Genomic DNA, 55,424 nt, shown 5'->3' on the forward strand with positions numbered 1-55,424 from the left:
GACGAGCGTGCGCTCGCCGAGCTGCGCCGCACGGGCAATCCGAGCCGTGCGGACGAAAAGCCGGTCAATACGATTCGGCCGGGCATGCCAGGCGTGCACGAGGACAACGCGATCCTGTTTCATGGGCCGGAGCTGTCGTTATCGGTCGATGAAGGCGGTAGCGTCAGCTATCGACGCGATGGCAAGGCGCTGATCGTGGATCGCGGTGACGCGGTCGACGTGCTGCAGGTCGATCGCGCGGCGATCGAGACAGGTCTGCGGCTCGCGCAGATGAAGTTCGGCCGCACGCTCGAGCTGGACGGCAGTGACGAATTTCAGCAGGCGGCGATCGAGGTGGCCGCCGCGGCCGGGTTGTCGGTGCAGTTCAGCAACGAGAATCTGAACCGTGCGTTGGCGGAGGCACGATCGTCGCGCGTCGCTCGACAACTGGCCGACGTGAGTGTGTCGCTTGGCATGCGTGACGACGCGACGCGTCCGGCACCGGCAGCGAACACAGCACCAGAGGTTGGTCCAGACGGCCCTCCGAAGCCGAGAGGCCCACGGGTATGACGACGTTGGATCGATCCTGCGCGGGCCAGTCGCGCCAATTTTCGACACAAATCGCTTATGGCGAGGAGCTTTCAGCGAAAAACCGGACGCACAAAAGAAAACACCCTGCTGGAAACAGGGTGCTTGTCTTGATGACGCTCAAACAGCCAACCGCAGGCGAAAGAGGCCATCCCGTGGCACGGATGTCCAAATTCTACCCCGCGCCGGTCGACTGTCAAGACGTCATCTGTGTCAACTCGTTTTTTTAAAAGAGGACCAGATGATTAGAACAACCGAGCGCGGGGCATGGCCCCGCTGTCCGGGCGCGGCGCGATTGAAAGCACCAGAATTCCTGGGCAATCGCCCAAGCAAATTTTTTTCGCGGATCGTGGCAATACGCTCGACCCGCCGAACCTTCCCGGCCACAGCTAGGATGTACCGGCCACCGGCCGGACTGGAGCGCGGACCCGCATAAGGCCGCGCCGTGGACTTCTCGTTCGCCGCATCGCTTCCGCCTGATCCACCCGATCAGGCTGGCGCGATCGCGCACGTCGACGACGCCACAACCGAACAGGATCTGTTCGGCGGCATCGTCTCGGCCGCGCGATGTGCGCATGCGGGACTGCGTGCGCAGGGCGCAGGCCTGAAGGGCGCACCGAAGCCGGCGGCCGCACTGCCCGAACGGATTTGGCCAGAGGACATTCCGCACCCGGCGCCGGCGAGCGCACCGAAGCTGCTGCGCGAGCTGAAGGTGCGCCTTGGGCGCTACCTCGACACACCGCAGGCCTGGCTGCCCCGGCTGAACATCGCGAACGGTAGCGCGCGCCAACAGCGCAGCGAGCGCCGTATCGCGTGCGTGCAGCTGATGCGCGCGCTGGTCAAGTTCTGTGATCTCGTGACGCTTCGCGTCGCGGTGCCGGGCAAGGATGGCTGGATCGACTTCACCCTGCCGTACCTGGCCGAGCAGGCGGGGCTGTCGGTGCGCCGCGCGGAGCGCGCGCTGCGGGATCTGATCCGCGCCAGGCTGATCAAGAGCCGGCCTCAGTGCGAAGTGCAGGAAACTGAGCAGGGCGTGCGTTATCGCGGCTTCGCCGCCATCAAATACCTGACGCCGGCGCTGTTCGAACGGTTCGGCCTTGGCAAGTGGCTGAACCATGAACGCACGCGCGCACACTTGCGTGCGCAACGCCGGCGCGACGCGCAACGCAAGCGTGATCGCAAGAGCGACGCGGCGGCCGCGCAGCTGGCCGAGCAACTCGGCGAGCAAATCAAAAACATCCAGTCGCGTGTGAAGCGTCGGCTGCAGTCGGCTGACGTCGACCGCCAGGCCGAGCTCGAGCGCGCCATTCAGCTGCGCATGGGCGAGCTGAAGATGCAATACCCCGACTGGGACCGCGATCGCTGCTACCGGGTCGCGCGACAGCAGCTGGCGCCGCCCGGCGACTAGGCAAACTTCCCCCATAAACGTGCACCTATCGCGCCAGCGAGGGGTGCGCTCGTCTGTGCACAGAATTCCGAGCGATTTTCGCCTCGTTCGCGCGCGAATTTGCGGCGCCGCACGCGGTTTCGCTGCGTTGTCGCGCCGTCGACCGGCGGAAGGTGTGGATAAGTTGCCTTAATTGTCGGGTCGGATCGTATTTAAGTGTCGGGACTTATTCAGGAGCTTTCTCTAACCACCCCAAATCGACCGGCGGCTATGCCGCCGCGTCACGCGGGCTACGCCCGCTTGCATGGGACACCCCATCGCACCACCATCTCAACCTCCGGCAGGCACTAGGCGCTACGGCGGCCTAGCGGCCACCGCACCGCCAAGTGCGCGGAAAAGATTTCGGGGCGCGTCCAAGGCCGCACCCCGAAATCACCGCGCTCGCGTGCTCGCCCGACTGCCCGCAAACCATATCGATATGCCACCGCCCGAGATGTCTGCAGGAGGGGGGCCTTCCAGGCCCCGGTGGCACAACCCTCTGTCGCGCCGTTACCACGGCGTCCGCTTTTCCGCGCGGGCGAAGCCCGCCGGGTTTCCAAAGGGGCTTTGCCCCTTTGGGCACGGATATGTGGGCGGAAACGTTAGTTTCCGTCTACATATCTATCGTGCCTGCGGACGCCGCCCTTCCGTTAGGGCGGTTTCAAAACCTAACAGTCCACATCACGGTCCATCGATCGCAGGCTGAACCGAACCAAACCATCCGGAATGCGAAGCTTTTCCATCGTTGACTGACGATTCGCAGTGGTTCTACGATCTGGAAATCACCTCTCACGGTTGATTTTCATGACCAGCCTTACGCTTTCTCAAGACATGCTGGGCCTCGCCACTGGAACAGAGCATCGTTCGAAGATGGCGCGGTTCCGCGAGATGTTCGATCAGGTCTGCGTCGCGCTCGATGCGGGCGTGCGTCACCTCGCGATCCGCGATGTGCTGGCCCGGCATGGCCTCGATATCAGCATCGCCACGCTCGACGTGATGATTTCGCGGGTACGTCGCGAACGGGCAATTCCGCTGCCACGCCACGCGCGGCAGGGCGCAACGCGGCCCGCCGCGCCGGTGCCAGCGACGGCGACGCCTGCCACCTCGGCACCGCCCGCAGTCGTGGAAACGCCATCGGCGGCACCGGCTGATGCGTCCGCAGTTACACCCGCGCCGTCAATGCCACCGCGTCAAACGCTTGAGGAGATGGCCGCCGCCTACGCCAAACCACTGGCATCGTTGCCCGCCGACTGGCGCACCGGACCGCTGACCTACGAACAGCGCAAATCGTTGACGCCAGCGCAGCGCCAGGAGCGCGAGCGCGCCAGCGCGGAGCAGTTTTTCCCGGATCCATTCAAGGGATGGAAGCCGGGACAACCGCTTTCGTCGTTGAGGTCGGTACCTGGTGCCGCGCACGATGGGGAATCGGGCAGCGCCACGCCTGACGATCCCGCAACCGGCACCGAGCCGGATCGATAGGCGCGAAAAAGCCGCACCGGCCAAGGATGGCGCGGGCGGCTCGATGGGGGAGTTGAACCTCGGGCAACCAGCCGGTTTAGGCGGTCAACGCATTACGCAAAACGTCAGCGTCCAGAAACGCACCGTGCTTCACTTCGAACTGCGGCGCGAACTTGTCGAACGTGATGACGCGCGCCTTTTTGTACGCCGTGAGAATCCTTTCGGCTTCGTCCTTGGTGAAGCCCTTTTCCATCACGAACTGGATGAATTTTTGCGTTGCGTTCATCGGTGTTCCCCTGTTTGGTTTACGTATTGGGGTTGAGGACTGTGTATATGATGAACGCCTGAAAGAGCGCGTCCGTCGGCTCGATGGTAAAAACCTGTCCACTGCATTGCGTCACTTCGAGCGCGCCGCTGTCGAGCTTCCTGACGGTCTTGACGCGATTCTGTGGCTTGATGGGAACGACGCGGGCTTGTGCATAGAGACGGTCGGTTATCGTGCTCATTGTCGTACTCCGAAGGTCATTCGATGTCGTGCGCCCGCCCGGTAGATTGGACCGGCGCACGGTGGTGGCTTACTCGTCGGCCGTCTCGTCGTCGGCTTCCGTTTCCTCCTCGTCGTCCGTCGCCTGCCAGATTTCCGGCTGCTCGCGATTGCGCAGCACCTCGGGCAACCAGCCGGTTTCGGACACGGCACGTTCGGCCGCACCCACCAGTTCGGCTTTTTTCAGCTTGTCGAGCGACGCGGCCGTCTCCGGCGTCGTGGCTTCCTTCACCACGTCAAGGATGCGTGCCTTCGGCACGTGCTGAAAATAGCTCGCGCCCGTCGCCTTCCAGTACGTCCGGTAATCGACGTCAAGCACATCGGCCAAGCGGTTGACGACGTGCGGGTGGTCGCTGTAGCTCACGCCGTCCACCGTGGCCGCCACGCAGAACGCGAACAGATCGCGCAGCGTGTCGCCCGTCTGTGCCATCAGCCAGCCGAACAGGTCGCCGTTCGCCTCTTTCGAGATTCGCGCACGCCAGAATTCGGCCTGCGCACCGTAGGCGATCCATGCGGGGCTATCCGCCATGTCGTCAGCGACTTTCACCAGCTTCTCCGATGACGATTCGGACTGGATGCACAGCATGCCGAGTGTGCCGCGCCCGAAATGACCCGGCAGAACGTCCGGCACCATCCGGGCCAGCAGCGTCACCAGCGCGATTTCCGGTCGGCGGCTCAATTCGAGCCGCACGATGGCCGTGCGGTGCGCCGTCAGGCGGGCGCACATGCTTTCGCTATGCAGCGGCTTCACCTGTTCCGGTGCCTGCGCCGCCCGTTGCAGTGCGCCGGGTGCTTGCGCGCCGAGCGCCTGACCGGCCGCTTTCATGTCCGCGCGCCGGACAAGCCCCATTTGACTGAACAGGACGCCATGCTGTGACACGGCGACGTATACGCCGGACACGGCCTTTTGCTCGGTCGTCCAGCTGGTGCACCGCTCATCGAAGGCTTCAACCGCTTCTTCCGCCGCTTGATGCTCGGATTCGAGCGCGTCGGTGTCGATGGTGTCGTCGTCGCTGTCGTAAGCTGCTTCGAGTGCGTCACTCGCGCGGGTCATTCGTGCTTCGAGTTCGGCGCGCTCGGCGCGCTCGTCGGCGCTCAATTCGCGCGGTGCTGCGCTCAAGGTTGTGCATGCGTAGATCAACTCGTAGTCGATTTTCGGGCTGATTTCCACCCACGACCAGCCATCAGCACGCAGTGCGTTGGCCGATTCTTCCAGCTTCGCGTGAACGAGGTTGTGCAGGATTTCCGGATTGACGAGGTAGCCGCCGCCGGTATCAGAAAACAGATCGCGGCGCACTTCGCCCCCGGCCGTCTCGTATGCCTCGATCCCGACAAACCGGGCGAGTGCATGCTCGCTCGACACCTCGGCGCGCGTGATGATTTCGCGCAGCCTTTCGGGCGTTCGCATCGACGGGTGGCCCTTTTGAGCATCGGTCCAGATTCGCTCTTGCTCGGCCGGGTCGGGGCAGAGTGCGAGCGCCTGCAACTGACCGAGTTGGATTTCGTCCTGGCGGAACGCCTCGAACAACACGGGCGACAGGTGCGCCAGCTTCATGCGCCGCTGAACCGTGAGCACGGAAACAGAAAACACCTCGGCAATGTGTTCGAGCGTGCGCCCTTCGGCGTGCAGGTCGCGGATGCCTTCGCACACGTCCGCAAGATGCATGTCCTCGCGCTCGGTGTTCTCCATCAGCGACATAAGCCGCGCCTCGGCATCCGTCACGATCACGACGTTAATCGGCGCGTCGGCCGACGCTTCGCCGCGCTCGACCAGCAGGCCGTAACCGGCCTTGCGGCGGCGTCCCGCGCACACGCCGTAGCTCACCTTGTTGCCGCGCTTCGCCTTCACTTCGTGGACGATCAGGTTTTGCATGATCCCGCCTGCGCTCTTGATTGCCTGCGCCATCCCATCCACGTTCAGCGGTGCGCCTCGCCGCACGTTGAACGGTGAATCGACCAGTGCCGAAAAAGGCACGGTGATTGCTGCACGGCTGCCGACGATCAGGTCGACTACGGCTTGCTGTTTCTGCTTTGCACTCACGGTTTAACTCCCGAATTCGGCCAAGCGGGATGCTCGGCCATGACTATATAATATGCCTTTAAGGCCGATATATCAAGATTAATTCTTGTATATTCGGCCTTAAAGGCATATACTGATTTTGTGGCCGGGCATCCCGCTTGGCCGAATTCGGGAGTTGTACATGAGCACTGTTGATACCCAGATTCAATCTACGCTCGTCATTGAAGAGCATCGTATGCAGTTCTTGCCGAGGCACTTTGGCCCGTCATACCTGCGCGGTGAAAACCTGATCTATGCGTGGGCGCGCCGATTGTCGCCGGAATACTCTGGTGGTCACTGGCTGTTCTTCGAGCTGGACAACGGCGGGTTTTACGCTGCACCCGCGAACGAGGGCGAACTGTTCGTTTGCTTCAATGAGAACAGCTACGAGGGGCACATGAGGGCTGAGGCGTTCGGCATCGTCGTGACGTTGTATGTGCTGTGCCGGATGGCGCACGACGACCGGACGGGGCGATTCACGAACGCCTACCATGCACTGCGCGCGTTCGCCCTGCAACATCCCGAAGCGCGTGAAATTTTCCGTGCAATCGACTGAGGGGACGGCCATGCAAACGCAGCGTTTTAAGGTCGTCGTTAAGTGCCGTGAGTTTCCCGTCACGGTTGATTGTTTCGTGCCCGCTCTGTCGGTCACGGATGCGTGCGTGGTGGCCGGTGACTGCGCGACGCGTCACGGTCTGTCTGGTGTCGAGGTGTTGGGTGTCGAGCGCGATCAACAGCCGCGCGGCGACGCGAACTGATACCGTTACTTCGTAACGACAAGGCGCTCCGGCCGAAAGGCCGGGGCGAAAAGGCATGGAATTCACGCTAAGCGAAGTTGAAAACGCCATCAATCATTGGCGCGACCGTTACCCGTCCGACGACGGTCTGACCGTCTGCAAACAGGCCCGCATTCTGGTCGAACCGTATACGTTGATGTTTATGGGGAAACGCGAACGCATCGCGGCGTCTGAGTTGACGTCGGATCAGGTGGCCGCTGTGCAGGGCGCATTGGCCGCGCTGCGCTAGCGCCGATGGGATAATAGGGGGCATAACCGCCCCCTGCCTACCGCTGTGTCGTGCGTATGGCGCGATGGCCGGGCGAACCCACCTTCCTGCAAGCTGGGGGCGTCAGGCACGAGCACGTATCGCGCGCGCCGCGCGCCCGGATTGAGGGCCACGGGGACCCGCGCCGGCTTTGTCCGGCGTGGGGAGAGGCCCGACCCGGAGCGAAGCGCAGGGGCAATCCGGTAGGGCATGAACGGACCGACGGCGGGGTCGTCAAGCCTGGTATGCGATCGCGTGGCGATCGCATACCAGGCGTGATTCCCCCGGCGCGCAGCGCTGGGGGCTGGATATTGGATGCGGGCCATCCCGACGAGATCTATTTGCAGAGAAACCTATGAGCAACCACATCATTGAGATTCGGCGCGAGTGCTTGCAGCCGGCGAGATTTTGGGCCCAGCCGAAAGGCGCGGAAGTCCAGGAGATACTTCGCCGGGCCAAGCTGACACCCCAGGTCGCATCGGAATACCTGGGGATCTCGACCAACAGCAACGGGCGCACTGTGCGCAAGTGGATGGCCGAAGAGGCACCGATTCCCTATTCGGCGTGGGTGCTGCTGTGCGATGCGGCCGGCTTCTCGCCATTCTGGCGGATCGACCGAGATGAGTAAGTGCCGGCCGCTCGATGCGGCCGGCACTTACTTTACGCGCGGCGATCGCACCGGCGGCGCCGGCGCGACAGTCAATTATCCGCGGGGTTTGCGACCGATCTTTCGCCCGGCTTCGTATGCAGCTGCGAGCGCTGCGCGAACGGTCCAGACCGCGACGCTATGAAAATCGAGACGATCCGATTTTCGTTCCTCGAGGGTCGAGATAAACAGATGCTCGCGCGCGATCGCCTCGAGCAACGCTTCGAATTCCGCGTGCGTCATCTCAATTCCTCCGCACGAGCTGGCCGACGCGAAAGGCTTCTCGCATTGCGTATGCGATATCGGCGACGCGGACTTCTTCGGGCGTGTACTCCGGTAGGTCCTGTTCGATGACGGGATGACCAAAGGTCGTCTCGGCGATCGCATTCAACAGCGCATTCACCAAATAGTTTTCCATGATGTGGTTCCCAGGTGGTGCCGGCCGCGGCGAGCGGCCGGCCGGTGAATCAGGTCAGTGGAACCGCACGGCGCCGTCGTGCTGCGCGAGCGCGAATGCGACGTACCAGTTGCGATAGAGTTCGGCGAACAAGGGATTGCGTTCGGCATCGACCAGGTGCATGAATCGCGAAAAGTCGTCGGCGAGCTTGCGCGCCGTCCGCGGCCCGATCGTGCCCATCGTTGTTGAGAAGTCGATCAACTCTTTGAACGGCCCACTGGATTCCGCGATCGCGCCGTTCGTGTGGCAAATCTTCTTGCCGCCCATCGGAATGGCGGGATAGTTGGCGAGCTCGGCGAGCTGTTCGCGAAAAATTTCGTGCGTGATGTAGGTGCCGACAGCGAACTCAAACGCGTTGCGATACCGAAACACGCGCGCGATATCCAGGCCGTCCGCGCGTTGCGGAAAACGCGGCGCCCAGTAGAGGCGCACCGTGAACACGTCGACCGGCTCGCGGTTGCCGTCGAGTCGCGGCGCGTCGAGTGCTTCCAGACCGCAATAAGCTGTGATGGTCAGTCCCATGATGGTCCTCTCGATTCGGTGGGGGTTAAGCCGCGATGGCATCGCGCCGGCCCAGTCGAGCGACGGCGGCCGCGTGATAGGTCGCGTCGAGTTCGATGCCGACATAGCGGCGGCCAAGCTGCTTGGCCGCTGCGCACGTGGTGCCGCTGCCGGCGAATGGGTCGAGCACGAGATCGCCCGGCTGAGTGAATGCGTCGATCACGGCGCGCATGCACGACAGCGGCTTTTCAGTGGGGTGAAGGCGGTTGCCGGAGTACTGCCACGGCAGCACGTCCGGCAAGGGCTTCGCCGGCAGCGCCGGCGAGCCCTTGGCGAGCACATAGGCCGATTCGTGCTGGTACTTCACGAAACGCGCCTTGGACGCGTAGGTCTTTGCAAACACGATGTGCCCGACGATGCGAAAGCCCGCCTTCTTCCACGCGCGGAAGAATTCATCGGTCTTGGTCCACCCGTAGAAGCTCACGCAAAGCGCGTCATCCTTGAGCACGCGGAACACCTGTGCGAATGCCGGTTCGAGCCAGTCGCCGCGCACGTCATTCGCGATCGAGCGGCCGGTGCGGTCCTGGTAGTTGACCAAGTAGGGCGGGTCGGTCAGCGCGAAGTCGATCACCGCATCGGGGATCGTGGGGAGAACGTCGAGACAGTCGCCGTGATAGAAGAAGTCCATGGTGATGCTCCATCGATAAGGTCATACCTGTGCCGCCCGGCAGATGACGGGCGGGGCGATGGATAGCGCGAGGGCGGTGGAATCCGCGTGGTGGTGGCTACCCGGCGCTGGCGAGCGCCGGAAGGGTGTCGGGAGTCAAGAAACCGTGGAATAAATGGTGGGCCTCCCGGCCAGGGAGAGCCGGCCGTTTATGCCGCGAAAGTTCTTGAAGGTCGTTCACCGTGCGCGACCATGCTGGCGCGCACGGTGAACGACCGGCTCCCGGCACCCTGGAGGCGATCGTTGGCGACGGGTAGCCACCACCCCCATCAGAACCGCAGAGGCCTTGGATGAGTGGACCGTGGCAAGCACGATGACGCGAACGGAAAGCAGGGTGTTTCGTTGCTGTTGGACATGAGAAAGGTGCGCGCACGCGTAGCGTGCGCGCACCTTTCGATCGCGAGTGTGCCGAAACGCCCCTCGGGATCGATTTATTGAGATACAGAAATTCCGCTATGCTGAGGACGTTTTAGACCGCGACGAAGAGATGTTGATGCGTGACTACAATCGGGTAAAGGCGATGGGTTTTGCGGGCGAATTCCGCCCTGGCGCGACGTTGTCGCCGGCGAGGCGACACGTATGACGCGCCGGCCGAACACGCGACGCCGGCCGCGCGGACAGATCGGCAAGCGGTTGCTGTTGCCGATGCCGCGGCAGGAGATCGAGCAGATGTCGCTGCAGTACCACGCGACGCTCGAGTCGATCCGTATGAACCAGGGCAGCGCTTTCGGGATGCGTGTGTTGCTGCAGATGGTCGTGCTGACGGGCTTTATCGACGAAGCTCGCAGGCACGATATCCGGGTTGAAGCGCTGGTGGCCGCGGAACGTGGAATCCGGGACGCCTTCGAACGTGGTGAGCGCGAGGGTGTATGGACGTTCGACGAGAAGACCGACGAGCTCGTCTCAATGCTGCTGGCGTGGCACGATGACCAGCTGCGTACGGCGCCACTCGCCGTGCTGATGGAAGCGGTCGAGCGGATGGACCGACTGATCGACGGCAAGTCGTTCGAGCGGCCGCCCACGCGCTTCACGCCGTGAGCGAAACAATCGGCGCGACTCAGTGCGCGCCGGTCACCGCGGCGATCACCAGCTTGGCGACGTGCCCGATCACGCCGAGGACGCCTGCAGCGAACAGCAGGCCCAGCTGGATCAGGATGGCCCACTTGAGGATTTTGCCCGGCACCGCGGCAAGCCGGTCGTACCAGGTTATTTGACGGACCATCACCACATACTTGTCCATGTCGGTCACCTTGAACAGGTTGAGATCGGATGCGCAACGACGCAGCATCACACAGATATAGATAGTGTAGTACAAAAAGTATCTGTGGCCGGCTGTTTTTGTGTAACGAAAAGTGCTATCGTCCTGCCCATGAAATCCACGAAACCTAGGATTGGTCGACCGCCGATTCCCGAAGAGGATCGCCTGATTGGGCGATCGATTCGTTTGACTCCTGCTCAATGGGCAAAAGTCGATGCGAATGGAATGGCCTGGCTGAGAAAACTGATCGAGCGCGCACGACCTACGAAGCCGGAGTGATGAGATGCTGATTCGCGAGCATGGCGGATCGATCAAGCTGCTACGCGCCGAGCGCCGTGTTGGTACGCGTCGGGCCCGGCAGATCGTGATTGGTGTTTTCCGTGCGCAGGAAGGTGTTCCTGCCGAGCTGCTCGAGCTGCTGGATCGGAACGAGCGGCGTGAATTGTCTGTATGGCTTTCCGCCTGGCGTGACAGTCAGACGATCGCACGTGCTCGAGCGGTCTTTGCTGGTGCACCAGCACGTCTGGATGAACTGGTCACCGCGCTGGATGCGGCTGCAGGATTACTGACACCGGCCGACGCCGATGTGTTGTGGCGCAAGCTTCAGGTGATCGCACGCAGCCTTCGCCGCGGTGGACATCCCCGCCCGAAGCGCGCGCCGTCCCAGCCTACGCCCTTGCCTGGCCAGCTGGATCTGATCGATGCGCTTGCCGATCTGACCGTTCCCGATGCGTCAATACACGATGAGCTGGCCACGTGATCTTCCGGAGCTCGAGCGTGCGTCACGGGATCTGTAGCTGCCCCTATCTGAACTGTGTTCGAAAGGGGCAGTTGGGTGGCCGCAGGCTTTGTGGGACGATGTGACGCGTCATGCGTGTACCGGCGTTTGTACGGATCGATTTCGACGATCATACTGCCTGTGTGATCAATACCGGTTCGAGTAACGGAATGACGGGAAAAAGGAAACCGCAAGAGACGACCCAGCAGGAGCTGCTGCGCACTGCTATGGCGGAGTTAGGTATGACGCGAGCAGAGTTTGCTGCGCGTATCTGCGTGCCCGTACGAACGCTGGACAAATGGCTCCTGGCTGCAGATTCGCTGGACGCGCGCGCCATGTCCGAGATGGGAAAGGCCTATGTTCGCGACATTCTGGAGTGGCATCGGAAAAATTCTTAAATATCCCCATTGGGGATATATAATGAATTCCACGCTTGCAACGTGTTGTGGTGCGTGCGATGTCGTTCGATCGCGACTACAACTTGATGATTCCCTTCACGGAGCAACTCGATATGCGAAAGAAAAGTGTAGTTGTGCTTGCGATGGTGTTGACGATCGGTGTAATTCAACCGGCGCATGCCGACCGATACTCTGGCTCAGTTGCCGCAGGCGTTGTCGCTGGTCTTGTCGGCGGGATCCTGCTCAGTTCCGCTATCGCGGGCTCTTCAATGTATGCAGGCCCGCCACCGATGTATGGGTCACCCGCGCCAGGCTATGCGCCGCCGCCTTATTACTATGCTGGGTCACGCTGTTACTGGACCAATGTGCAGGAGTGGGTCGGTTACGGTTGGTCGTTGATTCCACGTCAGGTCTGCTACTGACTATCGACTAGGCTTAGCCTGGTGGTGCCGCGCCGACTGGCGAACGCTTGAGCCCTACGATGATCTTCAGGATGCAAGCATGGGCAGATAACCTGCAGCGGCGTGGAAGCTACAATGAGCTCGTTTTTCGACCAACACCAGGTACCACCAGTAACGAAGGATCGCAATGACACCTACCCTAGCCGAAAACCTGATTTTTATTGTTGCGGCATCGATCGGTGCGACGTGGCTTTACCGGAAAGTCGTCCCGTACTTGTGGAGTCGCAAAAAGGGCGAGTCGGCTGTCGAGCACTTGGAACGCGTGCGGATCGAGCAGCAGGAAAAGCAGTCCGTCCAACAGAATCTCAACATGACGCCGAAGATGGCCTTGCGCGTGCGCCTCGTCAACTTCGGTATTCTGCTCGGGTTCTTGTGCTTCCTCGCGTTCATCGGACCTCGAGCTGGCCATCCATTCATGCAACATGTGACGCTGTACTTTGGCGCTTACGTCATCGTTGGTTGGGTGGCTTGCGCGCTCGCCAAAGTCGTGGCTGCAGAACGACTTGATGGACTTAACTGGGACGGCCGCCTGAATGTCCGGCTTTACCATGTGTGGCTTTGGCCGCTGAATGTTGTGAAGGCGATACGGGGCAAAAGCTAAGAGGAGTGGGCCTCCCGTGAGTCGAACACGGCACCGGCGGGTTATGAGCCCGCTGCTCTAACCACGCATGAGCTAGAGGCCCGCAGCGGAGATGCAAAAAAAGAAATGGAGCGGGCGAAGGGAATCGAACCCTCGTCATCAGCTTGGAAGGCTGTTGCTCTACCATTGAGCTACGCCCGCATGGTTCGCGGATTGATCCGCGAACACACTATCTTACTCGGTCATGGGAATCAGGAAGCGATCGCGGTTCTTCGCGTTTGCAATCCATTGGGGTGCTTTGCCGCGGCCGCTCCAGGTCGCGCCCGTTTTCGGATCCTGATACTTGGGTGCGATGGGAGTGCGCGCACCGGATGCCGCCGCGCGCCGGCGCCCGAACAGCTGCTCGGGTGTGATGTCGTATTCGGCGATCTGCGCGCGCATCGCTGCAATGATGCTGTCCAGTTCCGCGAGTCGTGCTTCTTCCGCCTGCTGTGCCAACGCATCAGCCTGCTTTTTCAGTTCGAGATAAGTCGCCATAGGGATAAAAGATTCTCGGTTGAACAACGAGCCACTAGGCTAGTCGGCAAAATCGGTCTGGTCAATACGATGCCGGCATAATCACGGATACCGTCGATTACCGGGCCTCTGCCCTAAAGGTTAGGGATTCAGCAAATCGAGATCACACCCCTATGGCGATCAAACTGACGCACGAAACGGCGCCCGACATTGCACGCAGGATCGTTGAATCTGGCGAATTCGCTGCGGGCCCCTTCCTCGGCGACGCTGGCTTGAACGCCTGCATCGAAGGCGTCGCATACAATCCGGATCAAGCCGCGCGGACAGGTGCATTTGTGGATTTCGAATGGACCGGACCGATCAAGCTCGGCGCGCATGCCGAACATGAGCCGAACGTGCTTTATGACAATCGGCCCTATCGTGCCTTCGTCTTCGTCTGCACCAACAGGCACCTGCGGTTGGCCGATGTGCGATTCAGTACGGGATTCTCGTGGAGGGATGCGGTCGACGTACCGTCCCGCCCTGCTGGCGGGAGGTTGCTCTCAGCATCGGCATGGTATGCATGGATGCTGTCGAGGTCGCCTGAATGGCTCGATGAGGCGTCAACGGAGCTCGAGCGTGCGATGTTGGCGCGTCTGGCGAAAAAGCCTCCTATATCGATAGTGCCACCGGAGGATTGTCCATATCTCTACGATCTTCGCGTACGCGGCCTGATCTAACAGTTGTTTTCATTATTATCGCCGGATGCGTCGAGGTATCGATTATTCTGATGCGAGTTCATTCCTAGGCGTTATCCATCCATGCCAGTTGTTCAAAAAGTGCCGTATTATGAAATCAAGTCGTCATCGATTCCATTTTCGCTGCCAAAGTGGAAGGAATATGCTGGAATTAACGGATGCGTTCCGTTGAATACATCGCAAGGGGTTTGCATGGACAGGCTTGCTCCCGGAGAGCCCAAGCCCTTCAAGCTTCCGGAGCCCAAGCCGGCAAAGCCCGAGACGACGAAAGCGCCGGAGCCTCCAAAGGCACCGCCACCCAAGCCGGCCCCGCCTCCCAAGTCGTCCGAGCCCGCCGACGCGGAGGATTGCGAGAATCCCCCTCCGTTTGATCTGCTGGATGTTCCCGAGGCGATGGAGCGGATGAGATGGCCTGTTGCGGCCAAGCTTGCCAGGCGATGGTTCAGCGGCCCGAAGCACGTTTGGGATGACAGCTTCAAAACGGACCAGCCGTTTGACAACACGATCGTGACGCTTGAGTGGGCGCTCAAGTTCGGGAAGGTCCGCGAGCGTTATGACGAGCTTATCTCGAAAAACATCTACAACGAGAATGCCAGAGCCCTTTTGCGAGATCGGCTACGGCATGTGGTGAAGGAAAAATTCGGGTCGTCGGTGGATTTTGATTTTCAGACGGTTGGCGACAAAGGCAATCTCGTCGAGTTCTGCAAGAAGTGGCAGTTTCAGCTGGTCAATGTGTCCAGCTTTGACACGACGGGAGGCCTCCCGTATGCGCCGACCGATTTGACCGCCGCCCTCGCGAACTTCAACATCTATGCCGCGATCGGGCGCGTTGAGTTTTCCGGAGACCGATATTACAAATACAATAACCATGAAAGGACGAAATCTTACTGCGCCGACTTGACCGCGTCCATAACTCATATCTACGTATACATAAAAGACAGCTATTCCTTCAATGACGGGAAGCCGCCATCGAGCAGTCAGTATTTGGGACACTGGAACAAAAGCGGCATGGTGATCACGAATGGCGGGAGAATCCGGGAGCTTTTGTATCGGAGCGGCGTCAACTCGAACCTCGGCAATTCACCCGACGTCGAATCGACGATTAAATGGAAGTATCTGATTGATGATTTTCTAGATAAGCCAATCGATACACGAAAAGGCGTCGTCAAGAAATTTAGAGCGTGTGACGTGCACTATCCCGTTTTCAACCGGACGTATAACGACTGGAGAAGCAAGCATAATCGCGGAGAGGATTTCGTGATATATTCAAACCTGCAATATCTCAAGTTGACCAATCCCATTAAGATCAGCCTCGGCGAAATATGCAGGTCACCAGAAAACATGTAATCGCGATTGCACTACTCTTGGTGCTGGCGATCCCGTCTCTTGCGTTACGGAAGTCATACGAAGGTTGCGAGAGCTACACCCAGGCTCTTAACGGCGGAACGAAAGAGTTCGCCGGCGAGAAGTACAAAATTGAGATGTGTGGGGCGCCTCGCTCTTTTGGCGATGGTGACGAAATTCGACTCCAGGTGAAGGGGCCGGCAGGGGATGTGCTGGCGGAGAGATACTTTGCGGTGCGCACAATTAACGATGCAGCACCCAGGGAGCTGGAGTACGGTGACGACAACATTTTCTACTACGACCAGTCGAAGTCGTCCCCGTTGCGCTTCATTTCCATGCCGCCTTCCAGGATGGATTGGTGGACGGCACGCATACCTTTGCTGCAACGACTGCTCGCGTTCTTTTCATAGGATGGCGACTCATCGGGTGAAGCGCTTAGGTCTGGCGATCGTTGCAGTGAGCTTGTTGGCCTGCTTCTCGCTCATCAGTTTTGGCGAGATCATGACTGACGATACCGATTGTCAGCGCTTCAACTACAACGCCGAGATGAATGGTGGAATCAAACAGGTCGACGGCACGACCTACATCATCAACATCTGCGGAAGTGGTGGGCGCAGTCATGGACTTTTTGCGGATCAGAATGAGCAGGTCAAACTCGTCATCACCGATGCGAATGGCTCGACGCTCGCCACGCGCCTATTTTTCGTTTTTTGGGACGGCCGGCCGGGTGAAGATTCGATCAAGATCCGCGATGGCAAATTGATTTACTTCGACGCGTCGGATCAGTACGACAGCATGCGTTCGATCTCGCTGCCGCCCACCGCGAGCGATCGGATCTTCGCAAGAATTCCGATTTGGCTTCGCTGAGAGCAGCCGCCCAGACAGCCATCTAACGGCTCCACCGTCGCTCGCCCCTACGCTGACGAGCCATCAGGCTCGGTCAGTCTTGATTTGCGGCAGCGCTTGCGGCCACGCAATCGTCAGGGAACAGATTGAGGCGGGACCGCAATCGCGAATGCGTATATTGATGTTGGTTATAGGCAACGAAGCAGCGGGTCCAATCACGTGCAATCACGAATCGACGGCTGTGGGCAAGTGCTGTCAGATTGATGATTTTCATCACGTTCGGCCGCGCGACGTCGATGTCTGACGCACCGAGCAAGGCCAGAGTCGGTGTGAGGGGAATATAGAAGTTCGCCGGTGTATCGGGTAGGAGGAATTCCCCCGCGTCCGGGCTCGCGTGGCACAAGCGCCACTCCAACGCACCATGCTCCCTCATCGCCATCATGATCCCAAATTCGATATGAAGCCCGGTGGCCTGACGACTCGGTAGCGAGTTCTCTTCGTCAATGTAAGACGTATGCCCCGCCTCCAAGCGCTCCTTAAAATCCCTGGTCAGGTCTGGAGTGCCGCGCCCGGCATTGAACTTGACTGCAGGTTCGGGATTATCAGCGTACTGCGCTCGCCCTTGCCATAGTGCGTAGAACCGCGTGATCAGCCGGTGATTCAAACTTAGCCACCGCGTGTCCCCCTTGATCAGCCGCTCGGCGAGTGACTGAAAATCGCTTTCGATGCCTGCACCGAATCCCCCTTCTGCCCGCTGATCCCATACATGGTTGGCGCAAAAGAGTTTGTTCCTGGCATCGAGGTTGGAGATGATCTTTTTTGCAGCGAGACTTAGCGCCGACAAGCCTGTTTCCGGATTGCGGAACCGCTCAATGCTCGCCCGCGGGAAAATGTGCTGATTTCGCGTCAACTGGTGCGGGTTTCCGGGTTGAACGGGCTCTGGCTTGTGCTTGGTCTGTTCCATGATTCAACGACGATCGTGTATACGGTCAGATCTGGCGCGTCAGTCTGGCGTGATACTTGGCCGCCTCGCGACGCATGCGCGCCTCTTCCGGCGATACGTAGATCGAGGTCGTGCCGAGCGACGCGTGCCCGAGCGTGCGTTGCACGACCTCGAGCGCGACGCCGGCGGCCAGCATCTGCGTGCCGACCGTGTGCCTGAACGCATGCGGCGACGTGCTGGCCAGCTTGCGCCGCTCGGCCTCGCTCAGATCCGGCATCACGTCGAGCAACTGCGCGATCGCCCACTGCGTGAGCCCGCGTGCACCGCGCACCGAGTAGCCGCCCGGCTTCGTTGGCTTCCCTTCCCTGTCGGCATCGACCTCGACGCCGAATTTCTCGCGCGCCCGCGGCGTCGGCGGCAGGATCAGCGGCGCAACCAGCGGGCCCGCCGAGTCGGCCGCGTCGAAGTCCAGGGCGCGATCGCGCCAGTGCGCGCGCAGCGCGTCGACGCACTCGTCGCTGATCGGCACGAAGCGCTGCTTGTTGCCCTTGCCGATCACCTCGAGTAGCCAGCTCGCCGGCGCGTCATCGTCGGCCGGCAGCCAGTGCAGCGTCGCGCGTTCGGCGGCCGCCGCCTCGGCGATCCGCAGGCCGCCGTCGCCCATGATCAGCAGCAGCGCGCGCGCGGCGCGCCAGCGGGGGCCGCTTGGGCCCTGCAGCTCGCCGCGTTCGGCCAGCGTCACGCGCACGCGGGTCCACAACGCGAGCGGCAACGCACGCTCGACCTGCAGCTTGCGCACGCGTCGCACGACGCTCGGATCGGTCACGGCTTGCCACGGGTTGCCGGCCAGGTAGCGTACCGCCACCAGCCAGGTGAACGCCGCCCGAATCGTGCGGATCGCATAACGTTGGCTCTCCGGTGCCAGGCCACCAGGCGCGAACGGCCGCCAGCGGCCGCTGGTGCGCGCGCCGGGCGGCCCGGTAAAGCGCTCACCCGGCGCAGCGAGAAACGCCTTGTACGCCTCGCAATCCTCGACCCGCATCGACGACAGCGCGACGCCGCGCTCGGCCACGCACCACAACACCAGGCGCTCGAGCTCCTTTTTGTAGACCCGTTGCGTCGCGGGCCGGTCGTCGTAGCGGTGCAGATACGCGCGCACCGCATCCAGATCGTGCGCGGCCGTCAGATAGGCGAACGTCCGCGCCCGGTTTGCGCCCTGCGCGCCGGACAACTCGACCGGCAGCGCCAGGCGCTCGAGCGGCGCGAGCTGGCCGGCGCCGGCAATCACGCCGGCCGACGTCGGCGCCAGTGTGTCGCCGGCGTCGACGTCAGGTTCGACCGCGGCGCCGATCGACGCGGCGTGCGTGCGCAGCCAGGCGACCAGCACGCGGGCCCGGCCCACGCCGATGCGCGGTACCGATCGCCACCACTGGCCGCCGCGGCGGTTTACGAAGGCGACGAGCTCGCCCAGCGTGTGCATTCCTTCGCCCGCCAGTCGCGCCGCGACGAGCGGGCGGAACCAGCGCCCGATCGGGTGGTCCGCGGCCGGCGCCGCGGCAGTCCACTGCCCGGCCACCTGCTCGATCATCTGCAGCGACACCGGCGTCAGGCGCGCCTCGCCGTATTTCTCGATCGTCGCCTGCAGGTGCGACTTCAGCACCGGCGAGCCGTCGCGCAGCGCGGCCGCGACCAGGTCGTCGCGCATCGTGCGCAGCAGCTGCGCGACGTCGACCGGCTCATCGGCGTCGGGATCGAAGTACAGTCGTTCGATCGTCGTGAGCGGCAGACCTTTCACGCGCGCGCGCAGCGCGGTGAATTCGGTGCGGCTATAGGTGCGCAACGGCAGCTGCGCCAGCTCTTGCGGACGATTGGCCATGATCAATTCTCGGGAATCGGTGACGCGATCGCGTCGGCCGTGGTGACGCGCTGCAGCTGCTCGAATGCGGCGAGATACCGGTGCATCGGTACCGCGGCCAGCTGCGCATCGAGCCGCGTAAGCACGTGCTCGATCGCCGCGCGCTCGAGATCGGTCAGCGCCCACGGCTCGCCCTGGTCGGCGCGCGTGGCGCACTGATTGACGGCCGACTCGGCCCGCCGACACGACGCCGGATCGGCCGGATCAAGGAAATACGCGAGGTAGATCGCGTTCAGGAGCGTAGCCAGTTGAGCGGCGTCGGCGTTCTCGGCGCGCAGCGCGGCAAGCGCCACATGGTGTTTCAGCTGGATCCGGCGCAGCTCGGCGGGCGGCAGCGGCAGTAGCTGCGCCCGGGTCAGTGGCCGGCGTCCATGGGGGGAAGCTTTTCTCATCGGCTCGGAAAATTCGACGACCGCACCTTGTCACAGCGCTCGCATTGATACGCATGGAGACCGCTGTCGTTCAGGATGTAGTGGTAATGGGTATGCTGCACCCAGCGATGCACCCCCATCAGACACGCTAATCGCTCCATCCAATTGCGAAACATGATGTCCTCCGGACCGGTTGTAGCATGCCGCTCGTGCGGCGCTTGGTTTAGGGCTGAACGGAGACCGGAGCCGCCCGTGCCGCAGCAAGCACGATCTGCCGGCATTGCTCGGCATCCGCGCACGCCCGATGACGGGTCGCGGGCATGTCAGCGCTGATCATCAGTGCTGCGTCGGCCAAACTGAGCCAGCGACCGGCCCAGCCGTTCAGCAATTCCATCGTGCATTCCATGCGCAGCGTCGGCAACGTCACGCCGTGGGATCTCGACGTCTGGTACAGCAAGCGCTCGTCGAACGCCGCGTGGTGGGCGATCAACAGCCGGCCCGCTACCAGCTCGGCCACCTGCGGGCCGATCGTGGTCCAGCTGGGCGCGCCGGCGACGTCCGCGTCAGTAATCCCATGGATCTCCGTCGCGGCCGCTGGTATCGGCATCGCAGGCTTCACGAGCGTGTCGAGCAGCACGGCGCCAGCGCGATCGAGAATCGCGATCTCGACGATCGCCGCCCGAAGATCGAGGCCGGTCGTTTCGGTATCGATGAACAACGGATCAGCGGCCAGCCACGCGTTCGCGGTGATGTTGAGGCTGCGGGCCGCGTCGTCCCGCTTCTCGCGGGCGACGTCCTCAAGGCACGCGTCGCAGCATCCGTATCGATCCAGCCATTCGATCGCCGTGCGCGCGCGGCATATCACGCATGGCCGGGTTCCGGCCAACGCCCGGCCGGCCGCGAGCGCCGCCGCTTGCGCGGGGCTCGGCGCGCGAGCCGCGCGCATCGGCACCGTCGACGCGGGATCGTAAAGGGCGATCCACGTATGCCCCTGCCAGTAATGCGCAACCGGTGCCTGGCCGCCGGCGAGATTGCGCCGTGCCTGCTTCAGTTCGGTTTTCGTCTGCAGCTCGACGGGCGCTGCGGCGCGATTCGGGTAGCGCATCGGGACGCTCTCAGGGTGCCTTGCAGGTTGTCACTCGAGCGTCGCGGTTTGAGCGGGCCCGAAGGCATCGGCCCAGCTCTCGTCCGTGACGTTGTCGAGCGTGGCAATCGCCGCCGCGCGCGACGCGTCGATGCTCGACGCCTCACTCTTCGGTACGTGCCCGCCCGTCAGCACGTCGGAAACCGTAAAGCACAGGACATCATCGAGCCCGACGATGGCATGAACGGCCCATGTCCGTCCACGGTGCTCGAACGGGATGCCGATCACCTCGACATCGCCGGTCCGCATGGCGAGCGTGAACACCACGCCATTGACGTACTGCGGTGCCGGTCGGGCTGGTGGCTTTTTGCGGGAAGAGCGGGCCATGGAATTAACTCCTGCAGGGAATCGACACGTAGAGTTCGGGCACCGGCGGCTCGCCAAGGACGAGCTCGAGGAAATCGCCTGCCGCCGCCGGGTGTTCGATAAACCGCTGCGCATAAGACGGCCGCGCAAACGCGACATCCAGCAACGCGCCCGATGCGCTGCGGATCAGCGAGTGCGCGACGAAACGTTGTTGTGCCCCGTCGCCACCGTCCGCGAGCCAGCCGCGCACCGGCGTGTCTCCGGGATGCGATTGCAGCCAGCGCACCACCTGCTCGTGGCAGCGATGCGGATTGGGAGGCCAATGCGCCAGCGCGCCGGCGCCCGCGTAACGGTCAATCGACAAAGCGTTCGAATAGTCGCGCGCGATTGCGTCGGCAAGCGTCAACTTCACGGTGGCAAGCGCGGCGTTACGGTCGAAGGCAGCGGTCATGATGCGCGGTGCTCCGGCGTGTTACGCCCGGACGATGCGGCCGCCGCGCTGACCAGATCCAGCAGCCGGTGCTCATCACGCTGCAGCGCTTGCCGTCCCGCGTCGTCGACGGTTTTTCGGGCGGCGTTCACGAAGCCGACCCAGTACGCGAACAGGCTGACGGCGGACGCATGCAGTGCCCTGCGTTCGGCATCGTCGCCGGTGGCTGCGGCGAACGTCATATAGTCGCGGATCTGGCGTTCGGCGGATGCGGTCAGTTCAGGGTACGAGACGGTGTAGTCGAGCACGTTGAAGTTTCAGGTGTTGAGGTTAGTGGAATCGGAGGTCGCCGCGGCCCGGATCTTTGCGGCCGCATGGAGCAGCTGCTGCGCAAGCTCCTCCGCCTCTTCGGCCGTCGCGAGAATCCGGAAATGCTGTTCGTTGTCGAGCATGCCAACAACGTCGAGCTCGATCAGCTGGTGGGCCTCCCACGCGAACACACGTGTCGTCGCGTGCACCGACGCGTCGCCACGGCCTTTCGTGTATCGAGCGGTGGTTTTCATCGCGTCTCTGTCAAAACCCGTACCGATCGTCGCCCCAGCGCCGCAGCACCTGGTAGTCGTGCTCGGGCAGCACGATCAGCCCTGCCTCGGCCGCCTCGAGCACGCGCGTCATCTGCCCTTCCTTGATCAGATTGCCGTGCAGGCCGTAGAAGTACCACGCGAAGCGATGGCCGATGCGCTCGTCGAACTGGTTGAGCTTGCCGAACAGGCTGTACGCGTCGAGCTTGCCGGTGTTCTTCAGTTCGGCCACCTTGCGCGTATGCGTCCAGGCCGGCACAAAATCCATCTGCCGCCCGCCGCGCTTGTCGTCGTAGTCGTCGATCTTGAGCGCCCAGCGCAGGCACACGCGTTCGCCGGCGCGGCCCGCGCTCGAGGCGGCCCAGTCGTCGAAGAACCGACGTCCTCGCCACTGCTGGCGATCGTAGCCGGGCGCAAGGTCGCGCACGGACACGATGCGCTCCTCACCGGTCGCCCGATTGGTTTCGATGAACTGCCGATCGCCGTCGCGCTGCCGGCGGAGCCGATACACGGCCTCGGCGACCTCCATGAAGCGCTTTACGTCAGAGACAGCCCCCAGACGATAGCGCGGCGCGCCGAGCAAGCGGCGCTCGAATCGTTCGATCGGCGTGCTGCACCAGCCGTTGCGTAGTTCCGCTTCATACGGCAGGCCCCAGGACGTATCGCGCGGGAACACCTCGCGCTCGACGAATTCCTGCTCCTGCCAGATCTCGAGCTGCACAAAGTTGTCCTGGTCGCCGCCGCGATCGTGGACGAAGTAATGCAGCACCGGCTCGATTTCGACCAGCCGGTAACCGGCCTCCTTGTGGGCTTCCCACACGGCGTGCGCCGAGCCGAGCGCGGCCAGCTGCGCGTCGATCCACGCGCGGTAGTCGGCCGCAATCTCGCGGCCGTCGGCGTCGATGATGCGCGCCGGCTGCGCACTGAATTCGTCGCGTGCCTTCACGTGGCGCGCGCCGCGAAACTCGGTGCGCGTCGCGAAGGCCGTCAGCAGGTCGGCGTGCTTCGGCGTCACGGGCGTGGTCGCGACGATCATCGCCAGCACGTCGGTCTGCAGGTCGTATTCCTTGCGCATCGCAGGGCTCCGTTTAAGTTGCGTCCGCAGCCGGGACACTGGCGGGATTCATCAGCGCTTCCAGTCGCGTGAAGTCGGCCATGAACGATTTTCGGTGATACCCATCGAGATGCTCAACCACCAGCGTGGTCCACATGCCGTACACACCGCTCGCGGCGGCCCGCTCGAAGCGAGCGCTGTCGACGTCGCCGGCGGCCAGATATGCGGCCGCGTCGGCCAGATGCTTGCGCATGTCCTGCTCGGCGTAGGCGGTCAACTGCGTGTAGCTCAAGGTTTTGCTCATGGCCTCACGCTCCGGTCGATCGAGCGGTTGCCGGCACGCGCTGCTCGAGGTGGATCACGTTCGACCGCGCAAAGGTCACGCGCTCGCCGATGAAGAAGCCGCGGTATGCGTCGCCTGCGCCGGCGGCCCCGACAAACTCGGTGACGAGCGCGCCGTAGCCGTCGTCGTCGACCAGGCCGTCGTGCACGCGATCGAGACATACGGTCGCGCGCAGCAGCGGGCCGTCGAGCGGCTGCAGCTCGACCACGTCGCCGCGCTCGATGGTGTCGCGCGCGCGATCGCGCTGCGTGTCGCAACCGCGCGTCATCGGGCCCGGCGCCGGCGCGAAGTCGCTCGGGTAGCGGTAGCCCCACGAGCGGCGCAGCAGCAACCAGGCGGCGATCGGCATCGGCGCCTGGCCGGCTTCCCAACGCTGCACTTGGCGCTCCTTCACGCCGAGCAGTGCGGCGGCCTGCGCCTGGGTGCGCCGGCCGCGCTGGCGGGCCGACTTGATCTCGTCGGGCGTCGGCCCGCCGTCGTGCGGCGCGACTTCGAGCGTCACGCCCCCGTCCCACTCCAGCGCGACCGGGCCATAACACTTCGCGCAGGTGGCCGCCGCGCCGTCGTAGCTGTCGTCCGGGTGATGGACTTCGCCGCGGTGGCCGCAGGCCGGGCAGCGATATACGTACAACACCGACATGAAGCCTCCTGAACAGAACCCGTCTTAAAGACGCATGACTCAGCATAGCACGTCTTAAAGACGTGTCAAGGGTAGTTATAACCCGCCCTTCGGCGTTTTGGCACATTAACCGCAATGCCGATAAGGAGAGATGGCGGCATCGGATCGACACGAAAGAAAAAACCGTTCGGCCCCCGGGTTCAGGTAACGCTGTCAACAGCAACTTAGAAGTCACCCACGCGGGCCGTTGTGCAGCACATTAGATTTGACCCACCTGGGTCACCAGGTTGATGCCCAGCTGCGCGCGCAGCGTATCGATCAACCGGCGCGGCACGGCGCGCGCGCGCCGGCACTTGCCCGTCACGCGCTGGGTCCAGGCGTCGTCGAGCGTCGGGCAAAGGAACGAGCCAACTCGAGATACCCGCCATCGAAGGCGAGCGCCGCCTGAATTGACAACTTTGTCGGCAGTCTCTCCAAAATAATGCTGTCACTTCGACTCCGTTCGAATTAAATTTGTCACTTCGCGTACTTGATTTCGGGGGCCGTCCGTAAGAGCCCGATTCCATAGTCGTATCCCGGCATACGTCGTAACCGGCTGATAGGGGAGAAGCCCGTGACGATCCTCCAAGAAATCCATGCGTGGTCCAAGGCTCTCGCCATCTGGCAACAAGACGCCATCGCTAGGCTTTATGCCGACCGGACGCTCAGCGCGGCCGACCTGGACGACCTCTACGCGTTGGCCAAGGCCGAGGTGGGCATCCCGGCTCCGGAAGGGCTCGTGGCCAAAAAGCTCCACGATGCCCAAGTGGCGCCGCCGGCCAATCCGACGCGCGTCGTTCTGCTGACGGCCATCAAAATGTTGGCCAACGTCAATGCATTGGCCAACGGTGCGTGCCTTCCCGTTGCCCGGGCAGGCATCACAGGCATCTACGGTGAGAACGGCGTCGGGAAGTCGGGATACTCACGGGTGCTCAAGAAGGCATGCCGGGCGCGCGACCGGCGCGAACCCATCCTGCCCAACGCGAACCTGGAACCCGGGAAGAGCGGACCGGCCCAGGCCACGTTCGAGACGGAGATCGACGGCGTCGCGAGCGATCTGCTCTGGAAAGACGGCGCTGAGCCGCCCGAGCCCATGTCGGACATCGCCATATTCGACTCGCACTGCGCTCGCGCCTACATCGACAACCAGGGTGACTTCGCCTACGCTCCGTATGGGCTGGACATCCTGGAAGGACTGGTCGGCGCGTGCAACAAGCTAAAAGCTCGGGCCACGGCGGATAAGGCTGCGAATGCCCCGAGCAATGCCGCCTATGCGGGCCTCGCCGGGGAGCAAACCGAAGTCGCCAGAAAGCTGCTCGGCATCCCTGCCAAGACCAAGGCGGAGGACATCGAGATACTGGCCACGCTCAGGGAAGCCGAACTGGAGCGGCTCGCCTTGCTGAACAAGACCTTGGCCGAAGCCGATCCGAAGCAAAAGGCCTTGGCCCTGCGGCAGAAGGCCAGCCGCCTCAACTCGCTGAAGGAACGTGTCGTCGCGGCGATCGGTGTCGTGAACGACGAGAAAGTCGGTTCGCTTCAGGCGTTGATTGGCAAGTCGAATGCGGCCAAGGGAGCGGCAGAGCTCGCGGCCACCGAGTTCAAGGCGACGTCTGGCCAACTGGTCGGCACTGGTGGGGAGGAATGGAAGGCCCTCTTTGAGGCCGCCCGAACATTTGCCGAGCTCAGCCACGAGGGCCACGATTTCTCTGAACTTCCCCCAGAGGCAGTCTGTCCTCTCTGCCAGAACGCCCTCGGGCAAGAGGGAGCGGCGCGGCTGCGTCGATTCGATGCCTTCATCAAGGCCACTGCCGAGAAGGCGGCGAAGGATGCGCGCGAGGCCGCTGCCATCCCCTTCAGGGCGATTCAGCAGGCGAGCGTGGACTTGATGTTTCACGACGCGTTGGTCGAGGAGGTGACCGAGATCGGGCCGGAAGTTGCTGCAGCCTGTACGGCCCTTCAGGAAGCCCTCAAGGCGCGCCAATCGGGCATCCTCCAAGCCGCCGCCGGTAAACTGGACTGGGATGAACTTCCAAAACTCTCCGACGATCCGCAGCCCGGCTTGGCCGACCTCATCAACCGCCTGCTGGAACAGTCCAAGGCGCTCGATGCCACCGCTGACGAAAAGCTCAAAGCTGCCATGGTCGCGGAGCGGGCGGAACTCGATGCTCGCCGCAGGCTGGCTGAAGTCAAGGCCGCGGTGCTCGAGGCGATGACCAAACACGATCTCTGCCGTAAGCTGCAGGCCTGCATCGATGGCATGGAGACGCGGGGTATTTCCAGGAAGTCCACGGAGCTCTCTCGCACGACGGCCAGCCAGGAACTGGCCGATGCCCTCAACACTGAACTCAAGCTCCTCAAGGTCCATCACCTCCGTGTCGTGATGAAGCCCGAGTCGCCAGGCGGTAAAACCCAGTTCAAGCTCACCCTACAGTTGCCGGGTGGCGGGACGCCGGCGGCCATCCTCAGCGAAGGTGAGCAGCGGGCCATTGCGATTGCATCCTTTATGGCGGAGATTCGACTTGGCAAGGGGCGCGGCGGCATCGTTCTCGACGACCCCGTCTCGTCGCTGGACCATCGGCGCCGCTGGGAGGTCGCTGAGCGCTTAGCGAGAGAGTCGCTGACCCGGCAGGTGATCGTCTTCACCCACGACATCTACTTTCTTCTCATCTTGGAGCAGAAGGCAGAGGAGGTCGGCGCAACGCTGACCAAGAACTACATCCGGAGGACGTCGGACGGCTATGGTGTCCATTCCGAGGATTTGCCCTTCGACGTGCTGGGCACGAAGGACCGCCTGGGTCGCCTGAGGCAGCTTCTGGTCGATGTGCGCAAGGCGGCGAAGGAAGGCGACGAAGACCTGCAGCGCCAGCTGACGGCCAAGTGCTATGGCCAGCTCCGACTCGCGTGGGAGCGCTGCATCGAGGAGGTGCTGCTCAACGGGGCAGTGCAACGCTTCGGCGAGGGCGTGTCGACCCAACGCCTCAAAGGGGTGACGGTCACAGACGACGACTATCACGAGATCGACGCCGGCATGACCAAGTCTTCGAAGTTCGAGCACGACCCTGCAGCGGCTGTCGGCAGGCTTCCTATACCAGACCCCGACGAACTCTGCGACGACATCGAGCGCTTGGCCAAGTGGCGCGAGACGCTCAATAAGCGAGTGGACGGGATTGCTAAAGGCACGGCCAGTAGGTCAGCCCTTTTTACTGCCTTCACTCAGTCATCGGACGCGCGTCCGTTATGAACGCCTAGACTCGCGCGACATCAGGCGGGGGTGCAGTTGACCGTGTCCGCAGTCCGCGTGCTGCCGGCGGGCGAACCATGCCGGCGAGCAAAACGCCCACGGCGAGCCGGCAGGCGTCAGGCACGGCTGATCGACGCGAGACTGTCGGCCCGTCGTTCCAGATACGGGTGTCGTCAGCGGCGCGTACTTGCCGCGTCGGGCCACCAGCCGCGCGTGATACTTCGCCGCTTCCTGACGCATTCGCTGCTGTTTCAAGATCGCCGCGCTCGTCAATGTGCCCGTCGCCAAGCGTCGCCCTGCCACCTCCAAGTTCAGGAATCCGTAGCGCCTGAGTAGAGGTGCGGTTCAACGTTTTTAATTGGTGAGTTTCCGGGCCTCTCCGGTCCAGAGCTCCATGAGGTACTCCGGCTCTGACGCACACCAAGCGTAAGATCCCCAAGCCAATTCCGAAATGCTCTTTCTGAAGGGTTGTCCAGAGCGATCTAGGTATGCGGTCAAAAACGCGAGGTGCCGTTCGTCGAATCCCGCCTCCAACGCCATCGCAGTAAGCGCCACTTTTCGCTCGCGAGTGATCGGACCGTCGGACGCGACCACCTCCGTGAACACTACCAGCATGTCCGAACCACCATCGTCGGCCCCCAAGTCAACGAGGATGATGTCGGGAAGCGCCTTCGTCACGTCGATCTTTAGACCCAGCTCGTTGGCGAGATTTTCATCACGCGCGACGACTTTATTACCCGACTCCGATAACCACAGCACGGTCGGCTGCTTTAAGAAGCGCGGTGCAAATACTTCGATGACTGCCTTCGCAATCACGCTCGATGGTCCTGGGGCAAGCGTCCTTGTCTCGCCGTTGGGAAAGGTTACTACAACGGCATCTTTCGCCACTGCCGCGCCCCGCTTCATCAAACGCAAGCGCGACATTGCCGCTTTTGAGAGGTGGGCCGCTTGCCACGTCTCGACGGCTACGCCCAGAGCATCATCCGTCAGGTCAGGATTGAAGAGCGCTGCAAACTCGGCGTTGAGCGCGTATTTCGGTTTGGACGATGTCGTGGGAATTCCGTCGCGCTCGACAACGGCACGGCAGGGAATCAAACCCGTACGGATGGTCTCATCTCGAACCGGCTCGCGACTGTTGGGTGCGTACCATGCATGCGCGGGTCGAACCTTCTTCGTCGACATGGAGTTCGCGATCCAGGCTCGACGACTACTTTCGTCGGTCTTCTCTGCCTGCTCGTCGCTCATATCCGTCACTTGGCTCGGCCGCAGCCATTCGTCGGCCCCTTCAACGGCACCGACGTAGAACATCACATAGATCGTGCGCGCAGCCATTTCACGCACCACATAATTGCGGTGCTCAGTACCTTCTGGAAATATCAAGGGCAAACGTTCAGCGATGATGTTGAGCGGGGGGATGGCGCAAAGCGTCACAATTCAATCGTTCCGTAGTAGCTGGCCACTGCACGCTCGACAGCCTGTTTCGAACCGCCCTTTTCGATCAACTTTTCCAAAGCGATCAACTGATCAAGGCTGGGCAACGGCAACGCATTCAGCTCATAAGCCGATACAGCCACGCTCCCGCTAATGCATCGGAAAGCGCGGTCAACGGCCTCGGTGTTCAACAGCGCCTCGATCGTGCCAGGCTTTACACGGCCCACATCCGGCGACGGAGCGAGAATCATATTCAGGTGATTCTCGACGACGGCGCCACCCGATTTATCCAAGTACGACTGCGGCAACATCGCGGCCAACAGACGGCGGTTCTGCTCTTTCGACGTGGTTCGTTGAACGAGCACACACGATTTCCGGATAATCAAATGGGGCTGGTCGTCATGTACCGCGATATACGGCACGTGGTTTCTACGGTCCGCACTGAAAACGAATCCGTCAGACGTGACCGATTCCGCCCAGATCAGCGGCAGCGCACCGTCGCCTGCCTCGGTACGCAGTTGCGCCTTGTGGCGGTTCCAGACCAAGGGGCCTGTTGAAACCGTGTACCCGAGGTCCGATAGCCGGGTCGGCATGTTCGCAATCGCTTTGAGGAACGACGCATCCGTTGCGGTTCTCGGCAACAGCCACGGATCACCGGTTGCGGTAAGCGACACCTCACCGACACGTTCAATCTTCGCAGCGTTCAACCCTTTCGGCACAACCACCGAGACAATCGGAGCGAAGCAATGAGGCTTTCGCGTGTATGCCGTGAGCAACGTCTCCTGCAGCACGTCATCGAACACACCTTCGCGATCAGCGACGAAATCGAATGCCACGGGCGCCGCCTCGTCGATCAAAAGTTGACGCAACGCCTTGAAATACTGCCCACCCAAAAACGATGTCGGCGTCAGGTAAGCGACTACGCCGTCGGGTTTCGCCAGCCGCAAAGCGAGATCGGTGAAGAGGCCATAAAGATTCGCGTGACCGTAAAGCGATCGAGCGTAATGATTGCGCATCGGCTCGTCCAGGGTGACGCGCCCGTAAGGGGGATTGCCAATCACCAGGTCAAAGGTGCCGACGTCTTGCGGCCGCAGCGCGTCGGCGACGGTAACCAGGTCGGGTAGTCGACGCTTGGCTGCCACACAAAGCGGCATCAGGGCCGCTTCGAGCAGAACCCGCGTCATCCATGCGGCAAACGGATCAATTTCAATGCCGCGCAATCGCTTCGCAATGCGCCTGAAGGTCCATTCCGGAGACGCGCCGTTATCCCGCTGCCACATCCGTAACGCGACCGGCGCGAGGAATGCGCCCCCGCCACACGCCGGGTCGATTGCGGTGCCATGAGTGAAGTCGAAACCTGCTTGTTCAGCGAGATCAAGCAAGCGCGCGACCAGCGGCGGAGGGGTGTAATACGCGCCGAGCTGCGAACGCAGCGCGGGCGGCAGCATGACCGTGTAGATTGAGCCGATGAGATATCCGGCATCTTCAGCCGGAAACTCGGCAATAAGGCTGCCCACATCCTGAGCCGTTCGTTGTACGTCGATTGCGAGGGTCGGTGCGGACAAGGGCATCGGCCGAACCTTCATCGCCGTCTTATGCCGTTCGCACAGCGTCGCCCAATAACTCACGATGACGGCGGTACAGAACGCGCGCGCATGCGAGATGCGGGTCTTTTCGGTCTTGCGTGCTTCGGCGTACCCGCGCGCCATCGCCTTGCACGCGGCATATCGCGTGAGCGGATCGACAGCGGGATCGACCCAAGCCTGACGGGCTGGTTTGGACATGGTGAAAGGTCTCAGTTCAGAGTTGGGGAGATTGTATCGCGTCAGCACAATCTCCAGCGGGCCATCGGCCTTGCAGAAGCATGCATCAAGACAAAGCCGAGGTCAGCGCAACGACGAGAATCCGGACAGATCCTCAAAATGCACAATGCCCCGTAGACGTCAGAGCACCGCGAGCCGCGCATTCGCCTCGGGTAATCGAAACCCGTCCGGATCGAACGGCTCGCCGAGCCACGCCAACAGCTCGCGCTTGGCATCGGTCATCCGGCCGGCGAGCGTGCGCACGAGCTGCGCGTAACCTGCAGGGCCGCCGCAGTCCTCGGGTGGACACGCCCCGGCGCCGGCGACGCACCGCGGATAGCGCGTGCCCGCGGCCACCGGCCCGACCGCCTCGATCGTGACCGCATGCCGCCAGTCGTCGTCGAGATCGTACGTGTAGGTCAGCGCCGCACTGATCGCCGCCACCTCCTCGAGCCGCACGTCGGCGGCGCCGCTCGCCAACGGATTCAGCGCTCCAACCGGACCCGCAAACCCGAACCCGTAGCGATGCCGGTCGTGCCAGCCCATGGCCGCCTGGATCACGTCGTGCAGCTCGGCCAACGACATGTCAGCCGGCACCTCGAGGCGACGCCAGATTTCCGGCATCACGCCCTGCAGACTGACCCGCAGCCGCATCACACGCGGGCCGGGCGGCGCCTCGACGCCATTTCCGGCTGCCGACGCCGAACTTCCCGCCCCGCCCGGAAACGGAATCACATTGCCGGCCGGCACCCGATAGGTCCACGTGCGGGCCGTGCCGACCCACTGCGCATCGATCTCGGCCACGCAATGATGCAGATGCGCTTCGTCGCGGATCTCGTCGAACAGATCGTCGAGCGCAACGTCGAGTGCCGCGTCGCCTTCGTGCAGCACCTTGAGTGCGTACACGCCGGGCGCGAGGCGCTCGGCCGCGTGATCGGCCAGGATGCCGCGCTCAAGCGCGCGAATCGTGCGCGCCCGCCCCCGCCCGGTGGGCGCGACGTTCTCAACGCGCAGCGTGAGCTTGATCGGTGCGGTCCGCATCCCGGCCACCTCGTCATCGTTGCGCGCACTGAAGGCGTCGCCCTGTTCGTCGTCACGGATCCACTGCGGCGCGAACGCCCCCGCCGATTCGGCGGGCACCGCCTGCGCCTGCTGCTGGTAATAGTCGAGGGCCGCTTCGAGTACGCGCTGCTGCTGCGCCTTCACGTAGATCGAGGTGGTGGCGAGCGACGCGTGGCCGAGGATTTGCTGCACCACGTCGATCGGCACGCCGCGCGCGGTCGCGTCGGTGCCGAACGTATGGCGCAGCGCATGCGCACTGGCTCTTTGCAGTTGCGCCGCATCCCACAGCGACAATGCACCCCACCGCTGCAACTCGCCCTGCAGGCGGCTGAGCGCGGTGCGCACCAGGCGACCGAGCGCATCGGGCGTATACGAACCCACATCGGGACCGCCCTCGGCGACCAACCCCTCGCCGTGCCGCGCCTGGGCCGCTGCGGTGCCGGGAATCGCCAGCGGCGCGATCAGTGGCGGATCGTTCGCCGTCGCATCACGGGCTTCGCTCACGCCCCTCCCCTCCCACGCGAGTCCGCGATCCGCCCAGTGCGCGCGCAGTGCCTCGAGCGTCGCCGGGCTGACGGGCACCGTGCGCACCTTGCTGCGCTTGCCGACCAGCGTGAGCGTCCACACCGATTGCCCCTTGATGCCGTCGACGCGTTTTAAGCCGCTGTGCCGGGCGCTGGCCGCTTCGGCGCGACGCAGACCCGAATCGACCATCAACCCGATCGCCGCGCGCGCGATGCGCCACTGCACCGCGTCGTCATCCGCTCGCGCGCAGTGCGCGTCGAGCGTCTCGCGCAGAGTGCGCAACAAGTCCGGCGCCAGCGCGCGCTCGACCTGCAGCGACCATTCGCGCGTGAGCGTCGCCGGCAGCGTGACGGCGCTGAACGGGTTGCCGGCCAGATAGCGGACCTTGACCAGCCAGTCGAACGCCATGCGCAGCATGCGGACGGCATAGGCCTGGCTGTCGGCCGACAGGGAGCCGGTAAACGGCCGCCATCGGCCGCTCGCGCGGGGTCGTTTCGGACCGCAGAAGTCCGCGCTCGGCTGCGCTAAAAAATCCTTGTAGGCGTCGCAGTCCTCGACCCGCAGCGACGACACCGCGACGCCGCGCACTTTCAGCGCCCACAGCACGAAGCGCTCGATCTCGCGCGTGTAAGCGCGCAGCGTCGCGGGCCGGTCGCGATAGCGCATGAGCCACGCGTGCAGCGCGGCCAGGTCGTGCTCGGCGCGGATGAACGGGAACCCGACCGCGCGGTTCGTGCCGCCCGCCCCCGACAGTTCGACCGGCGCCGCAAGCCGCTCGAGCGGCGCAAGCCCGTCCGTACCCGGACCGACCACGATCGCGCGGTCGGGGGCAGGAGTAAGCGGCGTCACATCGACGTCGGCGTCCACCCGCGCGCCGAGCGTCGCCTCGTGCCGGCGCAGCCACGCAACCAGGGTTTTCGCGCGCAGCGGGCCGATGCGGGGAATCGAGCGCCACCAGCTGCCGCCGTGCCGGTTGCAATACGCGATCAGTGCGCCAAGCGTCGCGATCCCCTCCCCGACCAGACGCTGCGCGACGAGTGGCCGAAACCACAACGCGAGCGCGTGATCGGCCGCAGGCGCGGCCGCCGCGAGCTTGGCCGCGTCCTCGACCATGCGCAGCGTCAAGGCGGTGAGCTTCGCCTCGCCGTGTTGCCGCATCGACGCGCGCAAGTGGTCGGCCAGCGCCGCGGAACCGTTGAGCAGCGCCAGGCGCACCAACGCGTCGCGCATCGTGGCCAGATGGCGCTCGACCGCGTCGGCCTCGGCCGGCACCGCGCTGTCCTCGACGTCGTAAAAACGACGCGCGATGGCCGCCGCGGGGATGCCCTGGATGCGCGCGCGCAGTGCGGCGAAGTCGGTGCGCGTATAGGTCGCCGGCGGCGGCACCGCGACCGCTTGCGGCCGGTTAGCCATCCGATGGCCCTCCCCCGTCCGGACCGATGACGCGAGTGCGGGCAGGCTGGGTGCCTCCCGCGGGATCGCGGAGGGTGACGCGCGCAGGCAGGCGGGGGGAACGGGGCAGCACCGTGACGGACGGCATTTAAAGGAGGCGACCCTAAATAAGCAAATGGAAACCAACCTATTCTAGCAATTAAACGACAGGCTGCTAATACGAATTAGCAGACAAGGATGAGTAGTAAAAAAAATCGGACTGCCCGTTCCCATGGTGCCGCCCGCATTCAACCCAACTACTGCACTCGCGCTGTCCAGCGGCGCGGCCGCCGAATCAGTATAGGTGCTCCCGGCTCGCCGGCAAGGCTCGTTTCGTCGACGACGACCCGGTGCCAGCGGCTCGAGCGCCTCACGCTGCTCGCTCGAAACCGCATGGCCTGAAGTGCCGTCAATGCCGACCAGGAGAGTTATCGGCATTAGACGCGGACCAAAAAAACGGGCCAACCGGCCCGTCCTAGTTACATCGCCTTGCGCCATTCCGGCAGTTCCGGCGTCACGCGCGTGCTCGGCCGCCGGGCCGCCGCGCGCAACTGCGCCTTGCCGGCCGCCGTCAGCGGTGCCGGCTTCTTCTTACGCTGCGACACGCGCACGACGACCTTCACCGCGGCCGTCGTCGGCGCAGCTTTCTTCAGCGGTTTCGTCACGTGGCTCATATCAGCTCCTTGTCTAGCAGATAGTCTAGCAGCTTTGCCCACGACCGGCTGTCGGCACCGAGGTCAAATTCCATCAGCCGCTGCGAGCCGTGGTCGGTCCACCACGCCGCGTCGAGCTCCAGCAGGTCCTGCACGGTCTGGCAGGCGGCGAACTCGGGGATGGCCTGCTCCGCCGCCTCGAGCGGCGCATCGAAGCCGAGCTTCGGCCAGTAGCGATAGCCGATCATATGCGGGTCGTACCCCTCTCCTCCCCCCGCGATCAGCGTGATCCGGCGATAGCCCAGACGGTGCGCGGTCATCGCGCACAGGGCGAAGGCCACCGTGCCGAGCCAGTCCGGCGCCTGGTGCCGCAGAAACATGTGATCGATGTGCAACGCTTGCGCGACCGCCGGATCCGGGACGTCGTCCGCATCATCGTCACCCTCGGCGAGATATAACGACATCCCGTCGTCCGCGTCCTGATACAAGCCGATGCGGTTCTTGTGCGGGTGCTGCAGGATCGCGGGCTGGACCGACGTGAAGTACACGCCCGGCGGCGCCTCGTCGGGCCCTACCCCGTACTGGGCCTGCTCGTGGACGCGCGCGTCCGTAAAGATCATCAGCAGCTGCGCATACTCGGTGCTGGTGAGGTCGAAGTCGTCGAACTCGACGAGGGTCCCAGCATCGAACACGGTGCCGTCCTGCCGGAACGCGCCCGACAGAAACTGCCGGGCTTGGACGGACCCCTGCAGCCGATCATAGGCATCCTGCAAGACGCGATCGAAGAAGTCGGTACGGGGCAGAGCCATGGTGTTGGCGACGAACGAAAACTACGATTCTAGCGGACAGTCCGACCGCGCCGGAATTTCTTGCGCTTTAGCAGATTGAAGTCCGGTAGAAATGTTGATCCCTTCTCGGCTTAAAGCTGGCGTCGGTGATGTAGGCTCAGTCGGAGTAGACAATCTTTTTACCTGCGTCGCTATAAGAATGCGGGGCGTACAGCGCCCAAGCTCGATATCGCTCACCGTCAGGCCTGAATCTTGGCTCGAGCCAACATGGGTTCAGCCTGTGTGTCTTGGCCTCAAAGTCTTGACTGGTGAGCGCCCTACTCGCCCCAGTGCCAGGCACGTCAGTTAAGGCGCTTTTTCGGCCGTTATGCAATCTTGGCTCGAGCCAAGTCTAGCTGCAGTCAAGTCATCGACAAGGATCTTTCGTAGATCGACTTGGGAATCTTGGCTCGCGCCAAGATCATCCTCGTTCAATCTGAAATCGTTGCTGGACTGCAACACGTTCACAAAAACGCGGAATTATTCCTCAATTGTTTTGACATGTTTTGACTGACGAATAACAATCCGACTGTCAATACTTCGGCTCTCCGAATGGAGGAAAAATGGTCATTACGATTGGGGCGGAAAAAGGTGGTGTTGCTAAGACGCGATTAGCAACGCACATAGCAGCCCTGGCTGCCGCGGAAGAAGTGGATGTCGTTCTTCTCGATACTGATAAGCAAGGTTCTGCGATGAGTTGGTCGCGAATTCGAAACGAAGAGGGCGTTACACCAGCCATTCCAGTGCTCGCTCTCCCGGCGAATCCGGCGCGGGAACTGGCAAACCTCGCCAACAAGTACACCCTCGTCGTGGTTGACATCGGCGCGCAGAACTATCGGACGATGCTCGAATGCGCACTGTTATCCGATCTCGTGCTGGTCCCGTGCGGGCCTGATCAACAAGAAGTGGAGTCGACCCTGAATGTCTTCGCGACCCTTAAAGACATGGGGCCGCGGCATGAAAGCGGTGAGATCCCCGCATACGTGGTGCTCACTCGGGTGTCGCCGGTCGAAGGATCGAAGGCGACTGCGGAATTGCGGGCATATTTGAAAAGCGAAGACATTCGACTTTTCGATTCACAGATTCCGCAGAGAGAAGCATGGCGTGCGACGGGCAAGACCGGCCGGGCCGTTCATGAGCTGAAGGGCCGCGATCGGTCGAAGAAGGCGATCGATGAGATGGAGGCGGTCTATCGGGAAATCATCGAACGGATCAACGGTGCGGAGGTCAAGTAATGGCTACTTTTAAGAAAAAAGCAGTAGCGGTCGAGCGAGTTGCGGCGGTGGAGGATGCCGCTTCGTTGGCTCCCATCGTGGGCGATCCGCGCATGGCGCCGCCGGTGGCAACTATCTCCCAGCTTCGGGGGGGCGAGGTTGGCTCGAGCCAAGAGCCTGCTAGATATGAAATCGGGCAAACGTATGAAGTCCCGGTTGGCAAAATTAAATCGAATTCTGTCAATCCAAGGGCCATCTATACAGCCTCTTCTGTATCTGAGATGGCGGAGTCGCTCGCGGCCCGGGGGCAGGGGCAGTCTGCGAGTGCGTATCAGGATGACGCGGGCGACGTCGTACTCATTGACGGAGAGAGGCGCCTTCGCGGGGCTCGAACGGCAGGTCTCCCTACGTTGCGGCTTGAGATTCGCCCCAAACCAGCAAGTGAGCGGGAACTGTATGAGGAAGCCCGCGCTGCGAACGTTGAGCGCAAGGATCAAAGCCCGCTCGATGACGCGATCAAATGGAAGGAATTGATATCGCGGAAGATCTATCCGACACAGGCGGCTCTGGCCAAAGCGCTAAGGCTCGGGGAAGATCATGTTAGCCGCACTTTGTCGCTCGCTCAACTGCCGAGCAAGATAGTTCAAGCCGCCGCGGAATATCCGGAACTTCTCTCTCTCAAAATGCTGAACGCAATTCGAGAATTCTGGGAAGTAAAAGGCGAGGAAGAGACCTTGGCCCTGATCTCTGAAGCTGCAAAAAGTGGCATGGGCTACCGCGATGTTGCCGCTCGACGTAAAGCGGCTGCAAAAGGGACCGTTAAGCGGCCTCGGTCGACTCGCGAACAGTTAACCTTCCGTGGCGCGAAGGGCGAGTTCAAGTCGTTTGAAGAGGACGGGCGGATCGAGTTGAAGCTGAAGGGCTTAGCCCCAGACGTGGCGGTGGAGATCAGCGAAAAGATCTTGGCGTTGTTTCCGAAAGAATAGCGTGGGCACGGCTGCCGCTGGCTGATTCCAGCGGTGGACGTTTCTGTTTCCGTCTCTGTAACAGGTGGGCAGTCCGTCCCAGGTTCGATGGGTGAGGCAATCTCACAGAGGAACAACACCTGTGGGTGCCTTTAAAAGACAACCTCTTTAAAACCTTTAGGTTCGCAAGAGCCTTATCCAGTAAGGGGTTTGGGGAGGATTGGTCATCCTTTATGGGGCGACAAGTCAGGGTTTATGGGGTGTCACGGTCATGCTTTATGGGGTGAGGTCATGTTTTGTGGGGCATCGAGATCTTGTCTCAAGAGCGTGTTACAACTGATTGATTAAAAAGGGGTTTTTATAGGAGCCAAGCGACGGAAGTCAATGACTGGTCGTACTTTGTGGGGCGTAAGGTCGTTATTTGTGGGGCGTGTACGCCGGGTACGACGGCACCACCTGCTCATCGAGGCTTAAAGGTCATGGTTTGTGGGGGGAGATGCGAACCGCGAGTAAGTAGACACTTCCTTGTAAACCCATGAAATAAAACGAAAATATCCAGCGTCATTGGAAAGGTCATTGTTTGTGGGGCGTTGTCCGTTCGTTTTCGGTTCCTGAAGGTCATGGTTTGTGGGGAGGTTCCACTGTGGCTAGATTCCTTGTCCGAGAGGTCGTGGTTTATGGGGAATGGAGATATGCGACGTAGTCGCGAGTGCAGCGGCGCGTAGTTCGGGGGGGCGGGGCTCGGTATGTCGGTGGGCTCCAGGCTTAAAAGTCATGGTTTATGGGGGGCTCGATGCATCTCATCGGCCCAGTGGCATGACAGGTCACGATCAGGGACGACAGTCCTACGTGGCCGGTCATGGGGAAAGGGCGAAAGGTCGGGGTTTATGGGGGGTACCTGTAGGTCTCCATGATTTCGGGCAAGCAAAGGTCATGGTCTATGGGGAGGCAATCGTCATCAACGAAAGGTCATGGTTTATGGGGCAGGCCGTCAGCGAGACTTGAAAGGTCATGGTTTGTGGGGCGGTGGAACGGTCGTGGTTTGTGGGGGAATATTTAAAGGTCATCCTCGATGGCTTGCGAACATGACTTTTGCGACCTAGAATGCTCCTCAAACTATGAGGACCGTATGGCGGTAGCAAAACAAAAATCCGGTAGTGCAATGATTGCCAGTGTGCCGTCGAGCGAGCTTCGCAAGCACGTCGGTACGGTGCATGTCGGAGGCGACCTTGGATTGCTAGGGCGGAAGTTGTCGAATGTCCTTTTGCTGAACGCCTACGACAATTTGCTGAAGAAGTCAGTGCATGAGATTCCCGTCGGGATCATGAGCGAGATGCTTGGGTTCGACAGCAAGAACACGTCGGCACTCAAAGAGGCTCTCAAGAAGATCTCCACCACTCCGATCGAGTTCGATATCTTGCACGCGGCAGGAGACGAGGAGTGGGGCGTTACAACGCTCCTGAGTTCGGCAAATATTCGGAACGGGATCGTCACGTACGAGTACAGCAGCACGCTTGCGAACAAACTGGCAAATCCAGAGATCTACCTGCTCATCAACATAAACGTTCAGAAGCAGTTCAGTGGCGCGTATGCTCTCGCTCTCTACGAGAATTGCTTGAGATTCAAACGCACAGGGTCGACAGGGTGGATATCAGTTGATATTTGGCGAAGGCTTCTCGGCGCTGAAGCGTCAACGTACGACGAATTCAAGCACTTCAATTCGGAAGTGATCAAAAAGGCCGTGAAGGAAGTGAACACGGTATCGAACATCCTCATCACACCGGAGTACGAACGACAGAATCGTCGCGTCGCCAAAATCCGTTTCCTGGTCGAGGACAATCCCCAGAGATCGATGTACGACGAGAGTGATAGCGAGGAGCAAGCAGCGATCCGCGAATCGGAGACATATCGTCGACTCGTGAAGCTCGGAATTTCGGGCCGACTCGCCGTCGACTGGATTCAGCATGATCCAGATCGGGCGACCAGGACGGCTCAGTATGTTGAGCAGCAGATTCGGAACAAGAAGATCAAAAAGAACGCCGGCGGATACGCGCGCACGGTATTCGAAGGTGGGGGGGACATCGAGACAGTAGAGGTAATTGAGGAATCCGCGCGGCGGGCGCAGAAGGCCGTGATCGACGAAGCGGAGGCGGCGGCAGATGCAAGGTCGAAGCTTATCGCAACCGCGATTCGTGGCCTGTCAGAGAGCGAGCGGAGCGAGTTCGTGCGTCAGTACGCCGCATCCGGAGGGGCGGTCGGGTCATATATCGAGGCTGACGGGGTGTTTAAGAACGTTCTCGAGAAAACGGCGTTCACTGCTTGGCTCGCAGGTAGGATCGGCGAGACGCTCGCTTAATTGCAAAACGCTAGCCTAGACCAAGCTGACAGCGTTGGATCTTCTGACTCAGTGCGGCCAAGAAGGGACAGTCGGAAGCGCCAATCGGGCGACCGCTCACGGGCCGTGAGGGGCGCTCTATGGTAGTCTTCGACGTCGTCTGCGCATGCCCGAGTTTCGAGATAACCCACGGCAGCCCTTTGATGGTTGTCCCGCGGTAGCTACGTGCGCGAAGCAGTGAAACCGGCACGTGGAGTGGGTATTGAATAGGCTTAAGCTGAATCGAACAGCACAATCCTCAATAGGCCATGTACGTCAAAAAAATAACTCTCCACCGATTCAAGCAGTTCAAGGACACGACCATCCGATTGCAGTCGGGGCTTTCCCTCGTGGTGGGGGGTAACAATAGTGGTAAGTCTTCCCTCCTGCAAGCACTTGCGACTTGGCAGTTCTGCAAAACGCTGCTCGAAATTGAGAAGGGGCGAGCCGGCTGGCTACAAACGAAAACAAAAGCAGGTGTCGGGATGGGGATCGTGGACTTTACACCTTTGCAGATACCCTCGTTGAGCCATCTTTGGACGAATCTAAAATCAAACAAGGACACGGAAGCCGATGGCTACACGTTAAAGATTGGGGTCTATTGGGATCTTGATTCGGGGGAAGAACGTCACCTCGAGATAGGACTGTCGTTGGCCAATGACCGGTTGTTTGTCAAGACCACTTCGACGAACCTTTCGGAAGGCGATGTCATGACCAAAGACGGTAGTCCGATTGATGGCAACGTCCCGAGGATCGGGTACTTGCCGCCTTTTGCGGGAATCACGGACCGGGAAGCTAGGCTCACGCCAGCGATGCGTGAGCGATTAATTGGGCAAGGATTATCAGGTGGGGTGATCCGAAATGTGCTCTTCGAACTTCATGAGGAGAACAAGCGGAAACGGGCGAAAATGCGGGAAGGGAAGACAAAGATCAGCAACTCGGATCTCAAATCCCTACGGGAAAGTGACGCGTGGGAAATTCTTCTGAAAACAATCCAGTCGACGTTCGCGACAGAGATTAAAGTAGTTCCTTTCAACGAGCGGTACCATAGCTACCTGCGGGTTGAGTGCGTGAAAGGAGAGTTCAAAGAGGGAGCATTCAAAAAATTCCCGAAATACAACTCTCGGGACCTTATGGTCGAGGGTAGTGGATTCTTGCAATGGCTCAGCGTCTACGCGCTGTCCCTATCGCCGGACGTTGACGTAATTCTCCTTGATGAGCCCGACGCGCATCTTAATGCCACGTTACAAAAAGAGCTCGTTGTGGCATTACGCAAAACAACAGAGGCGACTGGTAAGCAAGTTCTCATGGCGACCCACTCTCCAGAACTCATCCGTTTCTACGACTACGACAAGATCTTGGCGGTCGCGAACAGAAAAGCTCAATACCTTGACGAGCCTGGGGGCAAAGTAAAAGTGCTTGGCGGCATCGGGACGATCCACACGCCGACGTTGCATGCGCTCATGGAGAGTAAGCGAATGTTGATCTTGGAGGCCGAGAGCGACGCGCGATTTCTTGGAATCCTGGCGGAGAGGGCGCAAATCGCCTGGCCCAAGAATGTCGTGCCGTGGTATTGGAATGGTCACGCGTCGGAGCGTCGACGACTCTTTTTACAGTTACAAAAGGAGATCCCAGGCCTCCAGGCCATCAGCATTAGGGATCGTGACGACGAGCCGGACGACACCGTAGGTGCGGACCTGATCGACAAATCGAACCCGCCCAAAAACGACGGATTCACGGCAATGAAGTGGCGGAGGCGGCACATCGAAAATTATTTGCTGTGTGAATCGGCGATTGCACGTGCCGCTGATAAGCCAGCGGATGACATTCGAGCGTTCTTCGCGGAGAAGCACGGATTGGCATTGCCGGCCGATACGACCGCTACGGACGTGTTGATTGCGGTCCGGGACGCCCATGGCAAGGAGATATTTACAAAGGGCGTCTGCATCAAGTCGACCTACAATCTCGCGCGAGAAGACGTCGCCAAGAATTTGGAGGAAAACGAGATCGCGCACGACCTTGTCACATTTTTTACCGCGCTCACAGAACTCGCGAAATGATCAACCGTTTCTTGTGAGCCGCCTACTGAAACGCCGGAGCTTTCGTGAACTACCCGAGCGCGTGTACGCGCGAAAGGCACATTTGACCGAGGCGGATGTCAGTCGGATGTGTGGAAAAGCCGTCATTCGCGCTCGGTATTCGAATGCCTCTTTCGGGTCGGGTTGAGCCAGTCGCGATTTGTCGGAGCGGCCACCGACCGGGTTCGGCCAGAAGACGACGGCCGCTGCCTCGTGAGCAGCGTCATCGAGGCGGCAGCTTGACTCGGTAACCGGACACCCGTGTGCATATGCCTCGCGATGGTTTAGGATCTTCGGGACAATGAGGCCAAGCACAGGGCAATGAAAAGACACGAACCAGTGTACAACGTATACACGTATTTCGAAGCCGACGAACTACGGGCCGTGGGGATCAAGCAGTACTTCCGGCAAGGGAGCGACGCCAAAAAACTAGCGTTTTTGCAAGAGCGCGCCATGCGCGATTTCTCGTCCGTGCGGCGCGTGCCGCTGGCCCGCTCGATGCCGCGCGAGGAGTACCACGCGATGGAACGCCTGGGCGAAACGACCCACATGTTCGAACCGCTGTTCCGCGAGGTCGGTGCGGGGATGGCCCCGCTGTTTTGCGTTACAGCGATCGTCGACGGCGTGCCCACGATCCACGTGAGTGTGCCGCTGGGGCCGCTCAACATGTCAGAGTTGCCGGAGGGCGTGGGGGAGCCTGGGAAAATGGACGACTACCTGTTCAAGTACATTAACGAGGAGGCCGGCACGTTCGACATGCCGGGCCTGATCCACGACGACTATTTCAAGGCCATACGGCTGCTGTTCAACAACCGGCACTTCATCTCGTGCCTCAAACTTCTGATGTCGTTCCTGGACACGATCGCGTACGTCGAGTTCGGCGACCGGCCGCCGCGTGACACGCCTGTGTTCATCGACTGGTTGCGCATGTTCTCCGGCCCGACCACGGCCGGCGCAACACCCGAAGAACTATGGGAGTTCCGCAACAGCCTGCTGCACATGTCGAACCTGGAGTCCCGCAAGGTCGCCGCCGGGAAGGTCGCCCGGCTGACTCCGTACGTCGGCGTCCAGGAGTACCCGCCGAGCGACGATCCCATGATGAAATACATCAATACCTATGGGTTGATTGAAGCGGTGGCGGCGGCGATCCAGCGTTGGATCACCTCGTACAACCACCACCCGGAAAAGATGCGCACGTTCGTCCAGCGTTACGACCGCGTGGTGTCGGACGATCGCCAGGCGTTTATTGCGATGCCGCCCGCGACGGGGCCAAGGGACGGGGCGACCGAAACCGCATGACGGCGTTTGGCGGGTCTTGCCCGTACATGCCGCTTGCCCGGTGGCATCGCTGTTCCTCGTTACAATCGTCGACAGACCAGCCCATACATCGGGAGCAGCATGGCAACCCTGTCCTCTATCGAAAAGCGGAAACTCGAACGCTTGCTTGGCATGAGCAGCGGCTATGTGCTCGACTTTTCCGACCGCACGTTTTCCCTTTTCTTCGAGGAGCACACTGGCCTGGACATCGACGATGCCAAATACCGGATCAATATGAGTTCGGGCTCCAAGGCCAACCGGATGCGGGGCTTTTGGACCATTGAACCCGACCACATCGTTGCCAAAGCGCTGGTCGCGATGATCGAGCACGCCAACGAATACGAGTGCCTTCCGGCCGACATGGACAATGCCCTGCTCGCCGACGTGCAGAATATCATCGACCGACTTCAACAAAACTCGGCGAGTCCGGTCCCGGAGGTCGACGCATTCACGGCCAGCGTCAACGACCTGGACTTTGAAGCAGCCGCGAAACACATACGAACGGCCATCGATCAAAACGAGCCGGCGACAGCGCTTGATCGCTTGCACGTGTTCACGATTAAGTTTCTTCGCACGCACTGCGAGCGCCGCGGCATTGAGGTGAACCGAGACAAACCGTTGCACAGCCTTATGGGCGAGTACGTCAAAGCGGTTCGAGCAGCCGGGCTGCTTGAGTCGGAGATGACCGATCGCATCCTGCGGAGCAGCATCAGCATCCTGGAAGCATTCAACGATGTACGCAACAACAAAAGCCTAGCGCACGACAACCCCATCCTGAACCACAGCGAGGCTCTGCTGATCTTCAGCCACATCGGTGCATCGATCCGGTTCATTCGAACGCTGGAAGGACGAGCGATGGACCGATCGCGTTGAACGTTGCGTCCAAGCCCGGACCGCGTATGGCCGTTACAACGGGGAAAAATCGTAGGCGACGTGGCCCTGTTCGGGTCGCTAGCAGAACTCACGCGCTGACGTCGGCAGCGCCCCGAGTAGCTCAGTCCGGTCGACGAGCTTGCGCGCAATCAGGTGCCGCACCTTGCCCTCGGCTTGCCACACGCCGTAGACGGCGAGCAATGCCGCGCCGAGCGCCTCCTTCCGATACGTTTCCAGCAGTTGCGGCCAGAGAATCACGTTCACCTGGCCAGTCTCGTCCTCGAGCGTCATGAACAGCACGCCGTTGGCCGTGCCCGGACGCTGCCGCACCGTGACCAGTCCGCAAGCGCGTGCGAGTTGCCCGCTGCGCAGCGTCGCCAACTGGTCGGCCGGTTGCAGGCGATCGAGCGTCAGGCGATCACGCAGCAGCGCGAGCGGATGCCGGCCGAGCGTGAACCCCATCGCGCGGTAGTCCGTCACGATCTCATTGCCCTCGGATGCTTGGGGCAACGCCGGCACTGCGTCGTCACGTTCAGTGCCGCGCAGCAGATCTCGATCCGGCACGGCAGCGGCCGCCAGCCAAAGCGCCGCGCGTCGGTTGCCGTCGGCGAATGAGCGGAGGGCGTTCGCGCGCGCGAGCACCTGCAGGTCGTGCCGATCAAGCCGCGCTCGGCGCGCGAGGTCCGCGACGTCGACGAAAGGCCGCGCTGCGCGTGCGAGCTCGATGCGGCCCGCGACATCCTCTCGCATACCGCGCAACAGCGAGAAACCGAGGCGCACGGGCGCCGACGTCGTCGGGCCTTCGATCGCGGAATTCCACGTGCTCACGTTGACATCGGCGGGCAGCACCTCAACGCCGCGACGCCGCGCGTCCTGCAGCAACTGCGACGGCGTGTAAAAGCCCATCGGCTGGCTGTTGAGCAGGGCGGCCAGAAACACGGTCGGTTCATGTCGACGCAGCCACGCGCTCGAGTAGACGAGCAGCGCGAAGCTGGCCGCGTGGCTCTCCGGGAAGCCGTACTCGCCGAAGCCTTTGATCTGCGCGAAGATCGATTCGGCGAACTCGCGATCGTAGCCGCGCGCGAGCATGCCGCTCACGAGCCGGTCGTGGTACGGCTCCAGTCCGCCCTTGCGTTTCCATGCCGCCATCGCGCGGCGCAGCTGGTCGGCCTCGCCGGCGGAGAAGCCGGCCGCCAGCATGGCGACCTGCATCACCTGCTCCTGGAAGATCGGCACGCCGAGCGTGCGCTTCAGCGCTTTCTCCATGCCATCCGACGGGAACGTGACGGGTTCCAGTCCCTGCCGGCGGCGCAGGAACGGATGGACCATCCCGCCTTGCACCGGGCCCGGCCGCACGATCGCGACTTCGATCACCAGGTCGTAGAAGCACTGCGGCCGCAGGCGCGGCAGCATCGACATCTGCGCGCGCGATTCCACCTGGAACACGCCCATGCTGTCGCCATCGCACAGCATGTCGTAGGTCGCCTTGTCCTCGACCGGTATGTCCTGCAGCTCGAACGTCTCGCCGCGCTTCTCGGAGATCATGTCGAGCGCGCGTCGCACCATCGACAGCATGCCGAGCGCGAGCACGTCGATCTTCAGGATCCCGAGCGCCTCGATGTCGTCTTTGTCCCACTGGATGATGGTGCGGTCCTCCATCGCGGCGTTTTCAACCGGCACGAGCCGTGTGAGCTTGCCGCGGCTGATCACGAAGCCACCCGAGTGCTGCGACAGGTGCCGCGGGTAGCCGAGCAGCTGCGCGGCGAATCCAGCCCACTGCTGGTTCAACGGCGCTTCGGGATCGAGGCCGGCCTCGGCAAACCGCTGCAGCAGATCCGCGCGCGAATCGAACCAGTGGTGCTGCTTCGCGACGCGATCGACGATCGCCGGATCCACGCCGAGCGCCTTTCCGGCTTCCCGCAACGCGCTGCGCGGCCGGTACGTCGTGACGGCGGCCGTCAGCGCGGCGCGATCGCGGCCGTACTTGCGGTAGATGTACTGCATGACCTCTTCGCGACGCTGATGCTCGAAATCGACGTCGATGTCAGGCGGCTCGTTGCGTTCCTTGGAGATGAACCGTTCGAATAGCATCGATTGCCGCGATGGATCGACCTCGGTCACGCCGAGGCAGTAGCAGACCGAGGAGTTCGCCGCCGAGCCGCGGCCCTGGCACAAGATGCCTTGCTCGCGTGCGAACTGCACAATGTCGTAGACGGTCAGGAAATACGCCTCGTAGTTCAGGTCCGCGATCAGCTGTAGTTCGTGTTCGATCTGCGCCTGCACGTCGATCGGGATGCCGGCGGGGAAGCGCCGCCGGGCGCCGATGTAGGTTTGTTCGCGCAGGTACGTCGCCGGGTCGGTACCGGCCGGCACCAGTTCGTCGGGATACTCGTACTTCAGGTCGTCGAGTGAGAACGTGCAGCGCCGCGCGACGCGTATGGTTTCCTCGAGCGCGCCGGCCGGGTAGAGGTTGGCGAGCCGCAGGCGTGATCGCAGATGACGTTCCGCGTTCGGCGCGAGCTCGTACCCGCACTCGGACACCGGCCGGCCGACCCGGATCCCGGTCAACACGTCCTGCAGCGGCTTGCGCGATCGAACGTGCATGAGCGGCCAACTGGTGGCCACCACCGGCACGCCGTGGTGCGCGGCGACGCGCTCGACCACGCCTCGGTGGATGTCGTCCATCGCACGCGCGTGCAACGTGAGCGCAACCCACGCGCGATCGCCGAACACGCGCGCGATCCACTCGACCTGGGCGTCGAGCCGCTGCTCGTTGGCTGGGAAGTCGGGCGACAGGATCGCGATGCAATCGGGCAGGGTGCGCAGGTGGGTGAATGGGGCTTCAGGGTGCTCGACATCGAGGGGCGCCAGGCGGTACGTGCCTTTCTTTCCGCGCATGCGGCCGAGCGAGATGAATTCGCAGAGGTTGCCGTAACCGTCCCGATTCATCGCGAGTGCAGTGAAGGCGAGCGCGGGTGAGCCGTCGGCGGCCGTCAGCCGGAAGTGCGAGCCGATGATCAGCGGCATGTTCGCGGCCTTCGCTTCGACGTGCGCGCGCACGGCGCCGGCCAGCGAGCATTCGTCGGTGATCGCGATCGCGCTGTAGCCGAGCTGCGCCGCGCGCGCGACGTATTCCTCGGCGCGTGACGCACCGTGCAGGAACGAAAAATCGGAGGCGGCTTGAAGTTCCGCGTAGGCGGGCAAGGCGCCGAAACTGCCGGCGTTCATGGTGAATCAACCGAACAGGCCGTGCAGGAAGAAGCGCGCTTCGCTCTCGTCGCTGGCCGTCGGCCGCTCCTTGTAGATCCAGTAGCAGATGCCGGCGGTGTCCTCGGCGACGAAGTAGTCGCGCGTCACGGTCTGCCCATCCTGCCAGCCGCCTTCGATGCGCTCGCCGGGCGATACCATGCGCAGCGGAGTGCCGTAGAACGGCCGATGCTGGCGCGTGAGAAGCGGCACGGGCTTGGCAAGCAGCCACGCCGGGCGTGGCAAATCCGCCGGCAGCGACGATGGCTTCGGCGCGTCGCGCATCGGCACCCATCGAGCGGCTGGCTCTGGACGGTAGTCGGCCATGGGAGCCGGGACGAGCACGTTCTCGGCGCCGAGCCGCGCAGTCAGCAGTTCGAGCAGCCGCGTGTGATCCTGCGGCGTGCCGCCAGGCTCCGGAAATAGCGAGTCGCTCGGTGCGGCTGCTTCCTGCACGCTGCGCGCGACCAGGCGCACCGCAATCACGGGGCCGGCGAGCTCGACGTGGCCGAGCCGTTCCTTGACGAGCCGGGTGAGGTGTTCCTCGAAGCGAGTGGGCGCGCCCAACGCAATTTCGATTTCGGTCGGCGCGATCGCCTCCCGGCCGCGCTCGTGCTCGAGCAACAGCGCGAACGCGGCGACGTCCAGCTGCTTCGCGGTGAGCCAGCCAGTCAGCTGCATGATCAGCCGGCGCGCAACGAACAGTAGTGCCTCGGCATGCTCGACACGATCCATCAGTTCGACGCGCGTGTCGAACGACGGCGGCATTTCGATCCAGTCGTAAGGCGCCGGCGCGGTGCCGGCGACCTGGTCGAGCCAGTCGAGCAGCTGCGTGCCGCAGCGCTTTTTCAGCCCGGCGCGAGGCAAGCGCTGCAGATCGGCCAGCGTTTCGCAGCCGAGATCCTCAAACCAGTTCGCGTAGCGCCGAGCGTCCGGCGCCACGACGAGCGGCACGCGCGCGAGCGCGCGGCGCAGCGATCGTGCGGATAGCGCGATGCCGCCGCGCAGGCCGCGGGCAACCATCCACGCGGCCGGGCCCGACGACGCCACGGATATCGCCGCGGTGACGCCGAACGACGCGACGACGTCGCGCACGCAGTGGCGCAGCGCGCGGATGCCGTGGAAGAGGCGCAGGCTCGCCGTCACGTTGAGCACCACGACTGCTTCCTCGGCGTCGACGACGCTCGGCGTGAACTGCAGGAGCGCATAGGCAACGCCGAGCACGAGCTCGCGCTCGCGCGCGGCGTCGCGCTCGCGGATCTGCGCGTCCGGCGCGAGCGACAGCACGCCACCGCGGCGCATGCCGGCGACCACGCCGAGCGCACGCGCGGCGAGATCGAGCGCCACGACGCGGCCGCCCTCGAGCACGACGAGCCCGCGCGCATCGTCAGGCGACGGCGCTGGCGATTGCGGCCGGAACACTTCGAGATTGAGGTGCGGCAGATGCACGCCGATCCAGACTTCCATGGCGGTTCAACAAAATCGGCGAGGGGGACAAGGGAACGAACAGCGGCGTGTCGCGTGCTGGCCCGCGGCGCTTCACGAACGTGACGTCGACGCCGTCGCGCTTCGGCGCCAACGCGAGCCGCAACGGTGCCGGTGACGCGTCGCGCGCGGCGGCCGCCGGCCGGAACAAGAAGAACAGCGCCTGGCCGCTCTGCGCGGCCAGATTGAGCCGCCGCAACGCGTCCGCACGAACGTGCGACTGCCAAAGCAGCACGGCGGCGCACGTACCGGCCCGCAACACCTGCTCGGTGGCCCACAAGGCGTCAGCCGTGCGCGGCGCCGGCAGCGTGACAAAGCTCGCCGGATCGATGCCCCAATACGCGAGCGCCAGCGGTTGCAGCGCGTGCGGTGGCTGGATCAGGACGACCGGCTTGCCGGCCGCGCGCGCGAGCACGGGCGCCAGCAGCCGGAGCTCGCCGATACCCGGCTGCGGCGCAAGCAGTTCGACCAGGGCGCCAGCCGGCCAGCCGCCGCCGGGCAGTTCGGACGTCAGTTCCGGATGACCCGTGTCGACGGCGCGGGTGCTTGAGCGGGCCAGTTGGCTGGCTCGCCATAAACCCGGGTGGATGGCTTCAGGATGGGCGAGGACAGGATGCATGGGGTCAGTTACACAAACACTGTACATTTATACAGTATATGCGAGACATGACCGCCTCTCCAACTCCTGCGTTTACGCCGCCAGCTGGTGCTCGTAGTACGGGCGCTCGTGGTCGGCGAGGATTTCGCGCAGCTGCGCACGCCGGGATGGGTCAGGCGCGAGCCACGCATCGACGTTGGATGACTTGATCGGCACGATGCAACGGTTGTGGCCGGCGGCCGCTACTTCGGGCGGCGGATCGTCGGTGATCGCCGCAAACGACCAGAGGTCGTCTGCGCCGGGGATCTCGGTGCGCGTCCACAAGCAGGCGAGCTGCATCGGCTGTGGCGGTGTCGGATCGAAACGCAGTACGACGTCCTTCCCGTCGCGGTCGACATGCTCGAAAAACGTGTCGGCGAGCACGATGCCGTGTGTGAAGCCAAATACCTTGCGCCAGGCCGTGGCGAGGCTCGAGATTTTGGCGTTGTAGGTTCCCGGCTTCTGTTTCTCGTCCGCCTCGGTCCAGCCCGGTATACGGCAGCGGTACCGCATCGGTACGACCAGCCGCTTGCCGTCGAGCTCGATCAGCACGGGCGCATACCAGCCGGGGAAGATCCTCGAATCACGCTCCTGCAGGTCCTGCCGGCGAAGATCGTCGAGCCCACGCGTTGCCGCATCGATCTTGTCCGTGGCGATCCGGACGTCCTCGCTGGCCTTCTTCGTGACCTTCACGGCGAGTTTCTTCTCCGCGGCTGCAAGCCGCGTGCGCTGCTCGAACAGATCGGCCTCAAGCTTCCGGGTTCGCTGGTTTCGATACGTGGCGATCGCTGTCGAGATTTCTTCGTCGACACCGGCGAACGCGGCGTCGACCGCTTTCGGGATCTTGATGTCGGCCCCGGATGCGCGCGCGAAGAAAATGCGCCTGAACGTTTCGATGTCCATGTCGGCGCCATAGCGCCGGACGTACTCCCGGTAGTTGGCTTGGATCTTGGCGGAATAACACATCGTCGTCCCCGGTGCGCATCGGCTCGCAGACAGGGTACCGCAAGTTTTAGCTAACGGAAGTGCGCGGGACGTAGTGCGGCCTGCATCTGGCCATCCCGACCTGCACGATCTCTAGCGGGAGAGTTGCTGCGGCGATGACGTCTATCGAATCAACGCACGTGAAACTGCATGTATGCTGTTGGCGAGCCGCGACGGATTCACGGTTTGTTTGTCGGCGGTGGTTGAGGGCTGTTTCGCGATACGAAGCGGTAAAGAATCGCAAATCGATGTCGATATCATCGTGTAGGCCCTGGAGGGGTGCTATTTTGGCCGTGCACCTGGGCGTTCACGATGTCGGATAAGTTTCAACAACAATCACATCGTATGTTGACAATAAAAAATAGAATCTTTTGTAGAGGGTCGATGACAGTGATTGCTCAAGCCACTGTCGTTGCAACTTTTATCTCACTAAGTTTGATTTATGCTGGGGACGTCATGGCGGAAGATAGCAAGCACAGAATCGAAGAATCGAAGGAATTTTGGATAAAGAAGCTTGGTCTGGAGGCTCATCCCGAGGGCGGATATTATAGATACGTGTTCGGTTCTAATGTGGTTCGGAAAACGGCAAGCGGTGCTGAAAGGAAAGACTACAGCGGAATTTTCTTTATGGTGACACATGACAGTCCGTCCCATTTTCATCAGATGGTATCCGATGAAATATGGTATTACCACGCCGGTGCCACGTTGACCATGCATGTTATTGACGAAGCCGGGAAATATCACACGACACGCATTGGTCCCAATCCGGATCGCGGCGAGGTACTATCCGCAGTGATGCATGGTGGGTGGATTTTTGGTGCATCGGTTGATTCGGGTGACTATACTCTGGTGAGTTGTGCGGTCGTGCCTGGCTTTGATGATTCTGATTATAGAATACTAACTCAGTCTGAGTTATTGGGAAGATATCCGGAGTATCGAGATATAATCATGAAAATGGCGTATCAAAGTCTTCCAAAGTAACGCGCCAGATTTTATGTTGAAGCATCGCTGATTTGTTGTTTGATTGTCGTTTGCGTGGATGAATTTTGGACCGGGGTCAATCATGTCAATGGCGAACAGTATTCCAACCTGCCAGGTAGAGGCGATCTTCCCGAAAGATGGTGAGAAGCGCCTGTCGGTGGCAAGAGTCCGTGTGAATGACACGGGCGTATCGCTGAAGCTTCCGGTCGGCGAGCTGCTTGAAGCGGAATGGATTGAAAAATTTTCTGTAAACGATGTTGCACTACTTGCGACGGTGAATGCCAACGACGTGCGAATACAGAATATTACTGAGAGAAAGTCGCATTTTCCCTACGCAATTATATATCTCACTGCACTATTTAGCGTCATGTTGATAACCACCAATCTGATTGGTGACAGCATATCGACTATAAGTTTGCCGTTCCTCCCGGGATACAGTGTGTTGTTTCCGACGGCCCTGGTAGTCTTTCCGCTAACATATTGCTTTGGGGCCTGCATAACGGAGACGTATGGTTTTGTTGTAAGTCGACATGTTATATGGGGCTCTTTTTTGGTGAATGTTCTGGTTGTTGCGATTATTCTGTCTCTCGAAAAAGCAGGGTTGCTTGAGGGGAGCATTCTTGGAGTGTCGCAGCAGATGATGAGGGCGTTGGGTGCTTCGGCGGTTGGTTATTTTGCTGGCGAGCTCTCTAACTCTCTGATGGTGTCCAGGTTGAAGGTGGTGTTGAAGGGGCGGGCGCTGATTTTTCGCTTTATTGCGGCCAATGCTGTCGGTGCGGTTCTGGATAGCGTGCTTTTCGGGACTTTGCTGTTTTATGGAACGGTGTCGACGGATTTGCTAGTAAAAATTATTATCGCGCAAATTACGGTAAAAGTACTGTACGAAGTGATTTTCTCGGTGCTGTTTTCGCGAATCGTTGTTTGGATAAAGGCACGCGATGGTGTTGATTATTTCGATTATAAAGTCAGCTTCATTGGCAATTAGCGGGAGATAATTATTTCAAGAACTTTGCCGACGACGTCCTGGTTCTTGATCTTTTGAGGGTGGCGCTTTGACGTTGATTCGATGTCGTAGCCGGTGAGCGTCTCCCCATCAGTTACCTTTACGATGCGGTACGTATGCGGATCGATCTCGACTAAAGCCAAATCTCCGGAATCGAGCGACTCGTACTCTCCTACGACCAGGATAGAGTTGGGTGGCAGGGGTTCGGTGCGGCTCTTCGCCTCGAGGGCAACAGCGAAGCTGCTCGAATTTATGTTTGCCACTTTAATCCAGCGCTGATCATGTCGTGCGGCGGTTGCGGCCTGGCGAGCGTCACGAAGCTTGCTTTGCTCGTATACAGGCACGAATCCCTTGTTCTCCTCCTCGAAGAGCGTAGAGATCGGGACAGAAAAGAATCTAGCAATTGCCGAAATCGTGCTCAGCCTCGGATCGGTCGTCTCTCCTGACAGGAGGCGGCTTAGCGTCCCTTGATTCAGATTGATCGCGCGCGACAACTCCGCGTCGCTGACGCCAGCCTCCTGCTGGAGGTGTTTGACCGAGGCCACAAAGGTGGCAGCTAAGCTCGCAAGATCTTCTTTTTTCTTCACGCGAAGGATCCGACCCTAATTACTGTTCGACGAAGCACTTGAAAATTTTCAAGAGCCTGTTAGAGTTGGTGACGCCGTTCGGTCGTGGGGTGGTGGGGCATCGCTGTCACACTGGACGGACATAGGTCTTCGGGGGAAGACTTGCAAAATGTGTTGTTTTGCAATGCTGTTTGTGTTCTAATGCAATGCAATAGACCACGCATTGCTCGAAATTGAATCGAACCATCCGAATCGGGAGCTATCGTTTTACTATCCTCCAGTTGAGCACATTGGAGGGTGGGTTGAGCAAGATTACTGAGGCGGAATTTAGGGACGCTGCGAAGAACAATGCTATCAAACATGCGGCGGTGCTGCGCACGGATGAGGGCTATCTCTTCGTCGTCGAACTGTCTTGGAAAGAGGGCACGCACACACTGTATACGTTTCGGAATGAGCCGAGAACGTGGGCAAGCCTGGATAGGATGATGAAGTATTTCGAGAAACATGAGCTGAACGTGAACGCGATCAGCTTGCAGTGGAATCCCAAAGAAGTCAGGGGAAAGTAAAAGGCTGATAGAGATAGAGGCGGTTGGCATCAGTGCTACCAACACTGACGCCAACCTAGCCACAGGGGCGCTCGTGCGAGAACGTAGTGAGTTCTGAGCGAGGCCCAATAGGTTATCGAGCGAGGCCCACCAATGGCTGGCTGTATTGTATGCGATCTTGATCGCTCTCGGATATTTCTTATATCCGTAGTTATCCTGAATTCGCTACTAATCGGAACGAATGCGCGTGCCGACTGTATCGACGATGCGGCCGCCTACCATCATGTCAATCCGGCGCTCGCGCACGCGATCGCGTCGGTCGAGTCGCGCTTTTCGCCTGTCGCGTACAACCGCAACGCGAACGGCAGCGAAGACATCGGTCTGATGCAAATCAATTCCAGCTGGCTCCCGACGCTCTCGCGCTTCGGGATCTCGCGCGCTGCGCTGTTTGACGGCTGCGTAAACGCCTACGTCGGCACCTGGATCCTCTCGCAAAACATTTCCCGCCTCGGTTTGACGTGGAACGCCGTTGGCGCGTACAACGCGGCGTCGCCACGCAAGCGCGTCCAGTATGCACGGCGCGTCTACTCGGAACTTTTCCGGTTCACTCCTGGCGTGGCGTCGCCGCAATCGGATCTCCCGGTAAGCGTTGCTCCGATAACTCTGAACAGCACTGCAGGTGGCCAGGCAGTGGCCGCGACGGAATAGGGGCGCCCGATGAATTCGAACAATCAAGCGCACTTTTGCAAAACAGTAAGCACTACGAACGGCTTATGCCATCTGCATACTGCGGCAACGATCAGCCTCCGACCTCTTACCAGCCGACGCGAGCCACCTCACTCGCGTCCCGTCAGCCCCACCCCCCTCGATGCCGGGCATGACGGCTTCGCCGGCCGCGTAGGCCCCGCTTCCGGCGCTTTTTTATTCCTTGTGATTCCCGGGTTTTGGGCGATCGCCACTCGAGAACGTTATCCAGACCACGGAGGCCCGATGAGACGGCCACGAATTTTTAGCATGGCTCGTGCGGGTGGTCTTGCCGCACTCGTGATGATCGCTTTGTCCGGTTGCGCGACCAGTGGCGACGGCTCGACGGCGGATTGGGCACCGGTTGCGCGTCAGACCACTGGGCGCTATCAGCGCGTGTGCACTCTTCCGCCGAGTGCAACGGCATCCGCCCAGGTAGCTGCGCAGCCGCGCGCATCGTCCGCTAGTTCGCTTGCTGCGGCCTTGGCGCCGAACGCGCCCGGCTTCGATCTGCGTGCGGACGACAAGACGTTGTCTATCTCGCTCGCGCGTTGGGCCAGCATGACCAGTGTGACGCTGCGCTGGATGACGGCGCTGCAGGTACCTGTGACCGCCGATAGCCACGTCGCAGGCGATCTGCCTGCCGCTATGAAGTCGATCTTGGCGGCGATCACCGAGGCAGGCTATCCCCTCACGATCCTGCAGGTTGCCGACGGCAAGACGTGGATCGTCACGGACGCGAACGATCTGAACAGTAAGCCGCTGTTCGGAACTGCGGCGACGAACCTGGCACAGGTACCGAAGGGGGCGAGCGATGCGCAAGCACATTGAGTGGCCGCTGCGCGGCGCGCTCGCGATCAACATTGCGCTGGCGGCTGTTGCGCCTGCGCACGCGGCCGACCAGGTGGCAACGTCCAGCGCGCCGGCAATACACCTCGCGCCTTACCTTCCTCGCTACACCCCCCCGGCAGCGCCGACGCCGGTCGTTGTCGCGCCGGCAGCCTCCACTGGAACCTCATCGTCGTCGGGAGGGGTTCCACCGCTGTCGTCCGATTCGCTCGTTGCGCTTGCCGGACAGAACTCGGCGAGCAATGTCGCGCCCGCCGCTTCATTGTCGCCGTCCGAAACTGTGGTGGCAGCGCCTGTTACCGATGCGCCGTCGAAACCGATGCACCACCTGACCGGAGGAGTGTCGCTCGAGTCTCAGCTGCGTGAGTGGGCGAAGTCGGACGGATGGACGCTGTCCTGGAACGTGGGCCCCGACTGGATCGTGCCGAACGACACGGATTACGTCGGTGATTTTCCGGAGGCCGCGACGAAGGTCATCCAGGATTTGGCTGCCAACGGC

Annotated in this window: 59 protein-coding genes and 2 tRNA genes (1 of these 61 running past the window's edge); 29 read left to right on the forward strand and 32 right to left on the reverse strand. The window is 61.6% G+C overall.

What is annotated here, in order from left to right; all coding sequences use genetic code 11:
• The 3 genes from CFB45_RS37485 to CFB45_RS37495 form a co-directional block, all read left to right on the forward strand.
• A partial coding sequence (locus CFB45_RS37485; RefSeq protein WP_306427053.1) for an LPD7 domain-containing protein occupies positions 1-549 on the forward strand: 549 nt, incomplete at its 5' end.
• 601 nt (positions 550-1,150) lie between these two features.
• Positions 1,151-1,975: a Crp/Fnr family transcriptional regulator gene (locus tag CFB45_RS37490; protein WP_256978556.1), complete on the forward strand. Its 825-nt coding sequence runs from the start codon at positions 1,151-1,153 to the stop codon at positions 1,973-1,975.
• A gap of 822 nt (positions 1,976-2,797) precedes the next feature.
• Positions 2,798-3,472, forward strand: a complete 675-nt coding sequence (locus CFB45_RS37495) for a hypothetical protein (RefSeq protein ID WP_144025285.1) — start codon at positions 2,798-2,800, stop codon at positions 3,470-3,472.
• 76 nt (positions 3,473-3,548) lie between these two features.
• Here CFB45_RS37495 and CFB45_RS37500 read toward each other — a convergent pair whose 3' ends face one another.
• From CFB45_RS37500 to CFB45_RS37510, 3 genes are all read right to left on the reverse strand, one after another.
• Positions 3,549-3,737, reverse strand: a complete 189-nt coding sequence (locus CFB45_RS37500; protein WP_089430184.1) for a hypothetical protein — start codon at positions 3,735-3,737, stop codon at positions 3,549-3,551.
• A gap of 19 nt (positions 3,738-3,756) precedes the next feature.
• A complete protein-coding gene (locus CFB45_RS37505; RefSeq protein ID WP_089430185.1) occupies positions 3,757-3,957 on the reverse strand; it encodes a hypothetical protein in 201 nt (66 codons plus the stop codon).
• A 69-nt stretch (positions 3,958-4,026) separates the two neighbouring features.
• Positions 4,027-6,036, reverse strand: coding sequence for a ParB/RepB/Spo0J family partition protein (locus CFB45_RS37510; RefSeq protein WP_089430186.1), 2,010 nt, complete (start codon positions 6,034-6,036; stop codon positions 4,027-4,029).
• 160 nt (positions 6,037-6,196) lie between these two features.
• Between CFB45_RS37510 and CFB45_RS37515 the strand changes: the two genes are divergently transcribed.
• The 4 genes from CFB45_RS37515 to CFB45_RS37530 all read left to right on the forward strand — a co-directional run bounded on the left by CFB45_RS37515 (position 6,197) and on the right by CFB45_RS37530 (position 7,726).
• Positions 6,197-6,610 (forward strand): antirestriction protein, encoded by a 414-nt coding sequence (locus CFB45_RS37515; RefSeq protein ID WP_179255155.1) that lies wholly within the window; start codon positions 6,197-6,199, stop codon positions 6,608-6,610.
• Positions 6,611-6,620: 10 nt separating this feature from the next.
• Positions 6,621-6,812, forward strand: a complete 192-nt coding sequence (locus CFB45_RS37520; RefSeq protein WP_089430188.1) for a hypothetical protein — start codon at positions 6,621-6,623, stop codon at positions 6,810-6,812.
• 55 nt (positions 6,813-6,867) lie between these two features.
• Positions 6,868-7,080 carry a DUF3717 domain-containing protein gene (locus CFB45_RS37525; protein ID WP_089430189.1) on the forward strand — a complete coding sequence of 71 codons (213 nt, stop codon included), beginning with the start codon at positions 6,868-6,870 and terminating at the stop codon, positions 7,078-7,080.
• A gap of 373 nt (positions 7,081-7,453) precedes the next feature.
• Entirely contained in the window at positions 7,454-7,726 is a 273-nt protein-coding gene (locus CFB45_RS37530; protein WP_089430190.1) for a transcriptional regulator, read from the forward strand.
• 75 nt (positions 7,727-7,801) lie between these two features.
• Here the strand turns inward: CFB45_RS37530 and CFB45_RS37535 are convergent, their stop codons facing one another.
• Genes CFB45_RS37535 through CFB45_RS37545 form a run of 4 tightly spaced genes read right to left on the reverse strand, consistent with a single transcriptional unit; the run spans position 7,802 to position 9,390 of the window.
• Positions 7,802-7,987, reverse strand: coding sequence for a DUF6900 domain-containing protein (locus CFB45_RS37535; RefSeq protein WP_089430191.1), 186 nt, complete (start codon positions 7,985-7,987; stop codon positions 7,802-7,804).
• A 1-nt stretch (position 7,988) separates the two neighbouring features.
• Complete coding sequence (locus CFB45_RS38860) at positions 7,989-8,162, reverse strand: enoyl-ACP reductase (RefSeq protein ID WP_144025286.1); 174 nt, start codon at positions 8,160-8,162, stop codon at positions 7,989-7,991.
• A gap of 54 nt (positions 8,163-8,216) precedes the next feature.
• On the reverse strand, positions 8,217-8,765 hold the full coding sequence (locus tag CFB45_RS37540) for a hypothetical protein (RefSeq protein WP_306427054.1): 549 nt from the start codon (positions 8,763-8,765) through the stop codon (positions 8,217-8,219).
• On the reverse strand, positions 8,749-9,390 hold the full coding sequence (locus CFB45_RS37545) for a DNA methyltransferase (protein WP_089430193.1): 642 nt from the start codon (positions 9,388-9,390) through the stop codon (positions 8,749-8,751). Before CFB45_RS37545 ends, CFB45_RS37540 begins: the two co-directional genes overlap by 17 nt.
• A 618-nt stretch (positions 9,391-10,008) precedes the next feature.
• On the opposite strand from CFB45_RS37545, the gene CFB45_RS37550 reads away from it, so the two are divergent.
• Complete coding sequence (locus CFB45_RS37550) at positions 10,009-10,467, forward strand: hypothetical protein (RefSeq protein WP_089430194.1); 459 nt, start codon at positions 10,009-10,011, stop codon at positions 10,465-10,467.
• A 19-nt stretch (positions 10,468-10,486) separates the two neighbouring features.
• On the opposite strand, the gene CFB45_RS37555 is transcribed toward CFB45_RS37550, so the two are convergent.
• Positions 10,487-10,744: a hypothetical protein gene (locus CFB45_RS37555; protein WP_144025287.1), complete on the reverse strand. Its 258-nt coding sequence runs from the start codon at positions 10,742-10,744 to the stop codon at positions 10,487-10,489.
• A 226-nt stretch (positions 10,745-10,970) separates the two neighbouring features.
• Here CFB45_RS37555 and CFB45_RS37560 point away from each other — a divergent pair, with 226 nt between their 5' ends.
• The 4 genes from CFB45_RS37560 (at position 10,971) to CFB45_RS37570 (ending at position 12,925) form a co-directional block, all read left to right on the forward strand.
• Positions 10,971-11,447: a hypothetical protein gene (locus tag CFB45_RS37560; protein ID WP_089430196.1), complete on the forward strand. Its 477-nt coding sequence runs from the start codon at positions 10,971-10,973 to the stop codon at positions 11,445-11,447.
• Between the two features lie 110 nt (positions 11,448-11,557).
• Positions 11,558-11,863, forward strand: coding sequence for a transcriptional regulator (locus CFB45_RS37565; protein ID WP_306427055.1), 306 nt, complete (start codon positions 11,558-11,560; stop codon positions 11,861-11,863).
• 59 nt (positions 11,864-11,922) lie between these two features.
• Positions 11,923-12,285, forward strand: coding sequence for a DUF5957 family protein (locus tag CFB45_RS38865; RefSeq protein WP_144025288.1), 363 nt, complete (start codon positions 11,923-11,925; stop codon positions 12,283-12,285).
• Between the two features lie 166 nt (positions 12,286-12,451).
• Positions 12,452-12,925 (forward strand): hypothetical protein, encoded by a 474-nt coding sequence (locus tag CFB45_RS37570; RefSeq protein WP_089430198.1) that lies wholly within the window; start codon positions 12,452-12,454, stop codon positions 12,923-12,925.
• Between the two features lie 6 nt (positions 12,926-12,931).
• Here the strand turns inward: CFB45_RS37570 and CFB45_RS37575 are convergent.
• From CFB45_RS37575 to CFB45_RS37585, 3 genes are all read right to left on the reverse strand, one after another.
• Positions 12,932-13,007, reverse strand: a tRNA-Ile gene (locus CFB45_RS37575).
• 24 nt (positions 13,008-13,031) lie between these two features.
• Positions 13,032-13,105: transfer RNA gene (locus CFB45_RS37580), tRNA-Gly, on the reverse strand.
• 33 nt (positions 13,106-13,138) lie between these two features.
• Positions 13,139-13,441 (reverse strand): H-NS histone family protein, encoded by a 303-nt coding sequence (locus tag CFB45_RS37585; protein ID WP_089430199.1) that lies wholly within the window; start codon positions 13,439-13,441, stop codon positions 13,139-13,141.
• Between the two features lie 152 nt (positions 13,442-13,593).
• Here CFB45_RS37585 and CFB45_RS37590 point away from each other — a divergent pair, with 152 nt between their 5' ends.
• The 4 genes from CFB45_RS37590 (at position 13,594) to CFB45_RS37605 (ending at position 16,368) form a co-directional block, all read left to right on the forward strand.
• Positions 13,594-14,139 (forward strand): hypothetical protein, encoded by a 546-nt coding sequence (locus CFB45_RS37590; RefSeq protein WP_089430200.1) that lies wholly within the window; start codon positions 13,594-13,596, stop codon positions 14,137-14,139.
• 81 nt (positions 14,140-14,220) lie between these two features.
• Positions 14,221-15,504 (forward strand): DUF6402 family protein, encoded by a 1,284-nt coding sequence (locus CFB45_RS37595; protein WP_256978544.1) that lies wholly within the window; start codon positions 14,221-14,223, stop codon positions 15,502-15,504.
• On the forward strand, positions 15,480-15,911 hold the full coding sequence (locus CFB45_RS37600) for a hypothetical protein (protein WP_144025289.1): 432 nt from the start codon (positions 15,480-15,482) through the stop codon (positions 15,909-15,911). Before CFB45_RS37595 ends, CFB45_RS37600 begins: the two co-directional genes overlap by 25 nt.
• A gap of 91 nt (positions 15,912-16,002) precedes the next feature.
• Positions 16,003-16,368, forward strand: coding sequence for a hypothetical protein (locus CFB45_RS37605; RefSeq protein ID WP_144025290.1), 366 nt, complete (start codon positions 16,003-16,005; stop codon positions 16,366-16,368).
• A gap of 73 nt (positions 16,369-16,441) precedes the next feature.
• Here CFB45_RS37605 and CFB45_RS37610 read toward each other — a convergent pair whose 3' ends face one another.
• The 11 genes from CFB45_RS37610 to CFB45_RS37660 all read right to left on the reverse strand — a co-directional run bounded on the left by CFB45_RS37610 (position 16,442) and on the right by CFB45_RS37660 (position 24,074).
• Positions 16,442-17,311: a DUF4238 domain-containing protein gene (locus CFB45_RS37610; protein ID WP_089430204.1), complete on the reverse strand. Its 870-nt coding sequence runs from the start codon at positions 17,309-17,311 to the stop codon at positions 16,442-16,444.
• 25 nt (positions 17,312-17,336) lie between these two features.
• On the reverse strand, positions 17,337-19,166 hold the full coding sequence (locus tag CFB45_RS37615) for a phage integrase family protein (protein WP_089430205.1): 1,830 nt from the start codon (positions 19,164-19,166) through the stop codon (positions 17,337-17,339).
• Positions 19,167-19,168: 2 nt separating this feature from the next.
• Complete coding sequence (locus CFB45_RS37620; protein ID WP_089430206.1) at positions 19,169-19,597, reverse strand: hypothetical protein; 429 nt, start codon at positions 19,595-19,597, stop codon at positions 19,169-19,171.
• Between the two features lie 202 nt (positions 19,598-19,799).
• A complete protein-coding gene (locus tag CFB45_RS37625; RefSeq protein ID WP_256978545.1) occupies positions 19,800-20,522 on the reverse strand; it encodes a 3'-5' exonuclease in 723 nt (240 codons plus the stop codon).
• Between the two features lie 189 nt (positions 20,523-20,711).
• Entirely contained in the window at positions 20,712-21,047 is a 336-nt protein-coding gene (locus CFB45_RS37630; protein ID WP_089430208.1) for a hypothetical protein, read from the reverse strand.
• Between the two features lie 4 nt (positions 21,048-21,051).
• On the reverse strand, positions 21,052-21,477 hold the full coding sequence (locus CFB45_RS37635) for a hypothetical protein (protein WP_089430209.1): 426 nt from the start codon (positions 21,475-21,477) through the stop codon (positions 21,052-21,054).
• Positions 21,474-21,764: a hypothetical protein gene (locus CFB45_RS37640; protein ID WP_089430210.1), complete on the reverse strand. Its 291-nt coding sequence runs from the start codon at positions 21,762-21,764 to the stop codon at positions 21,474-21,476. Before CFB45_RS37640 ends, CFB45_RS37635 begins: the two co-directional genes overlap by 4 nt.
• Before the next feature lie 9 nt (positions 21,765-21,773).
• Complete coding sequence (locus CFB45_RS37645; RefSeq protein WP_089430211.1) at positions 21,774-22,019, reverse strand: hypothetical protein; 246 nt, start codon at positions 22,017-22,019, stop codon at positions 21,774-21,776.
• Positions 22,020-22,029: 10 nt separating this feature from the next.
• Positions 22,030-23,112: a hypothetical protein gene (locus tag CFB45_RS37650; protein WP_089430212.1), complete on the reverse strand. Its 1,083-nt coding sequence runs from the start codon at positions 23,110-23,112 to the stop codon at positions 22,030-22,032.
• 13 nt (positions 23,113-23,125) lie between these two features.
• A complete protein-coding gene (locus CFB45_RS37655; RefSeq protein ID WP_089430213.1) occupies positions 23,126-23,395 on the reverse strand; it encodes a hypothetical protein in 270 nt (89 codons plus the stop codon).
• Between the two features lie 4 nt (positions 23,396-23,399).
• Positions 23,400-24,074 (reverse strand): helix-turn-helix domain-containing protein, encoded by a 675-nt coding sequence (locus CFB45_RS37660; protein WP_089430214.1) that lies wholly within the window; start codon positions 24,072-24,074, stop codon positions 23,400-23,402.
• A gap of 592 nt (positions 24,075-24,666) precedes the next feature.
• On the opposite strand from CFB45_RS37660, the gene CFB45_RS37665 reads away from it, so the two are divergent.
• On the forward strand, positions 24,667-27,333 hold the full coding sequence (locus CFB45_RS37665) for an AAA family ATPase (protein WP_089430215.1): 2,667 nt from the start codon (positions 24,667-24,669) through the stop codon (positions 27,331-27,333).
• A 354-nt stretch (positions 27,334-27,687) separates the two neighbouring features.
• Here the strand turns inward: CFB45_RS37665 and CFB45_RS37670 are convergent, their stop codons facing one another.
• From CFB45_RS37670 to CFB45_RS37695, 5 genes are all read right to left on the reverse strand, one after another.
• Positions 27,688-28,764 carry a BsuBI/PstI family type II restriction endonuclease gene (locus tag CFB45_RS37670; protein WP_089430216.1) on the reverse strand — a complete coding sequence of 359 codons (1,077 nt, stop codon included), beginning with the start codon at positions 28,762-28,764 and terminating at the stop codon, positions 27,688-27,690.
• Complete coding sequence (locus CFB45_RS37675; RefSeq protein WP_200076513.1) at positions 28,761-30,548, reverse strand: HsdM family class I SAM-dependent methyltransferase; 1,788 nt, start codon at positions 30,546-30,548, stop codon at positions 28,761-28,763. Before CFB45_RS37675 ends, CFB45_RS37670 begins: the two co-directional genes overlap by 4 nt.
• Before the next feature lie 159 nt (positions 30,549-30,707).
• Positions 30,708-33,566, reverse strand: coding sequence for an IS1096 element passenger TnpR family protein (locus tag CFB45_RS39795; protein ID WP_306427056.1), 2,859 nt, complete (start codon positions 33,564-33,566; stop codon positions 30,708-30,710).
• Positions 33,567-34,063: 497 nt separating this feature from the next.
• On the reverse strand, positions 34,064-34,258 hold the full coding sequence (locus CFB45_RS37690) for a hypothetical protein (RefSeq protein ID WP_006749796.1): 195 nt from the start codon (positions 34,256-34,258) through the stop codon (positions 34,064-34,066).
• Entirely contained in the window at positions 34,255-35,046 is a 792-nt protein-coding gene (locus tag CFB45_RS37695; protein WP_089430218.1) for a hypothetical protein, read from the reverse strand. Before CFB45_RS37695 ends, CFB45_RS37690 begins: the two co-directional genes overlap by 4 nt.
• Before the next feature lie 581 nt (positions 35,047-35,627).
• Between CFB45_RS37695 and CFB45_RS37700 the strand changes: the two genes are divergently transcribed.
• The 6 genes from CFB45_RS37700 to CFB45_RS37725 all read left to right on the forward strand — a co-directional run bounded on the left by CFB45_RS37700 (position 35,628) and on the right by CFB45_RS37725 (position 43,885).
• Entirely contained in the window at positions 35,628-36,299 is a 672-nt protein-coding gene (locus CFB45_RS37700) for a nucleotide-binding protein (protein ID WP_089430219.1), read from the forward strand.
• Entirely contained in the window at positions 36,299-37,264 is a 966-nt protein-coding gene (locus tag CFB45_RS37705) for a ParB/RepB/Spo0J family partition protein (RefSeq protein ID WP_089430220.1), read from the forward strand. The genes CFB45_RS37700 and CFB45_RS37705 overlap by 1 nt, the downstream gene beginning before the upstream one ends.
• A gap of 1,141 nt (positions 37,265-38,405) precedes the next feature.
• Complete coding sequence (locus CFB45_RS37710; protein ID WP_256978546.1) at positions 38,406-39,599, forward strand: replication initiation protein; 1,194 nt, start codon at positions 38,406-38,408, stop codon at positions 39,597-39,599.
• A 287-nt stretch (positions 39,600-39,886) separates the two neighbouring features.
• A complete protein-coding gene (locus tag CFB45_RS37715) occupies positions 39,887-41,677 on the forward strand; it encodes an AAA family ATPase (RefSeq protein ID WP_089430222.1) in 1,791 nt (596 codons plus the stop codon).
• Positions 41,678-42,016: 339 nt separating this feature from the next.
• Positions 42,017-42,994, forward strand: coding sequence for a hypothetical protein (locus CFB45_RS39240; protein ID WP_179255156.1), 978 nt, complete (start codon positions 42,017-42,019; stop codon positions 42,992-42,994).
• A 99-nt stretch (positions 42,995-43,093) separates the two neighbouring features.
• Positions 43,094-43,885 (forward strand): abortive infection family protein, encoded by a 792-nt coding sequence (locus tag CFB45_RS37725; protein ID WP_089430223.1) that lies wholly within the window; start codon positions 43,094-43,096, stop codon positions 43,883-43,885.
• Positions 43,886-43,963: 78 nt separating this feature from the next.
• Here CFB45_RS37725 and CFB45_RS37730 read toward each other — a convergent pair whose 3' ends face one another.
• The 4 genes from CFB45_RS37730 to CFB45_RS37745 form a co-directional block, all read right to left on the reverse strand.
• The gene (locus CFB45_RS37730; protein WP_089430224.1) at positions 43,964-47,113 is read right to left on the reverse strand and encodes an error-prone DNA polymerase; all 3,150 of its coding nucleotides are present in this window, start codon (positions 47,111-47,113) and stop codon (positions 43,964-43,966) included.
• Positions 47,114-47,119: 6 nt separating this feature from the next.
• Positions 47,120-48,598, reverse strand: a complete 1,479-nt coding sequence (locus CFB45_RS37735; protein WP_179255157.1) for a Y-family DNA polymerase — start codon at positions 48,596-48,598, stop codon at positions 47,120-47,122.
• A complete protein-coding gene (gene imuA, locus CFB45_RS37740) occupies positions 48,519-49,235 on the reverse strand; it encodes a translesion DNA synthesis-associated protein ImuA (protein WP_089430225.1) in 717 nt (238 codons plus the stop codon). Before imuA ends, CFB45_RS37735 begins: the two co-directional genes overlap by 80 nt.
• A gap of 72 nt (positions 49,236-49,307) precedes the next feature.
• Positions 49,308-50,219 (reverse strand): SOS response-associated peptidase family protein, encoded by a 912-nt coding sequence (locus tag CFB45_RS37745; protein ID WP_089430226.1) that lies wholly within the window; start codon positions 50,217-50,219, stop codon positions 49,308-49,310.
• A 402-nt stretch (positions 50,220-50,621) separates the two neighbouring features.
• On the opposite strand from CFB45_RS37745, the gene CFB45_RS37750 reads away from it, so the two are divergent.
• Together CFB45_RS37750 and CFB45_RS37755 are read left to right on the forward strand one after the other, a co-directional pair.
• On the forward strand, positions 50,622-51,218 hold the full coding sequence (locus tag CFB45_RS37750) for a cupin domain-containing protein (RefSeq protein WP_256978548.1): 597 nt from the start codon (positions 50,622-50,624) through the stop codon (positions 51,216-51,218).
• An 82-nt stretch (positions 51,219-51,300) separates the two neighbouring features.
• Positions 51,301-52,203 (forward strand): VUT family protein, encoded by a 903-nt coding sequence (locus CFB45_RS37755; protein WP_256978549.1) that lies wholly within the window; start codon positions 51,301-51,303, stop codon positions 52,201-52,203.
• On the opposite strand, the gene CFB45_RS37760 is transcribed toward CFB45_RS37755, so the two are convergent.
• Entirely contained in the window at positions 52,200-52,808 is a 609-nt protein-coding gene (locus CFB45_RS37760) for a helix-turn-helix domain-containing protein (RefSeq protein ID WP_179255158.1), read from the reverse strand. The two genes, CFB45_RS37755 and CFB45_RS37760, sit on opposite strands and share 4 nt — an antisense overlap.
• Positions 52,809-53,089: 281 nt before the next feature.
• Here CFB45_RS37760 and CFB45_RS37765 point away from each other — a divergent pair, with 281 nt between their 5' ends.
• From CFB45_RS37765 to CFB45_RS39245, 4 genes are all read left to right on the forward strand, one after another.
• A complete protein-coding gene (locus tag CFB45_RS37765; protein WP_144025291.1) occupies positions 53,090-53,353 on the forward strand; it encodes a hypothetical protein in 264 nt (87 codons plus the stop codon).
• 132 nt (positions 53,354-53,485) lie between these two features.
• Positions 53,486-54,040, forward strand: a complete 555-nt coding sequence (locus CFB45_RS37770) for a lytic transglycosylase domain-containing protein (RefSeq protein WP_089430231.1) — start codon at positions 53,486-53,488, stop codon at positions 54,038-54,040.
• 306 nt (positions 54,041-54,346) lie between these two features.
• A complete protein-coding gene (locus CFB45_RS37775) occupies positions 54,347-54,907 on the forward strand; it encodes a TcpQ domain-containing protein (RefSeq protein ID WP_179255159.1) in 561 nt (186 codons plus the stop codon).
• Positions 54,891-55,424, forward strand: partial view of a TcpQ domain-containing protein gene (locus CFB45_RS39245; RefSeq protein ID WP_179255160.1) — the 5' portion only. The gene runs 69 nt beyond the window's last position; the window shows 534 of its 603 coding nt (coding positions 1-534); its start codon is at positions 54,891-54,893; the stop codon falls past the right edge of the window. Before CFB45_RS37775 ends, CFB45_RS39245 begins: the two co-directional genes overlap by 17 nt.

The sequence above is a fragment of the Burkholderia sp. HI2500 genome (genome assembly GCF_002223055.1).
Classification (GTDB): Bacteria; Pseudomonadota; Gammaproteobacteria; order Burkholderiales; family Burkholderiaceae; genus Burkholderia.

Coding starts and splice junctions, on each gene's coding strand:
- CFB45_RS37495 (WP_144025285.1), top strand. CDS start 2,798: ATGACCAGCCTTACGCTTTCTCAAGACATGCTGGGCCTCGCCACTGGA.
- CFB45_RS37500 (WP_089430184.1), bottom strand. CDS start 3,737: ATGAACGCAACGCAAAAATTCATCCAGTTCGTGATGGAAAAGGGCTTC.
- CFB45_RS37505 (WP_089430185.1), bottom strand. CDS start 3,957: ATGAGCACGATAACCGACCGTCTCTATGCACAAGCCCGCGTCGTTCCC.
- CFB45_RS37515 (WP_179255155.1), top strand. CDS start 6,197: ATGAGCACTGTTGATACCCAGATTCAATCTACGCTCGTCATTGAAGAG.
- CFB45_RS37520 (WP_089430188.1), top strand. CDS start 6,621: ATGCAAACGCAGCGTTTTAAGGTCGTCGTTAAGTGCCGTGAGTTTCCC.
- CFB45_RS37525 (WP_089430189.1), top strand. CDS start 6,868: ATGGAATTCACGCTAAGCGAAGTTGAAAACGCCATCAATCATTGGCGC.
- CFB45_RS37530 (WP_089430190.1), top strand. CDS start 7,454: ATGAGCAACCACATCATTGAGATTCGGCGCGAGTGCTTGCAGCCGGCG.
- CFB45_RS37535 (WP_089430191.1), bottom strand. CDS start 7,987: ATGACGCACGCGGAATTCGAAGCGTTGCTCGAGGCGATCGCGCGCGAG.
- CFB45_RS38860 (WP_144025286.1), bottom strand. CDS start 8,162: ATGGAAAACTATTTGGTGAATGCGCTGTTGAATGCGATCGCCGAGACG.
- CFB45_RS37540 (WP_306427054.1), bottom strand. CDS start 8,765: ATGCCATCGCGGCTTAACCCCCACCGAATCGAGAGGACCATCATGGGA.
- CFB45_RS37545 (WP_089430193.1), bottom strand. CDS start 9,390: ATGGACTTCTTCTATCACGGCGACTGTCTCGACGTTCTCCCCACGATC.
- CFB45_RS37550 (WP_089430194.1), top strand. CDS start 10,009: ATGACGCGCCGGCCGAACACGCGACGCCGGCCGCGCGGACAGATCGGC.
- CFB45_RS37560 (WP_089430196.1), top strand. CDS start 10,971: ATGCTGATTCGCGAGCATGGCGGATCGATCAAGCTGCTACGCGCCGAG.
- CFB45_RS37565 (WP_306427055.1), top strand. CDS start 11,558: ATGCGTGTACCGGCGTTTGTACGGATCGATTTCGACGATCATACTGCC.
- CFB45_RS38865 (WP_144025288.1), top strand. CDS start 11,923: ATGTCGTTCGATCGCGACTACAACTTGATGATTCCCTTCACGGAGCAA.
- CFB45_RS37570 (WP_089430198.1), top strand. CDS start 12,452: ATGACACCTACCCTAGCCGAAAACCTGATTTTTATTGTTGCGGCATCG.
- CFB45_RS37585 (WP_089430199.1), bottom strand. CDS start 13,441: ATGGCGACTTATCTCGAACTGAAAAAGCAGGCTGATGCGTTGGCACAG.
- CFB45_RS37590 (WP_089430200.1), top strand. CDS start 13,594: ATGGCGATCAAACTGACGCACGAAACGGCGCCCGACATTGCACGCAGG.
- CFB45_RS37595 (WP_256978544.1), top strand. CDS start 14,221: ATGCCAGTTGTTCAAAAAGTGCCGTATTATGAAATCAAGTCGTCATCG.
- CFB45_RS37600 (WP_144025289.1), top strand. CDS start 15,480: ATGCAGGTCACCAGAAAACATGTAATCGCGATTGCACTACTCTTGGTG.
- CFB45_RS37605 (WP_144025290.1), top strand. CDS start 16,003: ATGACTGACGATACCGATTGTCAGCGCTTCAACTACAACGCCGAGATG.
- CFB45_RS37610 (WP_089430204.1), bottom strand. CDS start 17,311: ATGGAACAGACCAAGCACAAGCCAGAGCCCGTTCAACCCGGAAACCCG.
- CFB45_RS37615 (WP_089430205.1), bottom strand. CDS start 19,166: ATGGCCAATCGTCCGCAAGAGCTGGCGCAGCTGCCGTTGCGCACCTAT.
- CFB45_RS37620 (WP_089430206.1), bottom strand. CDS start 19,597: ATGAGAAAAGCTTCCCCCCATGGACGCCGGCCACTGACCCGGGCGCAG.
- CFB45_RS37625 (WP_256978545.1), bottom strand. CDS start 20,522: ATGCGCGCGGCTCGCGCGCCGAGCCCCGCGCAAGCGGCGGCGCTCGCG.
- CFB45_RS37630 (WP_089430208.1), bottom strand. CDS start 21,047: ATGGCCCGCTCTTCCCGCAAAAAGCCACCAGCCCGACCGGCACCGCAG.
- CFB45_RS37635 (WP_089430209.1), bottom strand. CDS start 21,477: ATGACCGCTGCCTTCGACCGTAACGCCGCGCTTGCCACCGTGAAGTTG.
- CFB45_RS37645 (WP_089430211.1), bottom strand. CDS start 22,019: ATGAAAACCACCGCTCGATACACGAAAGGCCGTGGCGACGCGTCGGTG.
- CFB45_RS37650 (WP_089430212.1), bottom strand. CDS start 23,112: ATGCGCAAGGAATACGACCTGCAGACCGACGTGCTGGCGATGATCGTC.
- CFB45_RS37655 (WP_089430213.1), bottom strand. CDS start 23,395: ATGAGCAAAACCTTGAGCTACACGCAGTTGACCGCCTACGCCGAGCAG.
- CFB45_RS37660 (WP_089430214.1), bottom strand. CDS start 24,074: ATGTCGGTGTTGTACGTATATCGCTGCCCGGCCTGCGGCCACCGCGGC.
- CFB45_RS37675 (WP_200076513.1), bottom strand. CDS start 30,548: ATGTCCAAACCAGCCCGTCAGGCTTGGGTCGATCCCGCTGTCGATCCG.
- CFB45_RS39795 (WP_306427056.1), bottom strand. CDS start 33,566: ATGGCTAACCGGCCGCAAGCGGTCGCGGTGCCGCCGCCGGCGACCTAT.
- CFB45_RS37690 (WP_006749796.1), bottom strand. CDS start 34,258: ATGAGCCACGTGACGAAACCGCTGAAGAAAGCTGCGCCGACGACGGCC.
- CFB45_RS37695 (WP_089430218.1), bottom strand. CDS start 35,046: ATGGCTCTGCCCCGTACCGACTTCTTCGATCGCGTCTTGCAGGATGCC.
- CFB45_RS37700 (WP_089430219.1), top strand. CDS start 35,628: ATGGTCATTACGATTGGGGCGGAAAAAGGTGGTGTTGCTAAGACGCGA.
- CFB45_RS37705 (WP_089430220.1), top strand. CDS start 36,299: ATGGCTACTTTTAAGAAAAAAGCAGTAGCGGTCGAGCGAGTTGCGGCG.
- CFB45_RS37710 (WP_256978546.1), top strand. CDS start 38,406: ATGATTGCCAGTGTGCCGTCGAGCGAGCTTCGCAAGCACGTCGGTACG.
- CFB45_RS37715 (WP_089430222.1), top strand. CDS start 39,887: ATGTACGTCAAAAAAATAACTCTCCACCGATTCAAGCAGTTCAAGGAC.
- CFB45_RS39240 (WP_179255156.1), top strand. CDS start 42,017: ATGAAAAGACACGAACCAGTGTACAACGTATACACGTATTTCGAAGCC.
- CFB45_RS37725 (WP_089430223.1), top strand. CDS start 43,094: ATGGCAACCCTGTCCTCTATCGAAAAGCGGAAACTCGAACGCTTGCTT.
- CFB45_RS37730 (WP_089430224.1), bottom strand. CDS start 47,113: ATGAACGCCGGCAGTTTCGGCGCCTTGCCCGCCTACGCGGAACTTCAA.
- CFB45_RS37735 (WP_179255157.1), bottom strand. CDS start 48,598: ATGGAAGTCTGGATCGGCGTGCATCTGCCGCACCTCAATCTCGAAGTG.
- imuA (WP_089430225.1), bottom strand. CDS start 49,235: ATGCATCCTGTCCTCGCCCATCCTGAAGCCATCCACCCGGGTTTATGG.
- CFB45_RS37745 (WP_089430226.1), bottom strand. CDS start 50,219: ATGTGTTATTCCGCCAAGATCCAAGCCAACTACCGGGAGTACGTCCGG.
- CFB45_RS37750 (WP_256978548.1), top strand. CDS start 50,622: ATGACAGTGATTGCTCAAGCCACTGTCGTTGCAACTTTTATCTCACTA.
- CFB45_RS37755 (WP_256978549.1), top strand. CDS start 51,301: ATGTCAATGGCGAACAGTATTCCAACCTGCCAGGTAGAGGCGATCTTC.
- CFB45_RS37770 (WP_089430231.1), top strand. CDS start 53,486: ATGGCTGGCTGTATTGTATGCGATCTTGATCGCTCTCGGATATTTCTT.
- CFB45_RS37775 (WP_179255159.1), top strand. CDS start 54,347: ATGGCTCGTGCGGGTGGTCTTGCCGCACTCGTGATGATCGCTTTGTCC.